This is a genomic window from Kribbella sp. NPDC043289 (genome assembly GCF_056436705.1).
Map to the genome: position 1 here is coordinate 567563 of NZ_JBWKCB010000004.1, position 55653 is coordinate 623215.

58 protein-coding genes and 1 tRNA gene (2 of these 59 only partly in view) are annotated in these 55653 nt (G+C 68.1%); 26 read left to right on the forward strand and 33 right to left on the reverse strand.

All coding sequences use genetic code 11. From position 1 onward, the window contains the following. Positions 1 to 2980, reverse strand: partial view of an alginate lyase family protein gene (locus AC0662_RS27065; protein WP_478304104.1) — the 5' portion only. It extends 476 nt beyond the left edge of the window; only the first 2980 of its 3456 coding nucleotides appear in the window; its start codon is at positions 2978 to 2980; its stop codon lies beyond the left edge, outside the window. A gap of 141 nt (positions 2981 to 3121) precedes the next feature. Here AC0662_RS27065 and AC0662_RS27070 point away from each other — a divergent pair, with 141 nt between their 5' ends. Further along, complete coding sequence (locus AC0662_RS27070; protein WP_452202353.1) at positions 3122 to 4120, forward strand: LacI family DNA-binding transcriptional regulator; 999 nt, start codon at positions 3122 to 3124, stop codon at positions 4118 to 4120. A gap of 46 nt (positions 4121 to 4166) precedes the next feature. On the opposite strand, the gene AC0662_RS27075 is transcribed toward AC0662_RS27070, so the two are convergent. From AC0662_RS27075 to AC0662_RS27105, 7 genes are all read right to left on the reverse strand, one after another. After that, positions 4167 to 4751 carry a GNAT family N-acetyltransferase gene (locus AC0662_RS27075; protein ID WP_478304106.1) on the reverse strand — a complete coding sequence of 195 codons (585 nt, stop codon included), beginning with the start codon at positions 4749 to 4751 and terminating at the stop codon, positions 4167 to 4169. A 15-nt stretch (positions 4752 to 4766) separates the two neighbouring features. After that, entirely contained in the window at positions 4767 to 5168 is a 402-nt protein-coding gene (locus AC0662_RS27080; RefSeq protein ID WP_452202349.1) for a DUF5130 family protein, read from the reverse strand. Beyond that, positions 5155 to 5442, reverse strand: coding sequence for an aa3-type cytochrome oxidase subunit CtaJ (ctaJ, locus tag AC0662_RS27085; RefSeq protein ID WP_452202347.1), 288 nt, complete (start codon positions 5440 to 5442; stop codon positions 5155 to 5157). Before ctaJ ends, AC0662_RS27080 begins: the two co-directional genes overlap by 14 nt. A gap of 116 nt (positions 5443 to 5558) precedes the next feature. Next, positions 5559 to 6062, reverse strand: coding sequence for a hypothetical protein (locus AC0662_RS27090; RefSeq protein ID WP_452202346.1), 504 nt, complete (start codon positions 6060 to 6062; stop codon positions 5559 to 5561). 81 nt (positions 6063 to 6143) lie between these two features. Further along, positions 6144 to 6743 (reverse strand): lytic polysaccharide monooxygenase auxiliary activity family 9 protein, encoded by a 600-nt coding sequence (locus tag AC0662_RS27095; RefSeq protein WP_478304109.1) that lies wholly within the window; start codon positions 6741 to 6743, stop codon positions 6144 to 6146. A gap of 115 nt (positions 6744 to 6858) precedes the next feature. Continuing rightward, positions 6859 to 8976, reverse strand: a complete 2118-nt coding sequence (gene malQ, locus AC0662_RS27100; RefSeq protein ID WP_452202342.1) for a 4-alpha-glucanotransferase — start codon at positions 8974 to 8976, stop codon at positions 6859 to 6861. A gap of 52 nt (positions 8977 to 9028) precedes the next feature. Next, complete coding sequence (locus tag AC0662_RS27105; protein ID WP_478304111.1) at positions 9029 to 10045, reverse strand: hypothetical protein; 1017 nt, start codon at positions 10043 to 10045, stop codon at positions 9029 to 9031. Between the two features lie 44 nt (positions 10046 to 10089). On the opposite strand from AC0662_RS27105, the gene AC0662_RS27110 reads away from it, so the two are divergent. Continuing rightward, the gene (locus tag AC0662_RS27110) at positions 10090 to 10869 is read left to right on the forward strand and encodes a mechanosensitive ion channel family protein (protein ID WP_478304113.1); all 780 of its coding nucleotides are present in this window, start codon (positions 10090 to 10092) and stop codon (positions 10867 to 10869) included. A gap of 108 nt (positions 10870 to 10977) precedes the next feature. Here the strand turns inward: AC0662_RS27110 and AC0662_RS27115 are convergent, their stop codons facing one another. After that, positions 10978 to 11868, reverse strand: coding sequence for an SDR family NAD(P)-dependent oxidoreductase (locus AC0662_RS27115; RefSeq protein WP_452202337.1), 891 nt, complete (start codon positions 11866 to 11868; stop codon positions 10978 to 10980). A 531-nt stretch (positions 11869 to 12399) separates the two neighbouring features. On the opposite strand from AC0662_RS27115, the gene AC0662_RS27120 reads away from it, so the two are divergent. Both AC0662_RS27120 and AC0662_RS27125 read left to right on the forward strand, forming a co-directional pair. Continuing rightward, positions 12400 to 13134, forward strand: a complete 735-nt coding sequence (locus AC0662_RS27120) for a DUF4389 domain-containing protein (protein WP_478304115.1) — start codon at positions 12400 to 12402, stop codon at positions 13132 to 13134. 13 nt (positions 13135 to 13147) lie between these two features. Continuing rightward, on the forward strand, positions 13148 to 13900 hold the full coding sequence (locus tag AC0662_RS27125) for a DUF4386 domain-containing protein (protein WP_452202333.1): 753 nt from the start codon (positions 13148 to 13150) through the stop codon (positions 13898 to 13900). 87 nt (positions 13901 to 13987) lie between these two features. Here the strand turns inward: AC0662_RS27125 and AC0662_RS27130 are convergent, their stop codons facing one another. From AC0662_RS27130 to AC0662_RS27145, 4 genes are read right to left on the reverse strand one after another with little or no spacing between them, the layout of a single operon-like run. After that, the gene (locus tag AC0662_RS27130) at positions 13988 to 14416 is read right to left on the reverse strand and encodes an OsmC family protein (protein ID WP_478304117.1); all 429 of its coding nucleotides are present in this window, start codon (positions 14414 to 14416) and stop codon (positions 13988 to 13990) included. Between the two features lie 25 nt (positions 14417 to 14441). Then, positions 14442 to 14861, reverse strand: a complete 420-nt coding sequence (locus AC0662_RS27135; protein ID WP_387783927.1) for a globin — start codon at positions 14859 to 14861, stop codon at positions 14442 to 14444. A 15-nt stretch (positions 14862 to 14876) separates the two neighbouring features. Next, on the reverse strand, positions 14877 to 15293 hold the full coding sequence (locus tag AC0662_RS27140) for an acyl-CoA thioesterase (RefSeq protein ID WP_452204879.1): 417 nt from the start codon (positions 15291 to 15293) through the stop codon (positions 14877 to 14879). Further along, complete coding sequence (locus AC0662_RS27145; RefSeq protein ID WP_452204881.1) at positions 15293 to 15718, reverse strand: acyl-CoA thioesterase; 426 nt, start codon at positions 15716 to 15718, stop codon at positions 15293 to 15295. The genes AC0662_RS27140 and AC0662_RS27145 overlap by 1 nt, the downstream gene beginning before the upstream one ends. Positions 15719 to 15808: 90 nt before the next feature. On the opposite strand from AC0662_RS27145, the gene fabG reads away from it, so the two are divergent. After that, positions 15809 to 16564, forward strand: coding sequence for a 3-oxoacyl-ACP reductase FabG (fabG, locus tag AC0662_RS27150; RefSeq protein WP_452204882.1), 756 nt, complete (start codon positions 15809 to 15811; stop codon positions 16562 to 16564). Positions 16565 to 16573: 9 nt separating this feature from the next. Beyond that, positions 16574 to 17029, forward strand: a complete 456-nt coding sequence (locus tag AC0662_RS27155; RefSeq protein WP_478304120.1) for a MaoC family dehydratase — start codon at positions 16574 to 16576, stop codon at positions 17027 to 17029. Here the strand turns inward: AC0662_RS27155 and AC0662_RS27160 are convergent. Together AC0662_RS27160 and AC0662_RS27165 are read right to left on the reverse strand one after the other, a co-directional pair. Continuing rightward, the gene (locus tag AC0662_RS27160; protein WP_452204886.1) at positions 17026 to 17910 is read right to left on the reverse strand and encodes a GNAT family N-acetyltransferase; all 885 of its coding nucleotides are present in this window, start codon (positions 17908 to 17910) and stop codon (positions 17026 to 17028) included. The genes AC0662_RS27155 and AC0662_RS27160 overlap by 4 nt on opposite strands. Before the next feature lie 92 nt (positions 17911 to 18002). Next, positions 18003 to 18905, reverse strand: coding sequence for a GNAT family N-acetyltransferase (locus tag AC0662_RS27165; RefSeq protein ID WP_478304122.1), 903 nt, complete (start codon positions 18903 to 18905; stop codon positions 18003 to 18005). A 272-nt stretch (positions 18906 to 19177) separates the two neighbouring features. Between AC0662_RS27165 and AC0662_RS27170 the strand changes: the two genes are divergently transcribed. Then, positions 19178 to 19708, forward strand: a complete 531-nt coding sequence (locus tag AC0662_RS27170) for a hypothetical protein (RefSeq protein ID WP_478304124.1) — start codon at positions 19178 to 19180, stop codon at positions 19706 to 19708. Here AC0662_RS27170 and AC0662_RS27175 read toward each other — a convergent pair. Beyond that, positions 19699 to 20670, reverse strand: a complete 972-nt coding sequence (locus AC0662_RS27175; RefSeq protein WP_478304126.1) for a helix-turn-helix transcriptional regulator — start codon at positions 20668 to 20670, stop codon at positions 19699 to 19701. The two genes, AC0662_RS27170 and AC0662_RS27175, sit on opposite strands and share 10 nt — an antisense overlap. Positions 20671 to 20733: 63 nt before the next feature. Here AC0662_RS27175 and AC0662_RS27180 point away from each other — a divergent pair, with 63 nt between their 5' ends. Further along, entirely contained in the window at positions 20734 to 20961 is a 228-nt protein-coding gene (locus AC0662_RS27180; protein ID WP_452204893.1) for a DinB family protein, read from the forward strand. On the opposite strand, the gene AC0662_RS27185 is transcribed toward AC0662_RS27180, so the two are convergent. The 3 genes from AC0662_RS27185 to AC0662_RS27195 are packed head-to-tail and all read right to left on the reverse strand — an operon-like array spanning position 20958 to position 24089. Next, entirely contained in the window at positions 20958 to 21710 is a 753-nt protein-coding gene (locus tag AC0662_RS27185) for an SDR family oxidoreductase (protein WP_478304127.1), read from the reverse strand. The two genes, AC0662_RS27180 and AC0662_RS27185, sit on opposite strands and share 4 nt — an antisense overlap. Further along, positions 21710 to 22930, reverse strand: coding sequence for an acetyl-CoA C-acetyltransferase (locus AC0662_RS27190; protein WP_478304129.1), 1221 nt, complete (start codon positions 22928 to 22930; stop codon positions 21710 to 21712). The genes AC0662_RS27185 and AC0662_RS27190 overlap by 1 nt, the downstream gene beginning before the upstream one ends. 13 nt (positions 22931 to 22943) lie before the next feature. Beyond that, the gene (locus AC0662_RS27195; protein WP_478304131.1) at positions 22944 to 24089 is read right to left on the reverse strand and encodes an acyl-CoA dehydrogenase family protein; all 1146 of its coding nucleotides are present in this window, start codon (positions 24087 to 24089) and stop codon (positions 22944 to 22946) included. Positions 24090 to 24162: 73 nt separating this feature from the next. Here AC0662_RS27195 and AC0662_RS27200 point away from each other — a divergent pair, with 73 nt between their 5' ends. After that, entirely contained in the window at positions 24163 to 24762 is a 600-nt protein-coding gene (locus AC0662_RS27200) for a TetR/AcrR family transcriptional regulator (RefSeq protein WP_452204901.1), read from the forward strand. Positions 24763 to 24825: 63 nt separating this feature from the next. On the opposite strand, the gene AC0662_RS27205 is transcribed toward AC0662_RS27200, so the two are convergent. After that, positions 24826 to 25398: a YceI family protein gene (locus AC0662_RS27205; protein ID WP_452195598.1), complete on the reverse strand. Its 573-nt coding sequence runs from the start codon at positions 25396 to 25398 to the stop codon at positions 24826 to 24828. 157 nt (positions 25399 to 25555) lie between these two features. Between AC0662_RS27205 and AC0662_RS27210 the strand changes: the two genes are divergently transcribed. Next, a complete protein-coding gene (locus AC0662_RS27210) occupies positions 25556 to 26014 on the forward strand; it encodes a MarR family winged helix-turn-helix transcriptional regulator (RefSeq protein ID WP_452195617.1) in 459 nt (152 codons plus the stop codon). 1 nt (position 26015) lies between these two features. Here AC0662_RS27210 and AC0662_RS27215 read toward each other — a convergent pair whose 3' ends face one another. After that, complete coding sequence (locus AC0662_RS27215; RefSeq protein ID WP_478304133.1) at positions 26016 to 27383, reverse strand: FAD-dependent oxidoreductase; 1368 nt, start codon at positions 27381 to 27383, stop codon at positions 26016 to 26018. 82 nt (positions 27384 to 27465) lie between these two features. Here AC0662_RS27215 and AC0662_RS27220 point away from each other — a divergent pair, with 82 nt between their 5' ends. Both AC0662_RS27220 and AC0662_RS27225 read left to right on the forward strand, forming a co-directional pair. Continuing rightward, a complete protein-coding gene (locus tag AC0662_RS27220; protein ID WP_452195594.1) occupies positions 27466 to 27906 on the forward strand; it encodes a MarR family winged helix-turn-helix transcriptional regulator in 441 nt (146 codons plus the stop codon). A gap of 41 nt (positions 27907 to 27947) precedes the next feature. After that, complete coding sequence (locus tag AC0662_RS27225; protein WP_452195592.1) at positions 27948 to 28805, forward strand: aminoglycoside phosphotransferase family protein; 858 nt, start codon at positions 27948 to 27950, stop codon at positions 28803 to 28805. Here the strand turns inward: AC0662_RS27225 and AC0662_RS27230 are convergent. From AC0662_RS27230 to ettA, 4 genes are all read right to left on the reverse strand, one after another. After that, on the reverse strand, positions 28777 to 29409 hold the full coding sequence (locus AC0662_RS27230) for a dihydrofolate reductase family protein (protein WP_452195590.1): 633 nt from the start codon (positions 29407 to 29409) through the stop codon (positions 28777 to 28779). The genes AC0662_RS27225 and AC0662_RS27230 overlap by 29 nt on opposite strands. Beyond that, positions 29406 to 29897, reverse strand: a complete 492-nt coding sequence (locus AC0662_RS27235; protein ID WP_452195588.1) for an SRPBCC domain-containing protein — start codon at positions 29895 to 29897, stop codon at positions 29406 to 29408. Before AC0662_RS27235 ends, AC0662_RS27230 begins: the two co-directional genes overlap by 4 nt. Further along, complete coding sequence (locus AC0662_RS27240; protein WP_452195586.1) at positions 29894 to 30289, reverse strand: ArsR/SmtB family transcription factor; 396 nt, start codon at positions 30287 to 30289, stop codon at positions 29894 to 29896. Before AC0662_RS27240 ends, AC0662_RS27235 begins: the two co-directional genes overlap by 4 nt. Positions 30290 to 30400: 111 nt before the next feature. Further along, complete coding sequence (ettA, locus tag AC0662_RS27245; RefSeq protein ID WP_452195584.1) at positions 30401 to 32083, reverse strand: energy-dependent translational throttle protein EttA; 1683 nt, start codon at positions 32081 to 32083, stop codon at positions 30401 to 30403. Between the two features lie 149 nt (positions 32084 to 32232). On the opposite strand from ettA, the gene AC0662_RS27250 reads away from it, so the two are divergent. Further along, a complete protein-coding gene (locus tag AC0662_RS27250; RefSeq protein ID WP_452195583.1) occupies positions 32233 to 32751 on the forward strand; it encodes a single-stranded DNA-binding protein in 519 nt (172 codons plus the stop codon). A gap of 81 nt (positions 32752 to 32832) precedes the next feature. Further along, positions 32833 to 33450, forward strand: coding sequence for an SRPBCC family protein (locus AC0662_RS27255; RefSeq protein ID WP_452195581.1), 618 nt, complete (start codon positions 32833 to 32835; stop codon positions 33448 to 33450). Between the two features lie 365 nt (positions 33451 to 33815). Here AC0662_RS27255 and AC0662_RS27260 read toward each other — a convergent pair whose 3' ends face one another. Together AC0662_RS27260 and AC0662_RS27265 are read right to left on the reverse strand one after the other, a co-directional pair. Beyond that, the gene (locus AC0662_RS27260) at positions 33816 to 35495 is read right to left on the reverse strand and encodes a GTPase (RefSeq protein WP_478304137.1); all 1680 of its coding nucleotides are present in this window, start codon (positions 35493 to 35495) and stop codon (positions 33816 to 33818) included. Then, positions 35492 to 38764 carry an MSCRAMM family adhesin gene (locus AC0662_RS27265; RefSeq protein WP_478304139.1) on the reverse strand — a complete coding sequence of 1091 codons (3273 nt, stop codon included), beginning with the start codon at positions 38762 to 38764 and terminating at the stop codon, positions 35492 to 35494. The genes AC0662_RS27260 and AC0662_RS27265 overlap by 4 nt, the downstream gene beginning before the upstream one ends. Before the next feature lie 61 nt (positions 38765 to 38825). Between AC0662_RS27265 and AC0662_RS27270 the strand changes: the two genes are divergently transcribed. Continuing rightward, positions 38826 to 39689, forward strand: coding sequence for a hypothetical protein (locus AC0662_RS27270; RefSeq protein ID WP_478304141.1), 864 nt, complete (start codon positions 38826 to 38828; stop codon positions 39687 to 39689). Positions 39690 to 39838: 149 nt separating this feature from the next. On the opposite strand, the gene AC0662_RS27275 is transcribed toward AC0662_RS27270, so the two are convergent. Beyond that, positions 39839 to 41539, reverse strand: a complete 1701-nt coding sequence (locus AC0662_RS27275; protein ID WP_478304143.1) for a PrsW family intramembrane metalloprotease — start codon at positions 41537 to 41539, stop codon at positions 39839 to 39841. A gap of 160 nt (positions 41540 to 41699) precedes the next feature. Here AC0662_RS27275 and AC0662_RS27280 point away from each other — a divergent pair. The 6 genes from AC0662_RS27280 (at position 41700) to AC0662_RS27305 (ending at position 47203) form a co-directional block, all read left to right on the forward strand. After that, positions 41700 to 41773 (forward strand) — tRNA-Arg (locus AC0662_RS27280). 518 nt (positions 41774 to 42291) lie between these two features. Beyond that, entirely contained in the window at positions 42292 to 43899 is a 1608-nt protein-coding gene (locus AC0662_RS27285; RefSeq protein ID WP_478304145.1) for an ABC-F family ATP-binding cassette domain-containing protein, read from the forward strand. A gap of 149 nt (positions 43900 to 44048) precedes the next feature. Next, a complete protein-coding gene (locus tag AC0662_RS27290) occupies positions 44049 to 44537 on the forward strand; it encodes a DUF1269 domain-containing protein (protein WP_452195569.1) in 489 nt (162 codons plus the stop codon). 163 nt (positions 44538 to 44700) lie between these two features. Continuing rightward, a complete protein-coding gene (locus tag AC0662_RS27295; protein ID WP_478304147.1) occupies positions 44701 to 45282 on the forward strand; it encodes an AAA family ATPase in 582 nt (193 codons plus the stop codon). A 54-nt stretch (positions 45283 to 45336) separates the two neighbouring features. Then, entirely contained in the window at positions 45337 to 46470 is a 1134-nt protein-coding gene (dnaN, locus tag AC0662_RS27300; RefSeq protein ID WP_478304149.1) for a DNA polymerase III subunit beta, read from the forward strand. A gap of 37 nt (positions 46471 to 46507) precedes the next feature. Further along, on the forward strand, positions 46508 to 47203 hold the full coding sequence (locus AC0662_RS27305; RefSeq protein ID WP_478304151.1) for a YdcF family protein: 696 nt from the start codon (positions 46508 to 46510) through the stop codon (positions 47201 to 47203). Here AC0662_RS27305 and AC0662_RS27310 read toward each other — a convergent pair. After that, positions 47176 to 47754, reverse strand: coding sequence for a hypothetical protein (locus AC0662_RS27310; protein WP_452195561.1), 579 nt, complete (start codon positions 47752 to 47754; stop codon positions 47176 to 47178). The two genes, AC0662_RS27305 and AC0662_RS27310, sit on opposite strands and share 28 nt — an antisense overlap. 124 nt (positions 47755 to 47878) lie before the next feature. Here AC0662_RS27310 and AC0662_RS27315 point away from each other — a divergent pair, with 124 nt between their 5' ends. Further along, positions 47879 to 48949, forward strand: coding sequence for an acyltransferase family protein (locus tag AC0662_RS27315; RefSeq protein ID WP_478304153.1), 1071 nt, complete (start codon positions 47879 to 47881; stop codon positions 48947 to 48949). On the opposite strand, the gene AC0662_RS27320 is transcribed toward AC0662_RS27315, so the two are convergent. After that, positions 48931 to 49698: an alpha/beta fold hydrolase gene (locus AC0662_RS27320; protein ID WP_478304155.1), complete on the reverse strand. Its 768-nt coding sequence runs from the start codon at positions 49696 to 49698 to the stop codon at positions 48931 to 48933. The two genes, AC0662_RS27315 and AC0662_RS27320, sit on opposite strands and share 19 nt — an antisense overlap. Before the next feature lie 171 nt (positions 49699 to 49869). On the opposite strand from AC0662_RS27320, the gene AC0662_RS27325 reads away from it, so the two are divergent. From AC0662_RS27325 to AC0662_RS27340, 4 genes are all read left to right on the forward strand, one after another. Continuing rightward, complete coding sequence (locus tag AC0662_RS27325; RefSeq protein WP_478304157.1) at positions 49870 to 50841, forward strand: LysR family transcriptional regulator; 972 nt, start codon at positions 49870 to 49872, stop codon at positions 50839 to 50841. Positions 50842 to 50886: 45 nt separating this feature from the next. Next, positions 50887 to 52038: an NAD-dependent formate dehydrogenase gene (locus AC0662_RS27330; protein WP_452195553.1), complete on the forward strand. Its 1152-nt coding sequence runs from the start codon at positions 50887 to 50889 to the stop codon at positions 52036 to 52038. An 84-nt stretch (positions 52039 to 52122) separates the two neighbouring features. Beyond that, on the forward strand, positions 52123 to 52296 hold the full coding sequence (locus AC0662_RS27335) for a hypothetical protein (RefSeq protein ID WP_478304159.1): 174 nt from the start codon (positions 52123 to 52125) through the stop codon (positions 52294 to 52296). 88 nt (positions 52297 to 52384) lie between these two features. Further along, positions 52385 to 53143, forward strand: a complete 759-nt coding sequence (locus AC0662_RS27340; protein ID WP_452195550.1) for a GntR family transcriptional regulator — start codon at positions 52385 to 52387, stop codon at positions 53141 to 53143. Positions 53144 to 53213: 70 nt separating this feature from the next. Here AC0662_RS27340 and AC0662_RS27345 read toward each other — a convergent pair whose 3' ends face one another. The 3 genes from AC0662_RS27345 to AC0662_RS27355 form a co-directional block, all read right to left on the reverse strand. Next, complete coding sequence (locus tag AC0662_RS27345) at positions 53214 to 53729, reverse strand: hypothetical protein (protein ID WP_478304161.1); 516 nt, start codon at positions 53727 to 53729, stop codon at positions 53214 to 53216. A gap of 1 nt (position 53730) precedes the next feature. After that, positions 53731 to 55236 carry an Nramp family divalent metal transporter gene (locus AC0662_RS27350; RefSeq protein ID WP_452195546.1) on the reverse strand — a complete coding sequence of 502 codons (1506 nt, stop codon included), beginning with the start codon at positions 55234 to 55236 and terminating at the stop codon, positions 53731 to 53733. An 86-nt stretch (positions 55237 to 55322) separates the two neighbouring features. Beyond that, a protein-coding gene (locus tag AC0662_RS27355) for an acetate--CoA ligase family protein (protein WP_478304163.1) crosses the window boundary here: on the reverse strand, positions 55323 to 55653 show its end. 1817 nt of this gene lie beyond the right edge of the window; the window shows 331 of its 2148 coding nt (coding positions 1818-2148); its start codon lies beyond the right edge, outside the window; it ends in the stop codon at positions 55323 to 55325.

Below are 55653 nucleotides of genomic sequence, written 5' to 3' on the forward strand. Positions count from 1 at the left end.
TGAGCTTCAACTGACCCGAGTTGACGGACACCTTTCCTGCGATGCCCCGCCAATTGGCCTGGTCGAGCCCTTCCTTGATCGTGATGTTGTCGAAGGCCGCGGCCCGGCCATTCGTGGAGGCGGCGGCACCACCGGTCGGCAATTGCGTGTCGTCTGCGGAGATCGACGCGTTGCCCACTGTGGCGATCAGATGCTTCCCGACGGCGGAGACGGTCAGTGTGTGCGCGCTGTCTGCGCTGATGGGCAGGTCCGTCTCCGCGAGAAGCGTAGACGTCGCGTTGTAGACCTTCACGAGCTGCAGCTTCGCGCCGCCCGATGTATTGACGACATCGGCCCGGTAGTAGTTGCGGGAGTCGTGGTACCGGAACGCGAGACCGGTCGTTGCCGTCGTCTGGTTTCGTGACCCCGGAGCGATATCGGCCGTCACAACCACGTCATCCGGTACGTTCTGTTGCACCGCCAACGATTGCGTGTCCGCACTCGAGGTCTGCACCAGCTGCGTGTCAGGCTGCGCGCCGCCCAGCGTCCAGGTGCCCTGCACTGGCGTCCAGCCGTCAAGGGAGCCGTTGAAGTCATAGACGGTGCGGTCCAGGCTCGCGTCGGTGAACTTCTCGTTGAGCAACGGCTTCGGGGCGAAGGCCGCCTTGGCCGAGACGGTGACGAGGTTGCCGGTGCGGGTGAACGCGGTCGGGGTGCCGTTGATCTTCACCGCGCGTGCCTTCGGCGCGTTGATCGAAAGGGTGCCGGTGAAGGGGTCCCCGAGCGAGATCTGTGCGGTAGCACCCTGCAGTTCCACACTGACATCGGACACAACTCCGGAGGCTTTGATGACGGTGTCCCCGTCGTCGACGAGCGACGATCCCCGGGTCAGCGCGTACCGCGTCAGCCCGCCGCCCTTGTCGGCACGCTCGAGGTAGGCGGTCTCGGCGTCGGTCGCGGCAGCCCCGAACTGCCTCGACGAGGGACTCGCCTCGCGCGACAGGTAGAAGCGGCCGGTGGCTTTCGGCAGGTCGATCTCCATCGCGCTGGCCACGGAGTGATCCACCTGAGGCAGTTCAATGCGCGACGCCTTGACCGAGGGCGCGGCGCCGGCCTTGCCGGGAACTACGACGGTGTCCAGTCCTGTGGCGCCAGTCGTGGACCAGTCGTACGACAGGTAGTCGACATCCGTGAGCACCTGCTCGCCCACGCGCACGGCGCCGTTCTTGTGGACGCTCGACGTGAGATCAGCGCCGGGTTGGGCCACGGGGACGAGCCGCACGCCGGCAACCGGTGTGGCGCCGGGCACGGTGTCGAACCCGATCGTGGCGACGTTCGTGTTCGGGTCGACGGTGACCGGATCGCCGGGGAAGTGCCAGAGCTGCCGGTAGTCGTGCGCGCCGGTGTCACCGGTGAGGTCGTCGGAGACGACCCAGAAGCCGGGCTTGACGAAGTAGACGACGCGATCGTGCGCGATCGGCCGGTAGGCCTGCGTCTTTCCGCGGTAGATATCGAGGCCCGCGTTCGAGCGCCACAGCGACGTCGAGCGAGGCAGACCGGCGGGCTGCGGTTGTCCGTCCACCTCGATGGTGTTGTGCGCCTCGGTCGTGCGGCGCATCCAGTCGTTCGTCGGGGTCGCGCTGTAGTCCCCCGCTCCGGGGTCGACGATCAGCGGACGCCCGTACGCCGCCATCACCAGGCTGAGGTCGTCGGGATGCCGATGGGAGGCCGTATAGCTGGAGTTCTGGTTGTTGATCAGCATGTACCGGGCATCGGCGTCCCACCCGGACCGCTGGACCGCGTAACTGATCGGGAACACCGTGGACGACAGCGTCGGGACGGTCCCCTCGGTGCGCCCGGAGGCGACCCAGGTGAAGTCGGGCCAGGAGTTGCGCGCACCGGTCCTCCGAATCGCGCTCTCGCCCGCGTCCGTGTTCGGAGAATCACCGACGAGCGCGGTCTCGAGATTCGGTTGACGGGTCGCGAACAGCGCATCCGCGATCCAATCCGCTGACCGAACAATCCCGTCGGGAAGGGTTCGCCCGTTGGCATCCGCAACTTGGATCATCGTGTTGATCAGATCCGCCACGTAGGCCTGATAGTTGAACGTCGGCTCGCGGTACACGCCGTCGCCCTTCACCCAGGCCCGCAGGAACCGCTCGACCGAGCGCACCACGAACGGCTCCCAACCGAAGGACGCCTTGAACTCGGGAAGATAGACCGCCGCGACGTAGATCGAGCGGGCCATCGAGACGTACCAGTTGTTCCCGACATGGATCTGCAGCGCGGTCGCGAGGTGATCCGTCGTCGCGTGCACGCCGGACAGGTACGCCACGAGGTCATTCGCGTCGGTGCTCGGCTCCGTCCGGAACACGGAGAACGCGCTGACGAGCTGGGCCAGCCGCTTGGCGCCCGACAGGTTGCGGTTCTGCACCCAGGTCGGGTTGTCGGCGAAGAAGTCCAGCGAGATGTCCATCCACGCCGACGCGTACGCGGCACGCTTCTGCGGATCGCTCTCCTTCAGATACGCCCTCGTCAGCGTCGACATGAACGCGAAGTCACTCATCAGAACCTGCGCGCTCCCCGGGATGGTCTCCGTACCGCCCCAGAGGTCCGCCCAGTCCACGTCGATCCGCTCCGCGGCATCGTCGTAGAAGTCGCGGGTCACGGTGCCGAACCGGAAGATCCCCGCCGCCAATTCGTCGGCGGTCGCGTCGCCGCCTCCTTCCCCGCCCACACCCGGGTACTCGATGCCTGAGCGGTCCGCGTAGTAGACCTTGAGCTCGGCCGCGGCGCCCGCCTCATCGCCGGCGGCAAGCTCCGCCGCCACGCGGGCGAGCCCCGGACGCGTCAGGTCGAGCAGCTCACCGAGATCCGACATGTCGTTCGTGGCGGCCCGGGCCGGCGACAGACCCGTCACCATCAGAGCCAGCGCGACTGTCCCCGCAGCCCACGCCTGGGCACGGCGGCGAGTGCTCCGCCGAAGAAGTCTTCGTTGCATCCCATCTCCTCATGACACGTGAGAGTTCTTGCTGAGTCCTTCGACTGCACCCACCGGCACCCGTTCTTAGGTGACGTATCGTTAATTCACCGTAGATTTGGTTGCGACGTTACGTCAACGGTTCGAGGGAGACGTGCAAGCGTGACAACGCAACGGGACATCGCCCGCACAGCGGGGGTATCGGTCGCGGTGGTGTCGGCCGTGCTCAACGGCACGACCCACACGCGGATGAGCGAGGCCACCCGTGCGCGGGTCATCGAGGCCATGGAGAACCTCGACTACCAGCCCAACCAAGCGGCCCGGTCCCTGCGGCTCAACCGCACCGGCATGATCGCGCTGATCCTCAACAAACTCGACAATCCCGTCTACGCCCACCTGCTGCGCGGCGTCTACGCGGCCGCGGCCGAGCGCGGCGGGACAGTCCTGCTCGGCGACGCCGAGACGATGCGCTCAGGCAGCCAGTTCGTCACCCGGCTGCTCAGCCAGGGCACCGTCGACGGCATCCTGATCCGGGACGACCGGCTGTACGACGACGACGTGATGGCCGAGCTTCGCTCCCATCCCAAGCCGATCCTCAGCCTGGACTACGCCCAGGACCACCCTTGGGTCGGCATCGACGACCGCCGCGCGGGCGAGATCGCGACCCGGTTCCTGCTCAACCTGCGCCATCGCCGGATCGTCTTCATCGGTGGGGCTACCGGGCACGCGTTCCGGCAGCGCTACCTCGGGTACCAGCAGGAGATGAAGCAGGCCGGGCTGGAACCGGCGCCGCACCTGGCCACCGGGTTCGGTGAGCAGGCCGGTGCCGACGGGCTGCGCCAGGCGCTGCAACTGCCGATCGGGCCGACCGCGGTCGTGGTGAACAACATCATGAGCGCCGTCGGAGTACTGGCCGCCGCCCGGGACCTCGGCATCGCCGTACCCGAACAGCTGTCTGTCGTCGGGATCCACGACGTCGGCCTGATGGAACACCTGCGCCCAGCCGTGACCGCGGTCCGGATGCCCATGTACGAGCTCGGCCGCGCCGGCGTCCACGGGCTGTACGAGCTGATGGCGGGGCGCCCCTGCGCCGGCGGCATCATCGCCGATCCCGAGCCCGAGCTCGTCGTCCGCGACTCGGCAACGGCCGTGACCGAGTAACGTCAAACAGACCCTCTAGGAGGAAGTGACATCAATTGACGTGTCGTTATGTCATTTCTTGTACGTCGTCGGTCGCGAGGCGAGCGTGCAGGTGGGAGTCGTGGCGTCGTCCGGTTGGTTCGACGTAGTAGTCGCGCATCACGCCCTCGAGCTGGAACCCGGCGCGAAGCGCGACGTGGCACGATCCCTCGTTGACCAGGGAGTGGTCGAGGGAGATGCGGTGCAGGCCGAGCCCGTCGGACGCGAAACCCCAGCGCGCCGCCGCGTCCAGCGCACGAGCGCCCAGCCGCCGTCCCCGGGCCACCGGACTGACCCAGTACGCCGCGACGGCCTGATCCGGGATCCGGTGTACGTCCCGCAGCGACACGCTGCCGATCACCTCGTCGGTGCCGGCGTCGGCGATCGCGAAGATCGCGTTGCCGCGCAGCCAGCCCTCCAGTCGCGGCTCCAGCCACCGACGGCCGCGCTGGTCGGCTGGTGAGCGAATCACCGCCGTACCAGCGGTCCAGCGGAGGATGCCCGGGTCCTGCAGCGCCACGCCGACTGCAACCTCGTCGGATGCGACGAACGGGCGCAGTACGACGTCGCCCAGGTCGATCTGGCGTGGCTGCAGGGCCATCTGTGCGGGCATGGCCTCGGACCGGTGTTAGAGCTTGTGGGGCTCGTTGTTGGCGTGCAGCAGCGTCGGCTGGTGCGCGTGTGCACCCAGCTGCTGGACACCGGTGACCAGACCACCGGTGAGGTCACCGGTGGCGAACGAGGTCTGCATGGTCAGCGCGGCCAGACCGGCCGCCGCGTCCGCCAGCTGGCGCCTCGCCTGCGAACCGGTGACGATCTCGAGCCGGCGACCGGCCGGGTCGACGTAGACCAGGATCGTGTTGTCCGGGTCGTCCAGCTCGTTCAGCAGCTCGATCGCGAACGGACGGGTCTCCGAGTCGGCGCCACCGACGTATACCGAGAAGTGCAGGCCGGAGACCTCTTCGGCGTGCCGGACGGCGCGCTCGATGTCGTGGAGCTGGTCGGGGGTGAATGCGTCACCAGCTGGCACTTGCGCCTCCGGTTGTGCGGGCGACGCCGGTGCCGGCGGTCGCGGTGGCCGGCGCGCCGGTCAGCTCAGGCAGATCGGGCAGGTTGGCCGGGTTCGGCTTGGTCGTCGTCGGTCCGTTGATCCAGACCGGCGGGGCCCACCACGACAGCCCCGGGCGGTACCGCGGGCCGTTCGCGATCGACGACGCGAACACCAGCAGCGCCACCACGGCAACAACCAGCGCGGGAATCCCGACGAACACCAGCAAGGAGTGCCCGGACATTTCAACAATCACGCCTGAAGCCTAGCCCCCTCGCTGCGCGGAGGTGTCGCGGGCATCCACCCGGACGCACGAACCGCGGCAGCTAGCCGTTCACCAGCCGCCGCGGTTCCACATCCCAAGTCTTGTTTTCAGCAGCCGCCGCAGTTGTAGTACGTGATGTCCCAGTGGCTGCCTTCGTCCGCGTAGATGTTGCCGGCGCCGGACTTCCACTGCAGGGCACCGTCGCCGCGGTTGGCGATCCGGGTGAAGTTGTTGTGGATGTAGTTGCCGACACACGTGTACTTGGAGATGTCGACCTTGTAGCCGTTGCGGTGGCTGTAGGTGCCGCTGGCGTGGCCGACCTCGGTCCCACCGGTGATGTTCACGGCACACCCACTGGACTGCTTCAGGGTGCGGACGCCGTACACGGTGGAGTCGTTGATGTTGGTGAACGACGTACATGTCGAGACGTTCCAGTCGGAGCAGTTGCCGCTGGACGACCACGTGATGCCGGCGGCGCGGAAGATCGCGGTCGCCTGCGAGTGGGTCATCTTGGTCAGGGCCGACGCCTGCTCGACCGCCACCACACCGGGCAGCAGGCCGACGAGGACGGCGACGAGCGGGACGACGACACGACGGAGCACAGATTTCATGGGGACACTCCTCGGAAAACGGGGCGGATATTCCAAGGAGTGAAATCCCCAAGAAAGTTATTGGCGAAACGTCAGGTTGAATTAGAAATTAACGTCCGAGCACTGGTAGAAGGCGTTCCCCGTGTCGGCAATGGTCCAGACCGCCAGGATCATGTGCCGCCCGGTCCGGCCGGTCGGAATCGTGCCCGGATGCGACACGTCCGCGGCCGGCCGTGCGCCGTTCATCGGGACGGTCAGGAACGGCGTCAGCTCGAGCGCGGACCGGGTCAGCGGTTGACTCGGATCCCAGCCCTGCTTGGTCATGTAGTACTTGAAGTCGGTCGTCGAGTGCGCCGCGGTCAGGTGCCAGCTGAACGTGAACCCCTGACCGCCCTGGAGCTGAGTGGCCGGCCAGGAACCGCCGCGCTGATCGTCGAGTTCGGCGAATTGCCCGAGCCCCGCGGAGCACAACTTCCCGTCCGCGGGACCACTTTGCGGGAATCCCTTGGGCCCTTCCACACTTTGCGGTTCCCACTGGATCTGCCCGCAGCCGGTGACGACGCCGTCGTGGCAGTTCTTCGCGCGACTGTTCGGGCCGGTCGAGTACCCGTGCGCGTAGGCGAGCGGTACCGACGTACACACCGTCAGCGCGAGCGCGCCGACGGCAATTCCAGCCATGCTGAACGTGCGTTTCCGCAGCATGAGATCTCCTTCAACTGTTGGGGCGGTGGACAGCGAAGGAAGGCGCCTCCTGCTCAATAGAAAACAACCGTTCAAATCTATTGTCAACGGTTGGTGAGCAGGTGAATACGGAAAGCTACATGTTGAGCGCGCCGATGAGCCGGCGCAGGCGGTGGTTGTTCGGCAGGTCCTCGACCAGCACGGGCTCACCGTCCGGGCCGCCGAGCGGCACCCGCCAGTTCGGGTACTCGTCTGTGGTGCCCGGCTGGTTCTGGGTACGCCGCTCCCCGACCGCATCCGTCAGCGCGACGCCGACGAGCTTCGCCGGCGTATGGGCGACGTACCGGTGCAGAGCCTCGACGATGCGCTCCACGTCCCCGTCGGTGTTGCTCAACAGATGCCGCTCGCGCAGCGCGTTGAGCCACGCGTCACGGTCCGCCTCGTCCACAGCCAGCTCTTCGGCCACAGGTCGAGTCAGCAGGCCCAGGCGGTTCCGCAGCTCCACGTGGTCGCCGGCCAGGTACCCGGCGGTCGGCGGGAGGTCGTGAGTGGTGACAGTCGCCAGGCACAGCTCACGCCAGAGCTCCGGCGCCAGCGGCTTGCCCTTGGCGTCGCGCTCGAACCACAGGACCGACGTACCGAGGATTCCGCGCTCGGTGAGGTAATCGCGTACCCACGGCTCGACAGTCCCGAGGTCCTCACCGATGACCGTCACGCCGGCACGCTGGGCTTCCAGCACCAGGATGCCGACCAGCGCCTCGTGGTCGTACCGCACGTACGTCCCCTCGGTAGGCCGCTCCGGCGACGTGACCCACCACAGCCGGAACATCCCGAGGATGTGGTCGATCCGCAGCCCGCCACCGTGCCGCATCACCGCCCGCACCAGGTCCCGCCAAGCGGCGTACCCGGTCTCGGCCAAGGCATTGGGGCGCCACGGCGGCTGCGACCAGTCCTGACCCTGCTGGTTGAAGGCATCCGGCGGCGCACCGACGTGGATGTTCGGCGCCAGCACCTGCTGCAGCGCCCACGCGTCCGCGCCATCCGGGTGCACGCCAACGGCTAGGTCGTGCACCACGCCCAGCGACATCCCGGCCGCCTTCGCGCGGGCCTGCGTGCGGCCGAGCTGCTCGTCCAGCTGCCACTGCAGCCAGCAGTGGAACTCCACCGCATCCGGGTTCTCGTTGCGGAAGGCAACGACCTCCGGCGTGGTCGGTTCCTGGAGCTCCTCCGGCCACTTGCTCCACTCCGGTCCGTAGACGTCCGCAAGAGCGGCCCAGGTGGCGAAGTCGATCAGCCCCTGGCTCTCCCGGTCGCAGTACGCGCCGTACTCCGCGATGCGCCCCACCGAGGGCTGCACCCGGAACAGCACCTGCAGCGCCTCACGCTTCGCAGCCCACACCGTGTCCCGGTCCAGCGCGGTGGAGTCCTCGCTCAGCGCACGGGTCTGCAACGCCAGCGCCCGGACCTGGTCGCGCTCGGCCGGCGCGAGATCGCCGTACTCGTCGATGTCCTCGATCCGCAGGTAGATCGGGTTCCCGAACCGCCGCGAGGCCGGCAGGTACGGCGAGGGCTCCATCCGGCCCGCCAGCTCGGCAGCGTGCAGTGGGTTCACCAGTACGAAGCCGGCACCCAGGTCATGCGCCGACCACGCGGCCAGGTCACCCAGGTCGTGCAGGTCGCCGATACCCCAGGAGCGCCGCGAGCGAACGGAGTACAGCTGCAGGACCCAGCCCCAGGTGCGGTGCAGCTTCTCCGGCTCCAGCTTCCGCGGCGTCACGATCAGCGTGCTGACCGAGATCTCCGGATTGCTCCCGATCCGCGCGCACAGTCGGTGATACCCGATCGGCAGGTCGCCAGGCAGCTGGAACGTCGCCTCACCGACCTGTACGCCGTCGACCCACTCCGGCTTGACCCAGTGGTCCTGCTGGGGCAGATCCCGCCGCTGACCGCCGTCCTCCAGGTCGACCCACACCTCGGCGGTCGACCCGTGCGGCAGGTGTACGGCGAACCACGGCGTCCACCCCGCACGCATCACGACAGTGGCAGGCAGCGTACGTCGCCAGCGCGTCTGCTGGTGCTCAGCGAGCGCCAGTGCCGCCTTCTCCGGCGTGGACGCATCCACACCGAGCGCCGCGAGTACGTCGGACACGACTGCACTGGGAACGATCACATGCTCGCCCTGCCAGTTCCAGTACTCCGTCGCCACGCCATGGGCAACCGCTAGCTCGACAAGGGCCGGACTGGGAGCTGTCACCCCAGCGAGTTTGCCGTATCAACGCCACCAACGCGTAACGGCGCGCGTTGCGTTACTCGTTCGAACGCCGGCGACTCAGCATCAGTACGGCGAGCAGGAGCACTCCACTGGCCACGACCAGCCCGATCGCGACGCCGGCCATGTTGTCGGTGAGCTGGTACAGCGCGGTCGGCCAGATCACCAGGAGGATCGCGCAGCCCACCACGGCGTACGCCGAGCGCCTGGTCCGCCCGTAGGCGACGAGTAACGCAGCCGGGCCCGCCGTACCGACGGCGAGAGCCATGATCTCGCCGCGTTCCTGCACCAGCCAGCAGATCGACGAACTGAACATCGCGGCTCCGGCGAGTGACCACGAGGTCACCGGATCGCGGACCAGTCCGAGCATCGCGAACACGAACGCGACGATGATGAAACCGGTCCCGGCGATGCCCGCGCTGTTGGCGGCCGAACCGGCGTCCGGAGTGAGGACATCTGCCGTGATCACCAACACACCGACGGCCAGGATCCCAAAAGTTGCCACTAGCAACGACGAACCGGCCAGCCACCACAGGCCGACGGCGACCAGCGCGAGCGCCACCACGACCCCGGCGACCCGTCCCGGCTCCCCTTCAATGGCGACGTACGTCGCGAAGCCGGCCACGCAGCACCCGAGCGAGGCGAGCGCCGAGCTCAGCTGTTCGCGGCGCCGAAGCACCGCCAGGACGACCGCCGCACCGAGCAGAACCACGGCCGCGGCGGTGCCGGTGGTGACCCGCGCGGCGCGCCCCATCTCACCCCAGTTCGCCAAGGTCAGGAGCGCGACGGCACCGAGCAGCAACGCGCCGCCGATGTAGCCGAGCACCTCGACCAGAGCGTTCGGATGCGTGATGGCCAGCGGCCGATCTCGGGTGTCCCGCTTGTCCTTCGTGGCCGGTTCGGGCTCCGCCGCGTCCGGCCGCGGCCGGCCCGGGTCGGCGAGGGCCGCGTCGACCTCCGCGTCGGCGGCGTCGCGGATCGATTCGGCCTGGTACTGGCGCAGCACACCAGCGCTCACGAGCCTCGAAAGCTCGTCGTCCAGCCGGCTCGACATGCGATCGCTTCTCCTTGTCAGCCTTACTAAGATCGGGCGGCGAGATGCCTATTCTGACCAGCTACCTTGTGTCCCTAGTCAGTCACCCCCTGTTTTCGCTGCCGGACTCGTTCCCGACCTTCTTCCGGACGAGTAACGACGGCAAGCTGGAGATGACCGACCAAGTCGTCGTCGTCCCGGCCCGGATCGCCGGGCTGATCATCGGTTTCCTCGTGCTGCGCTGGGCGCTGCACAAGATCATCCGGCGGTTCGCGCGACGCACCGGCAACGGCGCCGTCGCCGGCGTACTGGCGAAGTCGAAGCGTGGCCAGGAGTTCGTCGAGAACACCCTCGCCAACGAACGCCGGGCGCAGCGCGCGGAGACGATCGCCTCGCTGCTGACCAGCGCGGTGACCATCGTGCTCACTGCCGTCCTGGTGGTGATGGTGCTGGCCGAGCTCGGCTTCAACATCCTGCCGGTGATCGCGTCCGCGAGCATCATCGGCGTCGCGCTCGGCTTCGGCGCGCAGACGCTGGTGAAGGACTTCCTGGCCGGCATCTTCATGATCTTCGAGGACCAGTACGGCGTCGGCGACCTGATCGACATGGAGAAGGCGACCGGTGTCGTGGTCTCGGTCGGGCTGCGGATCACCACACTGCGCGGCGAGGACGGCACCACCTGGTACGTCCGCAACGGCGAGGTGCTCCGGGTCGGCAACCTGACCACCCGCGACCCGAACAGCAACGCCTCCTCTGGTGTCGGCTCCGGCACCGAGAAGGAAGAAGAAGTCGCCAAGGCCGACGAAGATGCGGCGAGCGGAACGCAGGACGCAAGCCGAGGTTGAGCTGGAGCCCTCGGTGGCAGAGCCCTCGACCACCTGCAAAAGTGAGGCGCCCGCCCGCTGCGTCTCGCCGGACCCGCGCGAGCAGTCTCGTGGCGAGACCTCGCAGTGCTAAGCGTTGGCTGCCGGTGTGGCGAGCCCGACCAGATCGGCGCTCACCTCCCACAGTCGCGCGGCGACCGATTCGTCGTAGCTGCGCGTGGAGGACCTGGTGGCCTTGCTCTTGGCGAAGTAGCAGCCCGTCATCCGATCGAGATCGGGTGCCGAGGCCAGGTGGATCGAGGTTGCTGCGCCCTGAGCCGGTGACTTCATGAAAGGTCGCAGGACAGGAACGACCAGCCGCTGGACGCGGCCGGGGTCAGCTGCTCCGAACGCAGTGCTCACCAAGCCTGGGTGTACCGCGTTGGCGGTGACGGAACTGCCCGTGAGTCTTCTGGCCAGTTCGTAGCTGAACAGAACATTGGCGAGCTTGGACTGGTTGTAGGCGCGGGCCCCGGAGTACGAGCGTTCGCCTTGGAGGTCGTCGAAATCGATGCGCCCCATCGCATGCGCGTTGGAAGCGACCGTGACGATCCGAGCCGGGGTGCCTTGCTGCAGGTTCTCGAGGAGCAGATTGGTGAGCAGGAACGGCGCGAGGTGGTTGAGGGCGAAGGTGTGCTCGAGCCCGTCGATCGTGGCGTGGCGGGTGTTCCAGTAGCCGCCGACGTTGTTGATCAGCACGTCCGGATGTGGATCACGCTGGAGTACCTCATGGGCCAATCGCCGCACGTCGGCCTGCGAGGACAGGTCCGCAACAAAACCCTGTACCTCGCCGCGGCCGGCCGCGCGGATTTCGCGAACGGTGTCCTCGGTGCGGCCACGATCCCGACCGGTGATCAGGACACGGGCACCCATCGCGGCCAGACCGAGCGCGGTCGCCTTGCCGATACCTCCGGTACCGCCGGTGATCAGCACTGTTCTGCCGGCAAGGTCCGTTGGCTCTCGACGACCGGTTGCGCCCATGCGAACGGCCCCTCTCAGCACGGACACGCCTTGGTTGCGGCCCCTGACGGATCACTGAGTCCAAGCTCTGACCGCGCTACTCACAGCATGTTCCTGCCCGCCGGCCCTGTCCATGACCAGCCGGCGATGCACCATCCGGTCGCCGGTCACGGGCGACGGTGGTCGCCGTTGACAGGGTGGTTCCCCCCGAGGATGGTGGTCAGCACGGGGTGTATGCGGGTGGGGGTGTCGGCCATTTTCGTCGCCGACGGAGATGGGCGCCGGGGTCTTGTGCTGCCTGCGGGGGGAGCTCAGCCTCATGGCGAACATGAGCACTGTGAGACGTACTGCGATTGTCGCCGGTGCGTCTTGTCCAGTCACCGAGGGTCACCTCGACCCCGGCGCTGGTCTTGTCTCAACCCGCTGTTCATCGCCGGTACGGATGCCGACAGCAGGTCTGTGCCGGGCCGTCTCGTGCACCGCTACCTCCTGGGTGGGAAGCAGACCGCCCGAACTTCATTCGTCGATCAGGTTCCTTGGGAGATAGTTCTGATGACAACATCTATGGTGTACCCGGTGCATGTGAATGCCGCGCCGGCTCCGACGTCGTCCAGGTGGCTCTGGCTGATAAAGTGGGTCCTCGTGCTCCCGCACTACGTCGTCCTGCTGTTCTTGTGGATCGGCTTCATGATCGGCTCGGTCGTGGCGTTCTTCGCCATCCTCATCACCGGTCGCTATCCCCGCGCGATCTTCAACTACAACGTCGGCGTACTGCGGTGGTCCTGGCGGGTGACCTACTACGCCTACGGAGCCCTCGGCACCGATCAGTACCCGCCGTTCACGCTCGCCGAGGTCGAGGACTACCCCGCGCACCTGGCAGTTGACTACCCCGCCCGTCTGTCCCGCGGCCTGGTGCTGGTGAAGTGGTGGTTGCTCGCGATCCCGCACTACATCATCGTCGGCATCTTCGTCGGCGGCGGCGCCTGGGCCGCGAACCGGACCGACAACTGGCAATGGAACATCAGCAACGGCGGCGGTCTCGTCGGGGTACTGGTGCTCATCGCTGCCGTCATCCTCGCAGTCACCGGCGCCTATCCGCGGCCCCTGTACGACGTGATTCTGGGCCTCAACCGTTGGGTTCTCCGGGTAGCGGGCTATGCGGCCCTGATGACCGATGTCTACCCGCCGTTCCGCCTCGACCAAGGCGGCAGCGATCCGGTTCTCACCGTTTCGCCGCCCGCGGACGGCGCGCCTGGCCCGGTCGACACGATGACGCCAGAGCGGTAGGGCCGGGATTCAGATGGCCACCGCCACAGACCGTCCGAGCAGCACGGCGTACGCACGGAAGACTGCCACCCTGACCGGGTGGCTGATGGTGATCACGTTCGTCGCCTCGATCCCGGCGTACTTCATCCTCTACGCCCCTGTTCGGGACCACCCCGACTACATCACCGGAGCCGGCGCCGACCCGACCACGAGCGTGGCCTTGGGAGCTCTGCTCGAACTCGTCGTCATCATCGCCAATATCGGCACCGCCGTGGTGCCGTTCGCGATCTACAAGCGCTACAGCGAGAGCCTCGCGCTCGGCTACGTCGCAGCGCGCCTCGTCGAGGCCACCTTCATCGCCATCGGCATCGTCAGCCTGCTCACGTTCCTGCTGATGCGACAGCAGGGCACGGCCGGCGCGGACGCCGCTCTCGGCCAGGTCTTCGTCGCGATCTACGACCGGGCCTTCCTGATCGGGCCGGGCTTCTGCGCCGGTGTCGCGAACGGAATCATCCTGGGCTACCTGATGTACCGAACCGCTCTGGTGCCACGACGGATGGCGATGCTCGGGCTGGTCGGCGGTCCGCTGGTCGCCGCCTCGGGAATCGCCGTCATGTTCGACGTCATCGAGCGCGGCGGCGCGGTCCAGGGTCTCGCGACGATTCCAGAGTTCTTCTGGGAACTCTCGTTCGGTATCTATCTCATCGTCAAGGGATTCAAACCGTCTCCGATTCTGGGGCTCGACGACGGCCCCGTCGCACGCGGCACCGGCTCGTCGTCCGGATAGTCCTCGATCCGGACGCGCGGTACAGCAGCCGAAACGACAGCGTCCGGCGAGCCGTGAGGGTTCGCCGGACGCTGATCGAGTGAAGTGTCAGGCGGTGAAGGTGACGTCCAGCGTGATCGGGACTGCGGCCAGCGCCTGCGAGACCGGGCAGTTCTTCTTCGCGCCCTCGGCGAACTCGGCGAACTCGTCGGCGGTCAGGCCGGGGACGTTGCCGTTCACCGACAGCTTGATGCCGGTGATGCCCTCACCCGGCTGGAAGGTCACGTCGGCCTGGGTGTCGATCGACGCCGGCGGCTTGCCCGCGCCGGCCAGCGCGTGCGACAGCGCCATCGAGAAGCAGGTGGAGTGCGCGGCCGCGATCAGCTCTTCCGGGCTGGTCTTGCCGTTGGCGTCGTTCGCGCGGGAGGCCCAGGTGACGTCGTAGGTTCCGACACCGGACGACTCCAGGGCGACCTGGCCGGCGCCCTCCATCAGCGAGCCTTCCCAGTGGGCCTTCGCCGTACGAGTGGTAGCCATGCTCGTGTTCTCTCCTTAAGAAGGTTCAGCGGCCGGTCACGTCGATCGCGCCCGGGTAGTTCGGTTCGTCGGTGTTCACCATGCTGTGCGCGGCCATCACCATGTAGGTCCAGATCTGCTCGTCCTGCTCCGGCGTCAGGCCGATCTCGTCGAGCGCGGCGCGCATGTGGCCCAGCCAGCGGTCGCGTTGGGTCGGGGTGACGGCGAACGGGGCATGCCGCATCCGCAGCCGGGGGTGCCCGCGCTGCTCGGAGTACGTCTTCGGACCGCCCCAGTACTGCTCCAGGAACATCCGGAAGCGCACCTCGGCCGGACCGAGGTCCTCCTCCGGGTACAGGGCCCGCAGTTCCGGGTCGGCGGCAACACCCCGGTAGAACGCTGCCACCAACCGGTGGAAGGTATCCGCCCCACCGACGGCGTCGTAGAAGCTCTGCTGCTCACTCATGTCGCGTCTAGTCTCTCAACTGGCCACAACGTGCTTGAGGAGGGCTGCCCGTTCGGCGTCTCCGAGGGCGCGTTTGGCGTGCGTCGCACCGTCCACGGCGACGACCACCGACTCCGCCTTCGCGTACACGTCCTCCGACTCACCACTGCGGTCGACGATCCGCGAGCCGAGGGTGTACGACGACGTACCGACGGAGGCGATCCACACGTCCACGTCGTACGGCGGGTGCCGCAGCAGGATCGGGCGCAGGTAGTCGACCGTCTGGCTGACCAGCACACACGGGTACTGCGCGAAGAAGTCGCCGGTCGTCTCCATCACCTGCCCGAGGAACGCGAGCCGCGCCTCCTGCAGGTAGTCGAAGTACCGCACGTTGTTCACGTGGTCGTACGAGTCGATGTCCGACCAGCGGACCAGGACAGGGTGTGTGTACATCAGGCACCCACCAGCTTGGTCAGGGCCTCGCGTTCGACCGGCGTGATCCGCCGCAGCCGGTTGGCCGTGAAGTCGAACGGGACCAGCCGGGTCTTCGCCTCGACATAGGTACGGCGGTCCGGCTCGACGTCGAGGATCTCGTAGTCGACCGTGAACGACGCGGCCCTGATCTCGCTGATCCACAGCTCGATCCGCACCGGTTCGGGACGGAAGTGCAACGGCGCCCGGTACTGCACCTCGTGCCGAGCCACCAGCAGCCCGGTCTCCAGCGTGTCGGCACCCAGTTCCTTCGCGGTCCGGAACAGGAAATCGACGCGGGCGTCCTGGAGGTAGTCGACGTACCGGCCGTTGTTCACATGGCCCAGCGCGTCCATGTCGCCCCAGCGCAACGGACAGTCGTAGACGTGGCGGTTGTGATGATCCACACCAGGATCATGTCATCCGAAGTACACCTGGCGTGACTGCACGTGGGTAATGTCATGTCCGTCAGACCAGTGGACCGATTGGAGTGGTCGATGACCGAGCAGCGGGTGGCGATCGTGACCGGGGCGGCCCGGGGAATCGGCGCGGCCGTCGCGCAGCGGCTCGCGCAGGACGGCAACGCGGTGGCCGTCATCGACCTCGACGAGGGCGCCTGCGAGGCGACCGTGAAGGCGATCACGGAGGCCGGCGGGTCAGCGATCGCGGTTGGCTGCGACGTCAGCAAGTCCGACCAGGTCGCGGCCGCGATCGAGCGGGTGGTCGCCGAGCTCGGCGCGCCGACGGTGCTGGTCAACAACGCGGGCGTACTCCGCGACAACCTGCTGTTCAAGATGTCCGAGGACGACTGGGACACCGTGATGTCGGTGCACCTCAAGGGCAGCTTCCTGATGTCGAAGGCCTGCCAGGCGCACATGGTCGAGGCCAAGTACGGCCGGATCGTCTTCCTCTCCTCCACCTCCGCGCTCGGCAACCGCGGCCAGGCCAACTACGCCTCCGCGAAGGCCGGCCTCCAGGGCCTGGCGAAGACGCTCGCGATCGAGCTGGGCAAGTTCGGCGTCACCGCGAACGCGATCGCCCCGGGCTTCATCGAGACCGACATGACCGCGGCCACCGCGGCCCGGGTCGGCGTCGACTTCGAGGAGTTCAAGAAGGCCACCGCCGCAAGCATCCCGGTGCAGCGGACCGGCAAGCCGGCGGACATCGCCGCCGCGGCGTCGTTCTTCTGCAGCGAGGAGGCGGGCTTCGTCTCCGGCCAGGTCCTGTACGTCGCCGGCGGACCGCGGAACTGAGGTCCGATCATGGTGCAGACGTTCACGGGAATCGACGAGGTCGTCCACGCGGTCGGCACCCAACTGGGTGAGACCGAGTGGCTGGAGATCACCCAGGAACAGGTGAACCAGTTCGCCGACGCGACCGGTGACCACCAGTGGATCCACGTCGACGTCGAGCGCGCGAGCAAGGGCCCGTACGGCGGGACGATCGCCCACGGTTACCTCACCCTGAGCCTGATCGCGCGCTTCGGCGACGAGCTCTTCAAGATCGAGGGCGTCACCGCGAAGCTCAACTACGGCGTGAACAAGGTGCGTTTCCCCTCCCCCGTACCGGTCGGCAGCCGGGTCCGCGCCGGCGCCTCGATCGCCAACACGGCGCAGACCCCGGCCGGCGTCCAGGTGTCGCTGAACTGGGTCATCGAGCTCGAGAACTCCACCAAACCGGCCTGCGTCGCGGAGACCGTCGTACTGCTCGTTCCCTAGAGCGGGCAGATCAGTACCGCGTGAGTGGCGATCCGGTGGTAGCCGAGCCACTCGTTGACCGCGAGCATCGGGGTGTTGCCGTCGTAGTTCGCGGTGAACGCGCCGCGGACACCGGCCTCGGCGGCGCCCCGGAGCGCGGCGGTCTTGACCAGCTTGGCGAGACCCCGCCCGCGGTACTCCGGCATCGTGGACGTCATCTTCGACCAGATCATCGTGTGGTCGCCGAGCCCCAGGGTGAACGCGACGACCTCGTCCTGGTAGAGCGCGGCCACGCTCAGGTCGAGGACCGTGTCGGGTGATTCCCACACGACGGCCAGCCACTCGTCGTACGGCCGCGCGGAGATCTTGGCGTCCCCCGGCTTGGTGCGCTGGGCAACCATGTCGGCGGCGTACAACGCCTTCGGTTCGATCTCGGTCGCCGCCACCAGGTGGACGCCGGCCGGAACCTCGGGCAGCTCCGGCGCCTTGCGCGGCTCGATGCCCGCGTAATGCACCTTCCGTGTCTGCCGGTACCCGAAGCGCCAGGCCCAGTCGACCGAGCTCGGGTCCGCGAACACCCGCGCGGTCGTCGCCCCGGCCGCCTTCAGGTTCTCGTGCGTTGCCTCCACCAACACTGTGCCGATCCCGCGCCGCCGGTGCTCCGGCCGGACCAGGATCCGCAGCTCGCCGTCCAGCGGGTCGGAGCCACCGAGCAGGCCGGTCGTTGCCCACCCCACCAGCTCGCCGTCGTCGTACGCCGCGAACGTCCCCCGGCCCGGTGCGTTCGGCCTCCCGAGCCGCCGGACCAACGAGGCCCGGGTGGTCACCAGATACGGGACCAGTGCGTCGTGCAGTGCCGCCGCCGCGTCCACATCCCCCGGTTCCGCCGGCCTGATCTCCATCCGAAACTCCTTGGGCACTCCAACAGCGAAGTCCCACGGAACATAACGCCTTTTCAGGTCCGTACCGGAAGGTTCCGGATTACAGCTCTGTCTCAGAGGGTTTTCAGCAGCCCCAGTTCGGTCTGCACCCGCCGGTACCCGAGCCAGTTGTTGATGGCAAGCATCGGCCCGTTCTCGTCGTCGTTCGACGTGTACGCCGCGGTGATCCCGGCCGCCGCCGCGCGGCGCAGCGCGACCGACTTCACCAGCTTCGCGAGCCCCTTCCCGCGGTACTGCGGAATCGTGCCGGTCATCCCCGACCACATCCGGTCGGCGTCGGTCTCGACCACCGTGAACGCCACCACCTCGGCACCCACCATCGCCGCCACGCTGAGCGACTTGTCCATACCCGGGCTGTCCCAGATCTCCGCGAGCCAGTCGTCGTACGTGACCGCGTCCATCGTCGAGTCGCCCGGCTCGTCCAGCGACGCGATCGTGTCCGCGGTGTACAGCGCGTGCGGGTCCGCCGTGTCGAACGCGACCAACTCGATCCCGTCCGGCGTGTCCGGCAGCTCGGGCAAGGAGGTCAGGTCGACGCCGGAGAAATGCATTTGCCGCGTCCCGTCGTACCCGAGGTTGCGGGCGAACTCGAGGCCGTCAGGATGCACGAACGCGCGGACCCGCACCGCGCCGACCTCGGTCAGGTGCTGGTGCAAGCGGTCGGCGAGTTCGCTGCCGAGGCCCTGCTTGCGATGGTCGGGGTGCACGAAGATCGTCAGGCCGCTCTGACCCGGCTCACTGGTCCACACGCTCAACCCGGCCGAGCCCCACGCGACGACCTCGCCCTCGCGTTCCGCGACCAGCGGCAGGAAGCGTTCGCCGGGCGACTGCACGGTGATCATGTGCCGCGTCGCCGCCGGAGACATCGCCTTGTACGGGTACACCGCCCGCCGGACGGCGGCCACCGCCTCGGCGTCGTCCGCCACGGCCTGCCGCACCACCGCCCGAGTCGTCATGCTCCCGGACCCTAGCCAGCGGGACCCGCACACGCCACGCATTAACAACCAGCAACGCGATCGCAACAGCGGCGAGAATCACGCGATTCGGTGGTGTAGCGCTGACGTACTAGAGTGACGCGGTGCTGTCGGACTGATCGCCCCGACCGCCGGAAGTGCCATCGTGGTTGTACGCGACGGGGTCACCGGCGGCGGGGCGTCCACGGGGCACTCCAAAGGGCCGTCCACAGGCACCCTTGACCACGCTCCGGCCGCAGGCGTAGACAGCAACCATGTCGATGACCGACGGCGCGGCCGCCGCGCGGATGTTCGCCGAGTTGATGGTGTCCGAGGGCCCGCGCCCGGACCTCGCCGAAGCACTGCAACCGTTCGCGCCGCTGATCGGGAGCTGGGACCTCGACGTCGCCTGGTACGACGACAGCGGCGTGGTCACCCGCCGGACCAGAGGTGAGTGGCACTTCACCTGGGCCCTCGACGGCCGCGCGGTCGCCGACATCTGGATCACGCCGAGCCGCGCGGCGCGTGCCACCGACGGCGACGGCGAGTGGGGCCTGTCGGTCCGGATCTTCGATCCCGAGCTGCAGGCGTTCCGTTCGACGTGGATGGGTCCGAAGGCCGCTTTCGTGATGCCCTTCATCGCGCACGCGACTGCCGACACGATCACGCTCGAATCGCAGACCGCCCGTACCCGATGGGCGTTCACCGGCATCACCGCGACCGGTTTCCACTGGCGCAACGAGGACGAAGATGCCGACGGCAACGTCACGCTCCGCCAGACGTTCGTGGCGACCCGTCAGCCGTAGGTTCTCACTGCCGCTCTGGCCAGCTCCAGCATCCGCTCCCGCAGGTCTGCCGGTTCCACGACCTCCAGATCACCGGCGAACCCGAGCAGCACTCCGCACGCCGCCTCCCGCACCCGGAAGTGCATCCGCAGCTGCGGCCAGTCGTCGTCAGACGGCACGTCCCGCGCTACCTCGCCCTTGGCCAGCATCGGCGTAGCGATCCGCCGGATCAGCTCCACTCGCTCCGGCCGCACCCGAACCAGTACGTCGACCCCGACCGGCGCCTGCCGCTCCAGCCCCGACCGCAGCCGTTCCCACTCGGCCCGCACGTCCAGCCCGTCGGGCCGCTCCGCCAGCTCGTCCAGAATGTCCACCTGCTCGACCCGAGACACCCGGTACATCCGCGCCGCCCCGCGGTGCGCCGCCACGAGGTACCACCGGCCCGCCTGCTCGACCAGTCCCCATGGATCGACAGTCCGTTGCTGAACGCCCTCACTGACCGACGCGTAGCGCAGTCGCACCCGACGTCGCGTGACCACCGCTTGTCGCAGTACCGGCAAGGCACCGGTGTCCTCGGCCTCGGCGAACCACCGACGCCGGTCGACCACGATCGCGCCGGACAACGCGTCCGCGTCCCCCTGCAGCTCCACAGGCAGCGTTGCCGAGAGTTTGCCCATCGCCGTGTGCAGAGCGTCCTGCAGCCCGAGTTCCTCCGACAGCGCGGCCCGCCCCGACCACGCGAACAGCGCCTGCGCCTCCCGCGGCGTCAGCTCACTCACGTCAGCGCGGTACCCCGGCAGCAGGACACATCCCCCGTTGCGTCCACGCTCGGAGTAGACAGGTACGCCGGCCGCGGACAGCGCCTCCATGTCGCGCATGACCGTCCTGCTCGACACCTCCAGCCGCTCGGCCAGCTCGCGCGCACTCAGTCGCTCATGACGCTGCAGCAACAGAATGATCTGCAACAACCGGTCTGCTCGCACCTTCCCAACAATAGGCTCAATATGCGACAGAAGATGTCTTATATACCCCGCGAGGTTGTCTCCATGCCGGGCGCCGCTGCGATCGCCACGCACGCGTGGGACCTCGCCACGGCCACAGGTCGCCGCAGCGTCCTTGACGACGGTCTGGCGAGTCAGGTGCTCCCAATGGTCCGCCAGTTCGTGCCGGCCGAGCAGCGCGGCGGACACTTCCCGTTCGGCCCCGTAGTCCAGGTGGCCGACGACGCGGCGCCGTACGAGCAGCTGGCCGCGTGGCAGGGACGCCAGGTCTAGACGATCCCGCCGTTCAGCATCAGGCCGCCGTCGATGGTGATGGTCTGGCCGGTGATCCACGACGCCTCGTCGGACAGCAGGAACCACACCAGCGAGGCGACGTCCTCCGGCCGACCGAGCCGCCCCAACGGGTACGTCGACGCGACCTTGTCCTCACGCCCCTCGTAGAGGGCTCCGGCGAACTTCGTCTTCACCACAGCCGGCGCGACGGCGTTCACCCGGATCTCCGGAGCGAGCTCGACGGCCAGCTCCTGCGTGATCCGGGACACCATCGCCTTGGTGGCGCCGTACCACCCGATACCGGGCGACGGCGCCAGGCCGGCCACGGAGGACAGGTTCACGACGGCACCGCCGTGCTCGCGCATCCACGCGTCCCGGCACGCCTTCACCCAGGCGATCGCGGCGAGCACGTTGGTGTCGACCATCTTCGCCGCGACCGTCTGGTCGACATCGAGCAGCTTCCCGTAGACCGGGTTGATCCCGGCGTTGTTCACCAACAGATCCACCGAGCCGTACGTCGCGACGGCGGCCGCGACCACCTGGGTCCGGTGCTCCGGATCGGCGGCCTTCCCGGCCACCGCGAGCGCGTGCTCCCGGCCGCCCAGGGCCTCGACCGCCTGGTCGAGAGTCTCCTGGGTACGGCCGGTGATGACGACCCGCGCGCCATCGGCCACCAGGCGCTGCGCGACCGCCAGCCCGATACCGCGGGACGCGCCGGTGACGATCGCCGTACGGCCGTCGAGGCCCATCAGCTGAGGCGCTCGAGGACGATCGCCATCCCCTGGCCACCACCGACGCACATCGTCTCGAGCCCGAACTGCTTGTCCTCGAACTGCAGGCCGTTCACCAGCGTGGTCATGATCCGCGCACCGGTCGAACCGAATGGGTGGCCGAGCGCGATCGCACCGCCGTGCACGTTCAGCTTGTCCTCGTCGATCCCGAGCTCACGCGCCGAGCCGATGACCTGCACCGCGAACGCCTCGTTGATCTCGACCAGGTCGATGTCGTTGATGCTCATCCCGGCGCGGGCCAGCGCCTGCTTCGACGCCTCGACCGGACCGAGGCCCATGATCTCCGGCGACAGGCCGCTGACTCCGGTCGACACGATCCGCGCCAGCGGCGTCAGCCCGAGCTCACGGGCCTTGGTGTCGCTCATGATCACGACCGCCGCGGCACCGTCGTTCAGCGGGCAGCAGTTGCCGGCCGTCACTGTGCCGTCCGGACGGAACACCGGCTTCAGCTGGCTGACCTTGTCGAGCGTGGTGCCGGCCCGCGGCCCGTCGTCCGTGCTCACCACGGTGCCGTCCGGCAGCGTCACCGGCACGATCTCGCGCTCGAAGAAGCCGTTGTTGATCGCCTTCTCGGCGAGGTTCTGCGAGCGGACGCCGAACACGTCCTGGTCCTCCCGCGTGATGCCGCGCAGCGTCGCGACGTTCTCCGCGGTCTGGCCCATCGAGATGTAGATGTCCGGGATCTGACCGTCCTGGCGCGGGTCGTGCCAGGTGTCGTTCGTCTCGGCGTACTTCTCGGTCCGCGCCACTGCGTCGGTGAAGACCGGGTTGAACGAGCTCGGGTCGCCGACCCCGGCCGACCCGAAGTTCTTGTACCGCGACACGCACTCGACACCCGCACTGACGAAGATGTCGCCCTCGCCGGCCTTGATCGCGTGGTAAGCCATCCGCGCGGTCTGCGTCGACGACGCGCAGAACCGGTTCACCGTCGTCGCCGGCGTGTTGTCCCAGCCGAGCTGCACCGCGACCCGGCGGGCCATGTTGCCGCCGTGCTCGTCGTGCGGCTCCGCGCACCCGAGCGCCAGGTCCTCGATCTGGTCCCCGGTCAGACCGACCTTCTCCACGGCCGCCTTGATCATCTGTACGGCGAGGTCGTCCGGCCGGATCGTGGTCAACGACCCCTTGTTCGCGCGGCCGATCGGCGAACGGGCCGTGGACACGATCACTGCTTCAGGCATGGTCAGTTCCCTTTCAGAGGCCCAGGTCGCGGCCGATGAGTTCCTTCATGATCTCGTTCGAGCCGGCCCAGATCTTCGTCACGCGGGCGTCGCGCCAGGCGCGGGCCACCCGGTACTCGTTCATGTAGCCGTAGCCGCCGTGCAACTGGACACACGCGTCCAGGATCTCGTTCTGCACGCTCGCGCTCCACCACTTGGCCTTCGCCGCGTCGACCGCGGACAGCCGGTCCTCGTCGTGCGCGACGATCGCGTTGTCGACGTACGACTGGGTGACCTCGGCCTTGGTGACCAGCTCGGCGATCAGGAACTTGTTGTACTGGAACGAGCCGACCGGCTGACCGAAGGCCTTGCGCTGCTTCACGTAGTCGATGGTCTCGTCGAGGATCTGCGTCGCGTGCGCGATGTTCGACACCGCGGCGCCGACCCGCTCCTGCGCCAGCCGCTCCATCATGTGGATGAAGCCGCGGTCGACCTCGCCGAGCACGTTGTCGTCGCCGACGAACAGGTCCTCGAAGAAGAGTTCCGACGTACCGGACTCGGTCTGTCCGACCTTGTCGAGCTTCCGGCCGCGGGCGAAGCCGTCCATGCCTTCCTCGACGACGAACAGTGTGATGCCCTTCGCACCCTTCGACGGATCGGTGCGCGCGGCGACGATGACGAGATCCGCCATGTCGCCGTTGGTGATGAAGGTCTTCGACCCGTTCAGCACCCAGCCGCCGTCGGCCTTCTTCGCGGTCGTCTTCAGCGCGGCCAGGTCCGACCCGCCCGACGGCTCGGTCATCCCGATCGCGGCGACGTACTCACCGGAGCAGAACTTGGGCAGCCAGCGCCGCTTCTGCTCCTCGGTCCCCAGGTCCACGAAGTACGGCGCGGCGCAGTCGTAGTGGATGCCGAAACAGCTCGACAGCGAGGCCGAGACCTTCGAGACCTCCTCGGCGAACACCGCGTTGAAGCGGTAGTCGCCGACGCTCGAACCGCCGTACTCCTCGGGCACGTCGAGCCCGAGGAAGCCCTGCTTGCCGGCCTCCAGCCAGGCGGCCCGCTCGATCGTCTTCTCGTCGAGGAACTGCTCCATCCGCGGTACCAGCGAGCGGTCGCAGTACTCCTTCGCGCTGGCGCGGAATGCGCGGTGGTCCTCGTTGAAGATGACGCGATCCATGAGGCCTCCCCAAGGCGTGAGACGGATGGCTAAGCGCTTGCTTAGCTTCACGCGTTTGGTGCAAGGTGTCAACGTGTCCGCAGTCACCAGCCCCTTGGTTTGGGAGCACGTTCAGCCGGCCGCCGCACGCCGCTTGCTGACCGGCGCCGTCGACGCGTTCGCCGAGCGCGGCTACCAGGCAACCACCACCCGCGACATCGCGTCCCGCGCCGGCATGAGCCCGGCAGCGCTCTACGTGCACTACCCCTCGAAGGAGCGCCTGCTCTTCGAGATCAGCCTGTACGGCCACAACGCGGCCCTCGAGGTACTGCGATCCGCGGACACCGGCGCGACTCCGGCGGACCGGCTGCGCTCATTGGTCGCCGCCTTCACCTCATGGCACGCGGAACACCACACGATCGCCCGCGTGGTGCAGTACGAACTCGCGGCGCTCTCCCCCGAGCACCTGGCCGAGGTCGCGACCATCCGCCGCTCCATCTCGCGGCAGATCGAGCAGGTGCTCGCGGACGGGGTGAGCGCGGGTGACTTCGCAGTGAGCGACCTGCCAGGCACAACGCTCGCCGTACTCTCGCTCTCGATCGACGTCGCCCGCTGGTACACCCCGCACCGCGGCGACCCCGCAACCCTCGGCACGCTGTACGCCGACCTCGCGCACCGAATGGTCCAGGCATAGCAAAGACCCCGCACCCACCTGGTGCGGGGTCTTTCGCTGACTGGAGTCTGTTGCCGGCCGGGATCAGGCCTGCAGAGCAGCCTGGACGTCGAGGTGGATGTCCACCTTGTCACCGATCAGGAGCTTGCCACCCTCGAGCGGCACGTTGAAGTCGATGCCCCACTCCTTGCGGCTGATCGACGCGGAGGCCTCGAAACCGATGATGGTCTGGCCGTACGCGTTCTGGTCGACGCCGAGGAACTCGACCGCGAGCTCGATCGGCTTGGTGACGTCCTTGATGGTCAGCTCGCCGGCCAGGATGTAGTCGTCACCCTCGGGCTTGATCCCCTTGCTGACGAAGGTCATCTTCGGGCTCTTCTCGGCGTCGAAGAAGTCGCCGGAGCGCAGGTGACCGTCGCGCTGCTCGTTGCGGGTGTGCACGGAGGCCAGCTCGACCGAGACGCTGGTCGCGGACTCCTCGATGGTGTCCTTGACGTTGATCTCGCCGCTGAACTCCTGGAAGGTGCCGCGGACCTTGGTCATCAGGTGCCGGACGGTGAAGCCGATCTCGGTGTGCGCGGCGTCGAGGGTGTAGGTACCGGCGACCAGGCCGGGGATGGTGCTGATCACGGTGCCGGTGGTGGTGGTGTCGCTCATGAGGTCCTCTCGGGAAAGCTACTGAAACCGGGGTGGGTACTGTGGGGGCGAGGCGGTCATAGTTAAAAGTTCAACCGATGACCACGACAGTAGGTAGTAACTGTTTAAAAGTCAACTACATTCCCGGTACACTGTTCCCGTGACGATGGAGACTGAGATGGACCAGGGGACTCGGTGGCTCAGCGCCGAGCAGCAGGTGGCGTGGCGTGCGTACCTGCTGGGAACCGCACGCCTGATGGCCAAACTCGACGACGACCTGCGGCGGTTCGGCCTGGGCATCAACGACTACGAGATCCTGGTCCGGCTCTCCGAAGCCCCCGAGCGGCGGCTCCGGATGGCCGACCTGGCCGACCGGCTGCACCAGAGCCGGTCCCGGCTGACCCACACCGTCGGCCGCCTCGAGGCCGCCGACCTGGTCCGTCGCACGTCGTGCACGAGCGACAAGCGTGGCGTGTGGGCCGAGCTGACCGAGGGCGGCTTCGCGCTGCTCGAGCAGGCCGCGCCGTTCCACGTCGAGGGCGTCCGGGAGAACCTGGTCGACCTCGCCAGCACCGAGGACTTCGCCGCCATCGGCCGCGTCTTCGACTCGGTGTCGGAGCACATCGGCCAGCGCTGACTCAACGCTCCACCGGTGACGGGTTGATCTCCAGGGTCAGCTCGTCCCGGTCGGCGCCGCGGTAGGCGAGCATCGAGTCCCGCATCCGCCGCTTGACCGGCGGCAGGTGGTTGACCGCGCGCATCGCCGTCCGCAGGCCGGCCAGCGCCAGGCGACCGATCACGGGCTTGTGCACCGGGTCGTCCGAGGTCATCTGCGCCCGCGACTTGATCACCGCGTCGAAGCCGTAGTCGATCATCTTCGCCTCGTAGGCATGCACCGCCGGGATCAGCTCCTGACGACCGTCCCGTACGTCGATCAGCGCGCGGCACAGGTTGACGGCATCGCGGAGCGCGGTGTTCGCCCCGACGCCACGACCCGGCGTCATGGTGTGAATCGCGTCACCCAGCAGCGTCACGTTGCTCGATTCCCAGGACTCCAGCGGGACCGAGGTCCAGATGTTCACCGGGAAGCAGGTGCCCGGATCGGTCAGCTCGAACAGCCGGCGCAGGTTCGGGTGCCAACCGGGCGTCACATCCAGCGCAACCTTGATGAGCTCCTCGCCGCGGAGCTCCATGATGTCGGCCGGCAGCTTGTCCTTGGCCGCCGACAGACCCCAGTTGATGTAGTCCCGGGTGTTGTCGAACTGCAGACCCGGCCAACGCTGGATCAGCTCCTCGGTGTTGCCACCGATCCCGCTCTTCACTCGCCCGTCGCGGTCCCACTGGAACTCCATGACGTGCAGGATGCAGAACAGTCCGCGGGGCGCGTTGATCATCGAGATGCCCTCGAACACCTTCGGCGGGACGAGTTGCGCGCTCTCGGCGGTGATAGGCAGTTTGCCCGCAATCGCCACGATCCCGGTCTCCTCGGTCTTCGCCTGCGGCAGGTACTGACGGCGTACCCGCGAGCCCGAACCGTCGGCGGCGACCAGCACGTCACCGGTGGCCTCGGTCCCGTCCGCGAAGTACGCCGTGACCTGGTCACCGTGCTGCTCGAACCGGGTGAACTCCTTGCCGAACTCGACGACATCCTCCAGGCCGGTCAGCAGCACCTGGCGGAGCGTCATCCGGCTGATCGACTTCTCGCTCTCCACCGGGTCCGTCGACGCGGGGATCTCCATCGACAGGACCTCCTTGAGGTCCTCGGTGAGCATGTTGAAGTACTTCGGATCGCGCGCCTTGGTGGCCACGAACGTGTCGTACAGCTCCCTCGGCAGCAGCGCGTGCAGCGCCCGGCTGCCGTCCGGATCGATCCCGACCCGGTACCCGTGCAGGCCGTCGGTCCGCAACGCGTCGCGCTCGAACACCGAGACCTCGATCCCTGCCCGCCGCAGACCGTGGGCCAACGCGAGCCCGCCGGTCCCGCCACCGATCACCAGCACCTTCATCTCTCTCACTCCTTCAAGTATCTTGGTAATCCGAGTATCTTGGGAATCCGAGAGAAATGCAAGCCCTATGCTGAGGCGGACCATGACCAGTGCACGCGAAGAGCTCACCGGCGAGATCCAGCAGCGGCTGATCCGATTCATCGCCGAGGTGGTGCTGTACAACCACGCGGTCTCGGCCAAGGTCGGACTCGGCGCGAGCGACTCGCAGTTCATGACATTGCTGCAGACGCACGGCCCGCTGACGCCGCGGCAGCTCGCGGAGTACACCGGGCTCACGTCCGGCACCGTCACCGGCGTCATCGACCGGCTCGAGTCGCACGGCTTCGTCACCCGTCGGCCCGATCCCGGCGATCGCCGCAAGGTCGTCGTCACGCCGTCGCTGGAGGCGATCCAGGAGAAGCTGGTCCCGCTGTACGCCGACCAGGGCGAGCGGATGCACGCCGTACTGGCCAGCCGCAGCGTCGAGGAGCTGAAGACGATCTCCGCGTTCCTCGACGACTCGGTCACTGAAGCCACCAGCTAAACCGTTTGAGGCCGCTGGCGAGGTTCGAGAACCTTCTCGGCGTGACGGACTTTCACCAGGACGGCCGGGCCGGCATCGACGCGGCACTCGTACGGCGCCTGATCGCGCAGCAGTTCCCGCAATGGGCCGATCTGCCGATCACGCCGGTCAAGATCGACGGCTGGGACAACCGGACGTACCGGCTGGGGACGGACCTGACGGCGCGGCTGCCGACGCACTCGAGCTATGTCGCTGCCGTCGACAAGGAACACCGGTGGCTGCCGGTTCTCGCACCGCATCTGCCGGCCGAGATCCCTGAGGCTGTGGCCAAGGGCTCACCCGGCGAGGGATATCCACACCCGTGGGCGATCCGGCGCTGGATCCCGGGCGCGACCGCTTCGGTTGAGACGGTCCCCGATCTGGACGAGTTCGCGCGGGCGATCGCGGGCTTCATCCTGGCCCTGCAGAGCGTCGACGCATCGGACGCGCCGCTCGCCGGTGCGCACAGTTTCTACCGCGGCGCCCCTCCCGAGCACTACCACGACGAGACGCTCGAGGCCCTCGCCGCGCTGAAGGGGCGCATCGACACGGACCACGCCCGCGAGGTGTGGGACGCCGCGCTGGCCGCGACCTGGGACCGATCGCCGGTGTGGTTCCACGGCGACATCGCGAGCGGCAACCTCCTGGTCCGCGACGGCCGCCTCTCAGCAGTCATCGACTTCGGTACGTCGGGAGTCGGCGACCCCGCCTGCGATCTCGTCATCGCTTACACGTTCTTCACGGGATCATCCCGGTCCGCGTTCCGGGACGCCGTACGGCAGGACGACGCGATGTGGGCGCGGGCTCGCGGGTGGGCGCTGTGGAAGGCGCTCATCACCGAGGATCTGCCGGTTATCGAGCGCGTTCTCGAGGAGCGGTAACACCGGCGTACTCGCCGACGACCGCGGCGCCGACGACGTCGTACTCCAGCAGCAGGAGCCCGGTCGACGTTGCCTCTTGGGCTGTGAGCTTCAAGCCTGCGGTGTCGCTCGGCTGCTCGAACAACCGCCGACCGGCGCCGATCACGGTTGGCGCCACGACCAGTCGGACGACGTCCACCAGGCCTGCGTTCACCAGCGCGCCGCCGAGGCGGGCACTGCCGTGGATCTGCAGCTCGTTGCCTGGCTCCTTCTTGAGCTCCGCGACGGCGTCGATGTTCGCGAGGATCGTCGTCGGGTTCCAGCTCGCTTCGGTGAGGGTGCTGCTCACGACGTACTTCGGGAGCGAGTTCATCAGCTCGGTGAACGGGTCGTCCGGGTCGGTGATCTGCGGCCAGTCGCGCGCGAAGGCGTCGTACGTCCGTCGCCCGAGGAGCAAGCCGTCCGCTCGGTGCAGCCACTCGGCGGCCCGGCGTACGAACAGGTCATCCATGAACGGCACCAGCCAGCCGCCTCGGGTGAAGCCGTCGCTCGTGTCCTCGGTCGGCGAACCCGGGCCCTGACTCACGCCGTCGAGCGTGACGAACTCCGTCAGTACGAGCTTCATCGCACGACCTCGCCCTCGACGAGAGTGGCGAGCTGCTTGGTCACGCTGCCCCAGCCGTCGGCGAACCCGAGCTCCGCGTGACGCGAACGGCTGGCGGGATCGCCGTGCCGCGCGATCATCCGGTACTCCGTGCCGTCCGGGTGATCGGCGAGGATCACCTCGCCCGTCACCGCGATCGGCTGCGGATCCGCGGGCCGCCAGGTGCTGTCGATCGCATTCGTGAACGCGATTCGCTCGAGGTCCTCCGCGACCAGGATCACCGCATCGAGGTGCGGGCCCCACTGTGCACCGTCATCGCTGAGCTGGGTCACTAGGGCGCCGCCCGGCCGGATCTCCAGACGATCGACGCGACACATGGCCGGCGCCGGAACCCACCACTGCTCGAACCGCACCGGGTCCGTCCACGCACGCCATACAGCCGCCCGCGGCGCCCGAATCACGCGCTCCACCATCAGATCCAGCTCAGGATCAAACTCTCCCCGACTCACAGCCCCTCCTCCATCGTCACGACATGCTCCGTCTCCGCCACACCCTCCGGCCGCTCGGCATGCTCCGGCTGCTCCGCCGTGACGAAGCGTTCCAAGCGGTCGGTGCGGTCCTCCCAGATCCGCCGCTGCTCGTCCAGCCAGTCGTCGACCAGCGCCAGCCGCTCGCGGTTCAGCACGCAGGTCCGCACCCGCCCGGTCTTCACCGTGCGGATCAGCCCGTTCGACTCCAGCGTCCGGACATGCTTCATGAACGAGGGCAGCGTGATCGGGAACTCGGCCGCCAACTCCCCGACGCTCGTCGGTCCACGCCCCAGCCGCCGGATCACACTCCGCCGCGTCGGATCGGCCAACGCGACGAACACCCCGTCAACCTCCGCCGAATACTGTGCCATGCGGCTAAGTATTGCCTCGTCTTGATACTTAGCGCAAGAGCTAACTATCAGCAACGCAGAGGACCCCGCCTCCACAACCTGGGAGACGGGGCCCTTCGTACGGGTTTCTGCTCAGTCGCGCGTGAGCTTCCGGTGTGTGACACGGTGCGGCCGCGCCGCCTCCGGACCGAGGCGCTCGATCTTGTTTGCCTCGTACGACGCGAAGTTGCCCTCGAACCAGAACCACTGCGCCGGGTCGTTGTCGTCGCCCTCCCAGGCGAGAATGTGGGTCGCCACGCGGTCCAGGAACCACCGGTCGTGGGACACGACCACCGCACAGCCCGGGAACTCCAGCAGCGCATCCTCCAGCGACTGCAGGGTCTCGACGTCCAGGTCGTTGGTCGGCTCGTCGAGGAGCAGCAGGTTGCCGCCCATCTTGAGCGTCAGCGCCAGGTTCAGCCGGTTGCGCTCACCACCGGACAGTACGCCGGTCGGCTTCTGCTGGTCCGGCCCCTTGAAACCGAACGAGGCGACGTACGCCCGGCTCGGCATCTCGAAGTTCGCGACCTTGATGTAGTCGAGGCCGTCGGACACCTGTTCCCAGACCGTCTTCTTCGGGTCCAGACCGCCGCGCGACTGGTCGACGTACGAGATCTTCACCGTCTCGCCGAGTTTCAGGGCGCCGGCGTCCGGCTGCTCCTCGCCGACGATCATCCGGAACAGGGTCGACTTGCCGACGCCGTTCGGGCCGACGACACCGACGATGCCGGCCCGCGGGAGGCTGAAGCTCAGGCCGTCGAACAGCTTGCGGTCGCCGAAGCCCTTGATCAGCTTGTTGGCCTCCAGCACCGTGCTGCCGAGGCGCGGACCGGCCGGGATGTTGATCTCGTCGATGTCCAGCTTGCGAGAGCGCTCGGCCTCGGCCGCCAGCTCCTCGTAGCGGGCCAGCCGGGACTTGCTCTTGGTCTGCCGGGCCTTCGCGTTCGACCGGACCCACTCGAGCTCGCGCTCCAGGATCTTCTGCCGCTTGGCGTCCTTCTGACCCTCGACGACCAGACGGGCCTGCTTGGTCTCCAGGTACTTCGAGTAGTTGCCCTCGTAGCCGTAGGTGCGGCCGCGGTCGAGCTCGAGGATCCACTCGGCGACGTTGTCCAGGAAGTACCGGTCGTGGGTGATCGCCATGACGGCACCCGGGTACTTCTGCAGGTGCTGCTCCAGCCACAGCACGGACTCGGCGTCCAGGTGGTTGGTGGGCTCGTCGAGCAGGAGCAGGTCAGGCTGCTGCAGCAGCAGCTTGCAGAGCGCGACCCGGCGGCGCTCACCACCGGAGAGCTTGTCGACGATCGCCTCCGGCGGCGGGCAGCGCAGCGCGTCCATCGCCTGCTCCAGCTGGGCGTCGATGTCCCACGCGTTGCGGTGGTCGAGCTCGGTCTGCAGGTCACCCATCTCGGCCAGCAGCGTGTCGTAGTCCGCGTCCGGGTCGGCCAGCTCGGCGGAGATCTCGTTGAAGCGGTCGAGCTTCTGCTTGGTGTCGCCGACCCCCTCCTGGACGTTCTCCAGCACGGTCTTGCCCTCGGTCAGCGGCGGCTCCTGCAGCAGGATCCCGACCGTCGCGTCCTCACCCAGCCGCGCCTCGCCGTTGTTCGGGTGCTCGAGCCCGGCCATGATCTTGAACAACGAGGACTTACCGGTGCCGTTCGGGCCGACGACGCCGATCTTCGCGCCGATCAGAAAGTTCAGCGTGACGTTGTCGAGAACGACCTTGTCGCCGTACGCCTTCCGGACGTTGCGAAGCGTGTAGATGAATTCCGCCATGCCCTAGAGCCTATGTGCTCCCCCTGGCGGTTTCCCAACCAGCCCTGAGGTTGTCCACAGCCGCGAAGATCACAGCGCCGCCCGCCGCCCGGCCGGTGCATCTTCTCCAGTGACAACGCATCCCGCGATCCATCGGAAGGCGGCCAATCATGAGCACCGGCGAGACCTACGTGACAGTTCTGGGCTGGGTCGGCAGCGACCCCGAGTTCAAGGAGGTCGGACAGAGCCCGCATGCATCGTTCCGGCTCGGCTCGACACCACGTCAGTTCGACCGCACCCTCGGCACGTTCGTCGACAAACCCACGACCTGGTTCAGCGTCCAGTGCTGGCGATCCCTCGCCCAGAACGCCTTTGAATCCGTACATGTCGGCCAACCGGTCATCGTCACCGGCCGGCTACGCACCCACGAGTGGACCAACGACGCCGGCGAGCAGGTCAGCCGGGTGATCCTCGAGGCCTTCTCCATCGGCCACGACCTCACCCGCGGCACGACGACGTTCAGCAAGAACCCGCCACGCGCCGAGCCGACCCGACTCGCCGCTCCGGCGGTCGTGCCCGCGTCCGACCCGGCCGAGGCGACCGCGACGCCGTATCCCGCTGATGAGTACTCCGCGACGACCCTGCCGCTGACCGCGACCGCGGGGTCCACGGAAGCGGAGGCGGCGTGATTATCTCAGCCTTGACTTATATAAGTCCTGAACGGCATTCTGGGGACCATCTCAGCAGCCGAGCAGGAGAGGGAAAGACCCGTGATCGACATCCTCGAGCACATCAACGCGGTCCAGCGGGAGGTCAGCCGCACCGGCGAGACCGTGACGGTGCTGATGCGCCGCACGTACCAGGCGGAGCCGGAGGAGCTGTGGGACGCCCTCACGGACCCGGAGCGGATGCGCCGCTGGTTCTGGCCGGTCACCGGCGACTTCAAGGTCGGCGGCACCTTCCAGCTGGAGCAGAACGCCGGCGGCGAGATCCTCGAGTGCGAGCCGCCGAAGCGGTTCAAGGTGACCTTCGGCGGTCCGACCAGCCTGCTGGAGCTCCGGCTGCTGCCCGGCTCGGGCTCGTCGACCGAGCTGGAGCTCGAGCACTCGATGAGCGAGGCACCCGCCCCCGGTGGCTCCGGCGCGCTCTGGGTCGGCCCCGGCTGGGACGGCGGCCTGCTCGGCCTCGCGCTCTACGTCGACGGCGACCTGCCGGCGGACAACAACCCGGTCGAGCTCGCCGAGTCGCCGGAGGTCCTGCAGTTCAACGAGAAGTCGGTCCGCGCCTGGATCGAGTCGATCCGCTCCTCCGGCACGACCGAGGAGAAGGACCTGACCGAGGCCGCGAAGATCTCGATGGCCCAGTTCGCCCCCGGCACCGAGCTGTAAGTACTGCGAAGCGCGCGCCGGTCCACCCACCGGCGCGCGCCCAGCGCACGCATTTCTCCCCAGAGCCCCCGCCGGCACCCAACGCGCCGAGCCTCTCCCAACACCCGTTGCCGCACGCCCCGATCCCGTCGCGGCGCGAACCGATCGCCCGGCCGCACCTCTTGCCGTGCGCACCGATCGCCCCGCAGGACTTACTGCCGTGCGCACCGATCCCCTCGCGACACCTGTTGCTGTGCGCGCCGACACCCACGCGACGACTGTTGCCGTGCGCACCGATCGCGCCGCGGCACCTGTTGCCGTGGGCACCGGCCGACCTGCAGCTCGACGGCACGCCCGCCGCCCTAGCGGCGAGCGGCCGTCTGCTGCTAGTCGCGAGCGACGGCGAGGCTGTCGCGGCAGGTGCTGTAGGCGGTGAGCTCCTCGCGGGCCGGCGTCACGACGTGGCTTTCGGCAACCTTCTCCAGCTCGTCGCGGAGCGCCTTGGCCACCTGGCGAGATCGACGAATCGCTCCGTTGGTCGCGAAGAGCCGGCACACGATCGACAGCCCCAGCCCGAGGACGGCACCACCGACCAGCATGATCCACGCGTAAGGAACGCCGTTCCACTCCGGCAGCGGCGGATCGTCGAGCTTGCCGATCCGGGTCACCACCAGGGCGATCAGCCAGGCCGCCCCGCCCAGCATCACCACGAACAGCAACCACTGCACGATCCGCGCGAAGCCCCACCAGCCGGGATTGTTGCTGACCCCAAGGTCCGTCCGCGCGACGGCCTGGTCGAGCTCGTCGCCCAGCGACTCCTCGCGACGCCGGATCGTGGAGCGCACCGAGTCCGCCCATGGCCGCGACAGGCCGTTCGCGGCCTTGGTCGTGATCGTGCGGACGGCGGCATCCATCCGCGCCCGCTGAACCGGCGTTGCCGCAGGCAACGAAGAGCGAGCGATCGCCACCTCGTTGGACGCGGACTTCCGCAGCGCCTTGCCCTGCTCGCGCGACACCTGGTCGCCGTGCAGCCGCCGCAACGGATCCGGCCGGAACCGCCCGACCCACTTGGTCAACGGCCACCCGGTCGCAGCCCGAGCCCGCTGCAGATAGGACCGCCGTACGGCGTCCGACACCACCGACAGGCCACTCGCGTCCGACAGCGCGTCAACGAGTTCGGTGACATCGGCCTCGTCGATCTCCGGCGTCTTGGCGGTGCCGCACTGGCTCGCCATCCGGTCCGCGACCCGGTCGACGTCCGCGGAGAGGCGTTCCCGCGCCGAGCGCTTGTTGCTGACCCGCTTGACCAGAAGCGACCGCACCTCTTCCAGGCCGTCGCCGCTGACCGCCGACGTCGCGACGACCGTCGGGGACTTCAGACCGTCGGACTTGAGCAGCTTCTCCAGGTCCTCGAGGCAGCTCTTCCGCTGGTCCGGCGTCAGCTTGTCCATGTGGTTGAGCGCGAACACCATCACCCCGGAATGCGAGGCGAACGGCTTGATGTACCGGTTGTGTAGCGCCGCATCGGCGTACTTCTGCGGATCGACCACCCACACGAGCATGTCGACCAGCTCCACCAGCCGGTCGACGATCAGCCGATGCTCGACCTCAGTCGAGTCGTGGTCGGGAAGGTCCAGCAGGACCAGTCCGTCCAGGTCCTCGGACTGTGCCTCTTCGAGCGAGCTCCGGTGCTGCACCTGGTGCCGCCGCGGGATGCCCAGCCAGCTCAACACTTCACCAGCAGGCTCGTCACCCCAGACACAGGCGAGCGGCATCGAGCTCGTCGGCCGGCGCGTTCCGATCGCGGCCAGGTCGAGCCCGGTCAGCGCGTTGAACAACGACGACTTCCCCGAGCCGGTGGCGCCCGCGAGCGCGACCACGGTCAGGTCTCCGGACATCCGCAGTCGCTGGCCGGCCCGGTCAACGATCTGCGCGGCCTCGGTGAGCACCACCGGGTCCAGGCGCCCGTCGCCGGCCTTCGCGGCCGACTCGAGCGCGTCGATCTTCTTCAGGACATCGGTCTCGGCCCGGGTCGGGGTCTCGACCGCATCCACTGTTTCCGTCACGTGCAGTCCTCCACCGCGCGCGCGGCCTCCGTCAATTGCCTGGCCGTCTCGACGTCAACCGGATGCTGGTCAAGGACAGCCAGATAGCGGGCGAATTCGGCATCCATCAGGGCATGAACCTTACCGTCAAGGTCTTCCCGTGCCTTATCGACCATGCCCTGAACTGCCTTGTCGCCGAAAACAACCTCCAGCAGCCGTTGCCCGACGACCGCGCTGCCCGCGCCGACACTGGCTTGCGCACCCTTCGGGATGCCGGCGCCACTGGCGAAAACCACCACCATGAGGGAGAGGCCGATCCCGTTGACGCCGTACTCCAGGATGCGCGCGGTCGACTTCTTGTCGGCGCCTTCCTTACGGATCAGGTCCAGCACGAACTCCTGCCAGTCCCGCACCGTACGACTCGCCGCCGCCGGGAACTGCTCCGACATCGCACCGAGCGACGGGCCACCATCTCCCGCACTGTTGCCGCTGGCACCGTTCCCTGCGCCGCCGTTAGCGCGGGCGCTGTTGCCGCCGCGACCACCGGAACCACTCCGGCTCCCGGTGCCGCTCACAGCCCTGCCAGTCGCGCCCGTTTCGGCGTTGCTGCCACTGGCTAGATCCGCCTCGGCGGCCGCCAGGAGCTGCCGGCCCGGAGCCGACGCCTGCCATGTCTTCTCGGCCCGCTCGGCGGCAGCCGCGGCATGCTCGCGCAGCAGCGACTCGAGTCCGGACTGGATCGCGTCGCTGACATCACGAGTCTCGGCCGGCTTGTTGCCGAGCGAACTCTTCAGCCGATCGCGTAGCCGGCCCGCGTTCGACTGCAGACCCTTCAGGAGTTCGCCAGTCCCGACGAACTCCTGCCAGCGAGCCAGCACCTCGCCACGCAGCAGCGTCCCGTCCTGGCACGCCTTCGCAATGTCCTTCACACCCTGGTCGTACGCCGTCTCCACCGACGACCGCAGCTCAACGGCAGTCTCAGCCTGCGCCTTCACGGCAGCCGCGAACGGCGGCGCCTTCTTCACCATCGCGCTGACCGCGCCCTGCAGGGTCCGCCGTACGACGGCCGCGCGCGCCTCCGCGTCGGCGGCCAGGTCGATCAGCCAGTCCTTGATCGAGGCAACAGACGGCTGCGGCAGCATCCCGTTGCCGTCGACAACCGTCTCCTGGATGGAGAACAGCGGCGAGTCCCCGAGGCCGCGTTCGAGCAGCATCTGCGCCAGGTGGCCGGTGATGTCGTCGATGGTCTCGCTCGGAGCCCGGTCGAGCACCACCGCGACCGCCGTACTGCGGTCAGAGGCACTCTGCAGGAACTCCCACGGGACAGCATCGGAGTACCGAGCGGCCGTAGTGACGAACAACCAGAGGTCGGCCGCCGCGAGCAGCTGGGTCGCGAGGTCGCGGTTCGCCTCGACCACGGAGTCGATGTCCGGCGCGTCCAGAATCGCCAGTCCACGCGGAACGGTGTCAGCGGCAACCAACCGCAGCTGCCCCGCATCCTCCATGCCGCCAGGCTCGTCCGAACTCGTCCGCGCCATCCCCGGCAGCACCCGGTCCCCTACGAACCAGTCCGCATCCGCCGGATGGTGAATCAGCACAGGCGACCGCGTCGTAGGCCGCAACACACCCGGCTCACTGACAACCTTGCCGATCACGGTGTTGACCAGCGTCGACTTGCCGGCGCCAGTTGATCCACCAACCACAGCCAGAACCGGAGCCTCGAGCTGCACCAGCCGCGGCAGCAGGTAGTCATCCAGCTGATCCAGCATCGCCTTCTGCTGCTGCCGAGCCTCGTCAGCCCCCACAACCTCCAACGGCAGCCGGCTCCCCGCCAACACACCGCGCAACTTCATCAAAGCCGTAATCAAAGCCATAGCAGCCTGCTCAGCCGCCAGCTTCTCCGCCAACTGCTCCCCAGTCAGCTCAGGCTCGACGTCCGCCTCGTCGTCCTCGTCGCCCGCAGCAGCCGCAGCCCGCCCGGCCTCGTCTCCAGCCCCCGCATCCGCGTCCTGCCCGGCCTCCGCGCCAGCAGCCCCATCCGAGCCCTCGTCCAAACCGTCCTGCGAGCCGCCATCCGATGCCACGCCCGAGCCATCACCCGACTCAGCCGCATCCACGGACTGATCCGCCTCGGCCACAACCGCAGCCTGCTCCGAGCCATCACCGGACGCCGCATCCACGGACTGCCCGGCAGCCTGGTCCGCTGCAGTGCCTTCCGCAGCCCGACCATCGCCCGCGGCGACACCGCCCGCAGGCTCCCCCGCCGCGTCACTCGCCGGGTCACTCGCCGGGTCACTCGCCGGGTCACTCGCCGCAGCGTTGTCCGCCGCGCCGCCTTCTCCGGCCCCGCCCGCAGCAGGTCCAGCTACGTCGTCGGCAGCATCTCCGACCATCTCGGCCGAGAATTCACCCGAGGCGTCACCACGCGGCCTGCTGTCGGCCGCATCCGCTGCCCCGCCAGAGCCGTCCGCCGCATCCGCACCAGCACCCTCGGCCGCGCCAACCGTCGACCCGTCTGCCCCGCCAGTCGCATCAACTGCTGACTCGTCCGCCCCGTCAGCTTCGTCAGCGGACTGGCCCTCAACCTCGGCGTCATCCGCTACGCCGGCGTCTGCAGACTGCGCAGAGGCGCTGTCTACCGAGCTGACGGTCGGGTCGCCCGCCGAAGCGTCCGCGACCTCGTCCGCCGAGTCAGACCCAGCCCGTCTGTCCGCCGCACCAGCCAAGTCACCCGCAGCCGCAGCCGCGACATCACCTGCCGCGTCAGCAGCCACGTCACCCGCCGACTCGACCTCGCCGCCAGCCGCGGATCCGTCGTCGCTCTCGTCGGACTCGTGGACCGCTTCTGATGCGGCCCGGACGTCGCCGGACCCGTCAACCATGTCGCCAGCAGCCTCAGCGTCAGCTGGCTCGAGGACCGCGTCGCCAGCAGGCTCTGCGTCAGCTGGCTCGCGGCTCGCGTCGGCAGCCGCCTCGCCGGACTCGTGGGTCGAGTCGGCAGTCGCCGCCGCGTCACCGGGCTCGTGGGCCGTCTCGGAGGTCACAGCCTCGGCGTCGGGCTCAGCGTCGGGCTCGGCGTCGGGGTCGGAGGCCGTCTGTGAGTCGGCTGCCGGGGCGGCGGAGTCGGTGGGAGTTGGGGTTGTGGGTACGGCGGCCGTGGTGGGGTCGTCCGTCGACTGCTGAGCGCCCGGCGCGGGAGTGCTGGGCTTCTCCGGCTCCTTGGGGAGCCCGACGATGATGTTGCCGAATTCGAGGGGGAAGCCATCCGGGGACTCGTCAGGCTCGTACACGACACCGACGGCCGGGCGAGAACGTCGGGCGGCAGACGCCGACTGTACGGCGCTCTGCTCGGTGGAGGACGCGGTTGGCGATCCGTTCGAGCCCGTGGTGGACGACAACTCATCCCCAGATGCCGAGTCGTGGGCAGCGGGAGCCGAGGCGTTCGCGGCAGTTTCCGCGTTGTCTCCGGCAGATGCCGAGTCGGTCGCCGACGCGGCGGGCTTTGTCCCTGCAGTCTCCGAAGTCGCCGCGGTATCCGGTTCAGCCGCAGCACCTGAGTTGGCCGTCGTACCGCTCGGCTCGGCGGTCGCAGACGACGTCGCGGCGTCAGCCGACTCCGCGTTCGTGGCGGTTGGTTCGGCTGGCGTGGTCGACGTGGGGTCAGCGGACGGCTTGGTGGCTGCGGTGGAGTCGGTCGCCGAGGGGGCGGTTGCGGCGGGCGAGTCCATCGTCGCAGCGGTTTGGGCGGCTGATGCGTCGTCTGAGGTGGCAGAGGAGTCGGCGCTGGGGCTCGAAGTGGCGCTGGAGGCTTCTCCGGTGCTGCCGTCGTCTGTGTTGTCCGCACGGGCTTCGGCGGGGCCGGTGGGGGTCACGGGCGCGTCCGAGGTGGCCGCAGCAGGCTCGGGCGTCGAGGCACCCGAAGTGGGCGCGCTCGAGGCAGAGCCGTCGGAGGCCGAGCTCGGCGCGTCCGAGGCAGAGGTGTCCCGGGGGGATGAGGCCGGGGCCGACGCCGCCGGAGCAGAGGTGTCCGGGGTCGGTGCGGCCGGGGTCGGGGCGTCGGGGGGTGATGGGGTTGACGCGGCCGGGGTCGACTTGTCTGGGGTCGGGTTGGAGGACTCGGGGGTGGGGTCGGACTTTCGGCGGCGGCGGCGCCAGAAGCCTCGGGGTTTGGGGGTGGACTGGGCGATGAGGTTCGCCAGCTCCTGGGCAGACTGATCCTGGCCCGGAACCCGCGGTTCCGGACCTTCACCAGCTGCTGACCTGATGTCAGCCACGGTGTCCGCCCACGGACACAGGGTGCCCGGTCGGACAGCGCAGAAGCAAAGTCATCGTCATCCCCGTTTGGCGGCGTGGACGGGTGGCAGTCACTGCGATGGTGGGTACGGACCGTATCCTCCCGGCGGTCCTTGTTGGCCAGGGGGTCCCGGTGGGTAACCGGGCTGGCTCGCTGGGTGACCGGCCTGACCCGGCTGATACCCCGGCTGGGCCGGCGGATAACCCTCCGGTCCGCGAGGCCCATCCTGCGGCCGGTACCCGTCAGAACCCGGGTACGGCGCCGGCCCGCCCGGCGGCACCGGAGCCCCCGGACCGGACCCACCCGGACCAGGCACACCACCACCAGGCACACCACCAGGACCAGGACCAGGACCAGGCCCACCGCCCGGCCCAGGCGCACCACCCGGACCACCAGAACCAGGCCCCCCAACCATCGGACCACCACCCATCGGTCCACCGGGAACGGGCCCGCCCTGCAGAGGTCCGCCGCCCATCGGGGCGCCGGGCATCGGACCAGGCGGCATCCCGCGGTACCCGGGCGCGGCCTGCGCGAACGCCGGCATCGGCGGGAACGGCACGGTCGCCCTCCGCGCGCGCAACTCGTCGAGCAGCGCCTTCTCGGTCTCGAGCGCGTCCGGACCGATCACCTGCCGGACGATCTTGTCTCGCAGGTAGGCCAGCTCGGTCGCGTTGTGCTGGAACGACTTCGCGGCCGCTTCCGCCTGTGGACCGTACCGCCGCGCGTTCTGCCGCAGCGCCTTGCGCCCGCGCAGCGTCGCGATCAGTGGTACGTCCTGAGGTATCAGCCAGCCGAACCGCACATAGTCATAGAGCCGGGACGCGATCATCTGTCCCTCTCGGGACCGCATCACCAGCGCGAAGATCACCAGGCAGATGAACAGCGGGACCATCAGGCACAGGTAGGCGAGGATGAAGCCGCCGCCACCGGCCCAGCTCGCCGACGCGTTCCACGCCGCGTGCGCGAGGACCGCCGCGAGGTACCCGACGACCGGCGCCAGGAACCGGACGACGGTACTTCGGTGCCGGATCGCGACGCCGATGCCGATCGCGGTGAACGACGTGAAGAGTGGATGGGCAAACGGCGAGATCACACCGCGGATGATGAACAGCGCGAACGCCCCACGCAGACCGGCGTCGCTGCCGGCCTCTTCGGACAGCGTGTTGAACACGCGGCCGTAGTACAGGATGTTCTCGGTGAAGGCGAAGCCGACGCCGACCATGCCGGCGTACACGAGGCCGTCGATGATGCCGTCGAACTCCTTGCGCCGGACGAGTGCCAGCAGCAGGATCACGGAGCCCTTCGCGAACTCCTCCACCGGGGGCGCGACGAAGACCGCGGACCGGTCGCCGCCGACGCCGGTCTCGGCCAGCCGGTGCGACACCTCGGTGTTGATGAAGATCGCGACCAGGGTCGCGATGAAGGCACCCCAGCAGAGGGCGAAGACGATGTACTTCGTCGGCTCGGGCTCATATCGGTCCAGCCAGAGGTAGAGCGCGATCACCGGGATGACCGGGACGAACGCGAACACCAGGCCCCAGGTGAAGCCGCCGGCGCCGGTCGACTTGGCCACGATGCCGAAGATCACCAGACCCGCGATCGCGAACACCACCGCGATCACGATGCCGATCAGCACCCCCTGGTTGCGGCGCTGGCCGGGGACCGGGTGGTTACCGAGCACGGTGGGCTGCGGGTACGGTCCGCCCGGCGAGTACGCCGAGCTCGCCGCGGGCTGCGGCGACCCGGACGGGCCTGGTGAGGGGTAACTCATGAGCGCAGCCTAGTTGGGCGCCCGACCATGCGGCAGGACCACCCACTCAGCGTTACCGGGATGGAACGACAACCCTGTACTTCGCCCCGCCCCGCGGCACGGGCTTCGGGAACCGAGAGGCGCGAGCACCCGGCTATCTGAGAGACTCTCCCTGCCATACGCCCCCGTAGCTCAGCTGGATAGAGCGTCGGACTTCTAATCCGTTGGTCGCAGGTTCGAGTCCTGCCGGGGGCGCTCGGTAAATCTGCAGGTCAGCGGCCCCCTCCACGGGCTGCAGCCGGCGGTGTCCCAGCTGAGGGCGGCGATGCCATCCGCTAACTCGGCGCCTCGACCTGTCCGGTCGGGTCGTTTCCGACCCTGGAACTGCTGCCCCGGAGCGCAGGGTCACTCGGGGGCCACGGCGAGTTCGGATCCGGTACCGGTCGTCGGCCGGATAGGCCCCCTTCAGGTGACGGATTCGTTGCCCTGCGCAACGCTTTCGCCCCAGTTCCGGCGGGGGACGAATGCCCTGGGCAACAGCCCGCACACCCCGCCATGTGATTGCCGTCACATGGTAGAGTTGGGGTTGTGGAGATCGAGGTCGACAGAATCTAGCCGCCGAACTGCCGGTGGCCTGTTCCTCTCTCCCGCGTCCGCCTGATCGAGGCGTTGACCGCGGTCCCGGCACGTTCGCATCGGACCCGTCGTACTCCGTCCGTGCCTGCGCGCGGCTTCACTCCCCCGGCATCAGCTGCCGGGAAGAAAGCAGAAGCATGTCTCCCAAATCCGCAATCACCCTCCGCGAACTGACCTTCGCGTGGCCGGACGGCGCCGTCGCGCTGGCCGGTGTGAACGGCACCATCAACGCCGGCCGCACCGGTCTCGTCGGTCGCAACGGCGCGGGCAAGTCGACGCTGCTGCGCCTGATCGCCGGCGCGCTGCAACCCACCTCTGGGCAGATCGACGCCATCGGCGAGGTCGGGTACCTGCCACAGACGCTCACGCTTCGCCAGGACGCGACCGTCGCCGAACTGCTCGGGATCGATGCGATCGTCACCGCGATCCGGGCCATCGAGGCCGGGGACGCCGACGAGCGCCACTTCGACACGATCGGCGACGACTGGGACATCGAGTCCCGCGCCGGCGAGGCCCTCGACGAGCTCGGGTTCTCGGCGAGCGACCTGGACCGCCGGGTCGCCGAGGTGTCCGGTGGCGAGGCGATGCTGATCGCGATCACCGGGCTGCGTGTCCGCCGTACGCCGATCACGCTGCTCGATGAGCCGACCAACAACCTGGACCGGCCGACCCGCGCCAAGCTGGCCGAGTTCGTCGACCAGTGGCCCGGGACGCTGGTTGTGGTCAGCCACGACCTCGAACTGCTGGAGCACATGGACAACACCACCGAGCTGTACGGCGGGACGCTCAGCATGTACGGCGGTCCGTACAGCGCGTGGAAGGAACACCAGGAACAAACACAAACCGCGGCCCTCCAAGCCGCAAAGTCAGCGCAGCAAGCGCTCAAGGTCGAGAAGCAGCAGCGTGTCGAGGCAGAGACCAAACTGGCCCGGCGGGAACGCACTGCGAAGAAGACGCAGCAGCAGGGTGGCATACCGAAGATCCTGGCCGGAAACCGCGCGAGTAAGGCTCAGGCGTCAGCCGGTGCAATGCGCTCGACGCTGGATGACAAGGTGCAGTCGGCGCAGGCAGCGGTCGACGCCGCGGACGCGCGAGTACGCCAGGAGGAGCACATCCATCTGGTCCTCCCCGATCCCGATGTCCCCCGCGGGCGCCGTCTCGCCGAGTTGTACGACGAAGACCGCACCATCGTGATCCAAGGCCCCGAGCGGGTCGCACTGGTCGGCGCTAACGGCAGTGGGAAGTCCACGCTGATCAACCACCTCGTCAACGGCACCGCTGCGACCCCCGGGCGGCCGTACGGGAAGCTGCTGACCAATCTGGTCGGGTACCTCCCGCAGCGCCTCGACGGCCTGGACGACGACGCGACTGCACTGGCGAACGTGCAGTCTGTCGCCCCGGAGACCCCTGCCGGCACGATTCGCAACCAGCTCGCCCGTCTGCTGCTGCGTGGAGACAGTCCGGACCGTCCGGTGCACGCGCTGTCCGGTGGGGAACGTTTTCGCGTCTCACTCGCCAGGCTGCTGCTCTCGGAGCCGCCGGCGCAGCTGCTCGTACTGGACGAGCCAACCAACAACCTGGACATCACCAGCGTCGAACAGCTCGCGGAAGCCCTCGACTCCTACCGCGGTGCCTTGCTCGTCGTCAGCCACGATTTCGCGTTCCTGGAGCGGATCGGCGTCGACACGGTCATCGAGCTCGACAGCGACGGGCGCATGCACCAGCGACGCGATCTGCACCTCTGACCGGGTCTGCACCTCTGACCAGTAAAGGCGCAGGTCAGCAGGGTTGCTGCGCGCTCTTCAGGGGCGCTCCACGGCGGGCTACGCTCGACTCAGGGCGTGGCCCGGGGGCACGTGGGTTGCGCCGGACCTTCGAGGGGAGGAGCGGTGGCATGACCACGTTCACGGTGTGGAAGTTCGATGATCCTGACGGCGCCGACCGGGCGGTCCGGATCCTGAAAGGGGCCAGCGCGGACGGGCTGGTGAAGATCCTCGACCACGCGGTGGTCACCTGGCCGAAAGGCAAGTCGAAGCCGACGACGCACCAGAGCCACGAGGACACCTGGAAAGGGACCGGGTGGGGCGCGTTCTGGGGTCTGCTGCTCGGCGCGTTGTTCTTCGTCCCGCTGATCGGCGGTGCGGTCGGGGCCGCCATCGGCGCGATCAGTAAGGCAACGGAGGGCGTCGGCATCACGAAGGAGCAACTGGCGAAGATCCGCACCGAAGTGACGGAGGGGACCTCGGCCCTGTTCGTCGTCACCGACGAGGGCGACCTCGACCGCCTGGGCGAACGGTTCCACGGCATGGGGAGCAAGCTGGTCGACACCAACCTCACCGAGGCGGAGCGCCAGACCCTCTTGGAGACCTTCGGCACCCACTGATCGCACAAACGCGCGCTGCGGCCGGCCTGAGCGGCCGCAGCGCGCCAGTGTTCTCAGGGAGTTCCTAACGACTTCTCAGCGTTCTTTCGGGGCCGCTGATGAATGCTGTTCGTCCTATCTGTACTTGGCTCTGTACTTGGCGAGTGCGGGAAGGACGTGCGAGGTGCATTCAGGACTTGTGGAAGGAGTGCTGCGGGGGCGGGAGCTGCGGTACGCGGTCGATGCCGTAGTACTGCTGGCGGGGATCCCTGGCGCCGGGAAGAGCACGTTGCTGCGGCGGCTGTTCACCGGCGACGAGTCGGTCCGGGTGTACGACTCGGAGCGGATCCGCAATCGGTTGGCGCCGACGTTGGGGTTCCTGCCGTACGCGTGGTGGCGGCCGTTCGTGCATCTCCTGTACTACGTGACCGTGCTGAGCGGCATGCGTCGCGGCACCGGGCCGATGGTCGTGCACGACTGCGCGACCCGCCCGTGGGTCCGTCAACTGCTCGGTCGCCGAGCTCGATGGGCCGGAAGGCCGGTGCATCTGATCCTGCTCGACGTACCGGACGAGGTGGCTCGCGACGGGCAGTGGGCGCGCGGCCGGGTGGTGCGATCCGGCAGTATGGCGACGCACTGCCGACGATGGCCGGAGGTACTGGCGAAGGCGGCTGAGGATCCGGGGTACGTCGTTCCCGGCGCCGCGTCGGCGCTGACTCTGACCCGCGGAGAGGCCGATCGGATCAGCCGGATCCGGTTCGGCTGAAGAACTGTCGGTGGTGCCTGATTGACTCGTTCTTCTCGGTTGGGAGGAGATGGAATGAAGGTTCGGGTCGGGCGTGACGTGCTCGCCGAGGCAGTGGGATGGGTGGCTCGCGGGCTGCCCGGTCGGCCGAGCGTGCCGATTCTGGCCGGAATGGTGGTCGACGCGGCGGACGGTCAGGTGACGGTGTCCGGGTTCGATTACGAGAGCTCGGCGCAGGTCAGCGTGCCGGCGGAGGTGGCCGACACGGGGCGGGTGCTGGTGTCGGGACGGCTGCTGTCCGACATCTGCCGGAGCATGCCTCGGGACTCGGTGGATCTGAGCGGCGAGGCGGCCCGGGTCCAGGTGAGCAGCGGCTCCGCCCGATTCGTCCTTCATACGCTGCCCCTCGACGAGTATCCGCCGCTGCCGGAGATGCCGGCCGCGAGTGGAGTGGTGGAGGGCGATGTCTTCGCGCGGGCCGTCGTGCAGGTGGTGAGTGCGGCCGGGCGCGACGACACTTTGCCGGTCTTCACCGGGATCCGGGTGGAGATCCGTGGGGCGGAGATCTCCCTGCTCGCCACCGACCGGTACCGGCTGGCCGTCCGGACGTTCCCGTGGCAGCCGGTCGACGCCGGCGTCGAGGCGAACGCGCTGGTCCCGGCCAAGCTGCTCGCGGACGTGGCCAAGGTGATGTCCGGCGACGAGCTGACGCTCGCGCTCGGTTCGACCCGCACAGGGGACGGGTTGATCGGGTTCGAGGGCGGCGGGCGGCACGCGACCAGCCGACTGATCGATGGCGAGTTCCCGAAGGTGCGCAGCCTGATCCCGACCGAGAGCACGATCACCAGCACGGTCACCGTCGACACCGCCGCGCTCGTCGAGGCGGTCAAACGGGTCGCGCTGGTGGCCGAGCGATCGGCGCCGGTGCGGCTCACGTTCGAGAACGGCACGGCGACGCTCGACGCGGGCAACGGCGAGGAGGCACAGGCCTCGGAGGCCGTCGAGGTCACACTGACCGGCGACCCGGTGGTGGCCGGGTTCAACGCCAGCTATCTCCTCGACGGGCTGGCGTCGCTCGGTGCACCGATCGCGCATTTCGCCTTCACACAGCCGACCAGACCCACCAACCTCACCGGCCTCCAATCGCGCGACGACGCGCCCACGACCGACTCGGCGTACATCCTGATGCCAATGCGCCTACCGACCTGATCTCGCTGGCAGATGAACGGCTTGGACCGGGAGTGCTGTGGATGAGGATGTGATTGCGCGGTACCTCGCGCGGCGTGATCCGGTTGAGCGGCCGGTTGACCTGGTCGTGCTGATGGGGTCTGCCGTGTTCGAGTCGGTCGACGTTGCCGCGGAGGCGCATCGTGCGTACTCCGCGCCGATTCTCGTCAGTGGTGGGGTCGGGCACTCGACTCGCTTCCTCGAGGAAGCGTTGCGGCGCAGGGGTCTACCGGTCCGGACCGGTAGACCGGAGTCGCATGTCTTTCGCGACCTGTTGGTGAGTGCGGGCGTCTCCGCACCGGAGGTCGAGGACCGGTCCACCAACTGCGGCGAGAACGCGGAGTTCACCCGCCGACTGATCAGTACGCCGAAGACGCTGCTCCTCATCCAGGACCCGACGATGCAGCGCCGTACGCATGCCTGCTTCGAGCGTTCCTTCGCCGACCTCCCTGGTACGACGTTGCTCAGCCAGGCACCGTTCATTCCGTGGATCGGCCCTGACCACGTCAGCTCCGGACCGGACGGGCCGGAGATCTGGAGTCACGAACGCTTCCGCTCACTCCTCCTCGGCGAGATCAGCCGCCTCTCCCCCGACGGGTACGGCCCGCGCGGCCGCAACTTCATCGATCACGTCGACATCCCCGCCGAGGTACGCGCCGCGTACGACGAGCTCGCCGCCCGCCACCCTCAACTCGTCCGCGCCCCCGGCGCCTGAACCCGATCCATTGCAGTAAGCAATAGCGCGGCATGTCGCTGGACGCGCTCGTCCGGGTCGTCGTCGGCGACGCGTTCGACGAGCGGCCGCAGCATCGTGCCCCAGTTCAGATAGCCGATGCTGCGCACCGCGGCCGCGCGAATCATCGGGTGCTCGAAGGACAGCGCCCCGACAATCTGCGTCGTGGTCCGCTCATCGAACTCCAACGGTGCCCCGAGCCCGAGCCGGAACAACGCCTGCGCGGTCCCCGCGGCCGTCGTCGCGCGCTCGATCCCGACGAGCAGCTCGTCCGTCGACCACGCGTCCAGCCGCGCCAGCAGTTCGTCGTAGCGCCGGACCACCGCCTCCCGCTCCGCGCCCCGCACGTTGCACGCCAGCTCGTGGGAGTCCAGATCGCGCCGCAGGAACAAGACCACGTCGTCGTCATCGGACACCCAGTAGTCGTCGGCGTCACGCGGGCTCCAGCCGAGTTCGCGAACGGTACGCCGCGCGTCGTCGTCCGAGTCCCGCAGTACCAGCGTCCAGCTCTTGAACACTCTGTCCTCAGTCACTGGAACGTCCTACCAGTGCGGTGGGGTCGTCATCCGAGGGTCGGAGGGGGGATCGTGCCGTGGGCTGAGGATGTGGGCGAGTGGGGGCTGCAGACTGGTGCGCGAGCTCGAGGAAAGGATGGTTGTGGAACCTTCACGGGGACGGCTCCACGAGATCGATCTGCTGCGGATCTTCGCGGCGTTCTCGGTGATGGCCTATCACTACCTGTTCTCCGCGTACGCCGGCGGACTCGGCGGGCTGCGTTTCCCGCACATCGACGTGATCGCGCGGTACGGCTATCTCGGGGTGGATCTGTTCTTCGCGATCAGCGGGTTCGTGGTCCTGCTCAGCACGTGGGAGCGCAGTCCGCGGTCGTTCGTGATGTCGCGGGCGGTGCGGCTGTACCCGGCGTACTGGGTTGCGGTCACGCTCACCGCGTTCGTCTCGGTGGCGTTCAGCCAGGGACGGTTCCCGGTCTCGTTGCCGCAGTACCTGGCGAACCTGACGATGTTCAACTCGCTGCCGAACATCGAGAACGTCGACGTCGTCTACTGGACGCTGTGGGCCGAGCTCCGGTTCTACCTGATGATCCTGGTCCTGACATGGATCGGCATCACCGCGCGCCGGGTGACGATCTCCCTCTGGGGCTGGCTGGCCGCGACCTTCGTGTTCCAGGCCGGTCTGTTGCCGCACGCAACCGACCTGGTGCTGAACACGCAGTTCTCGCACTACTTCATCGCCGGTATGGCGCTCTGCCTGATCCACCGGTACGGCGTCACGCGGCAGACCCTCGCCATCGTCGCGATCGCGCTCGGCAACGCGGTCTACCGCGGGATCGGGTTCGCCGACCGGGTCGGGATCCGCTATCACACGGAGATCCACAGAAGCGCTGTGGTGGCGATCATCATCGCGATCTTCGCGGTCATGCTGGCGGTCGCGCTGCGGCTCACGCACCGCCTCGGTCGCCCCTGGTTCGCGGTCCTCGGCGCGCTCACGTACCCGCTGTACCTCGTGCACGCGCACATCGGCTTCGTCATCTTCGACCGGCTCGGCGACCAGGCGAACCATATCCTCCTGGTCGCCGCCACGATGGCACTGATGGTCGGCGTCGCGGCCGCCCTGCACTACGGCATCGAGCGGCCGCTGGCGCCACGTCTCAAGCGCCTGCTCGACCGGATCCTCCCCGGCCGTCCGGTTCACGCACTCCGGAAGTAGTCCGTCAGCACCCGCGTCAGCGTGTCCGGCGCGAGCGTGTGGAAGGTGCCGTCATGACCCTCCACCCGACCCTGCGGCAGCGCCGCGGCAGTCAGCCGCACGCTCTCCTGCAGCCAAGCCGGGCTGGCGTTGCTGTACAGCGCCAGCGTCGGCAGGTTCACAGACGCCAGCAGATCCACCGGTACGGCGCTGTCGCGCATCTGCAACGCGTCGTAGACCAGCGTGGGCGCCATCGCTTCCAGACCGGCCCACATCGGCGACTGCCGGATCTGCTCGACCACCTCCCGCGGCTGACCAACCGCCTCGACCATGAAGAGCTCAGCGGCCCCGGCGGGGTTCCCGGCGTCGACGAACTCCTGCAGCCGCTCCACGTACCGCTCCGGTGCCGGCGGCGCTCCCGCGACCCGGAACGGCGGCTCGACGACCGCCTGCTTCTCGAACCGCAGACCGGCCTGCAGCAGCACCATCGACCCCGACGAGAACGCACACGCGTACTGAGCGTCGGTAGCCGACCGCACCGCGTCCAGGTCCTCCCACTCCCGCTCCACGGCGTAGGAGTCCGAGTCGCCAGAGTCACCACGGCCACGCCGGTCGTAGTTGACCACAGTGAACGCCGACGACAGCGCCTCGGCGTACTCACCGAAGAATGACCGACCGGTGAACGCGCCGGCGATCAGCACCAGACCGGGTCCGCTGCCCGTCACGTCATACGCGAGCGCGGTGCCGTCTTTCGAAACGACCTTGTCCATCACACAACTCCTTCTGGCAGAGATACCTCTGCCAGACCGTCGAACGAGTTCCGGCGCAACAGACACGGTGTGATCCAGTTCACACTGCCGTCGAGATCTTCCCGGCGCCAGACCAGCTCACTACAGTTGGATTATGTATACAGGCGACTGCACACCGTACCGGGGTCGTTGATGCTGCTCCGCCAGCTGGAGTACCTCGTCGCGCTCGCCCGGGAGAAGCACTTCGCCCGCGCGGCGGACGCCTGCTACGTCTCGCAGCCGTCACTGTCCGCCGCGATCCGGAAGCTCGAGCAGGAGCTCGACGTACCGATCGTGCGTCGCGGCCGCCGCTTCGAGGGGCTGACGCCCGAGGGTGAGCGGGTGCTGCTCTGGGCGCAGCGGATCCTCGCCGAGCAGGACGCGTTGCGGCACGAGCTGTCAATGATGCGCGGCGGCCTCACCGGCACGCTGCGCATCGGCGCGATCCCGACGGCCATGCCGGTCGTCTCGCTGCTGACCACTCCGTTCTGTGAACGCCATCCGAATGCGCGCGTGACGCTGGAGTCGCTGTCGTCGCGGGACATCACCCAGAAGCTCGCCGAGTTCGACCTGGACGTCGCGATAACGTACCTCGACGACGACACGCTCGGGCAGGTCCGCAAGACACCGCTGTACGAGGAGCGCTATCTGCTGCTGACGCCGAAGCACTCGAAGTCGGCCGACCAGCCGATCGCGACCTGGGCCGAGGTCGCGGAACTGCCGCTGTGCCTGCTCTCCCCCGACATGCGCAACCGCAGGATCATGAACGGCTACTTCACCGAGGACGGCGTGACCGCGACCCCCGCGATCGAGAGCGACACCGTCTCCGGGTTGTACAGCCATTTGCACGGCAGCCATTGGTCGACCGTCATCTCACACGCGTGGCTGCACATGTTCGGCGTACCCGATGGAATGCGCGTCGTACCGCTGAAGAGTCCCGCCCGTGGGCCGCGGGTCGGGCTGGTGATCGCTGCGCGCAGCCCGGAACCGGTGCTCGCGCGCGCATTGCTCGACGTCGCGCGGCAGGCCGGCGTACACAAAGCTCTCGATGATCTGCTGGACGTGCATTTGATGGATTCCGGCTATCTCGACATAGCGAGCAGGTCTTTGACCGCCCGGCCGTGACGCAGCGATGGTGAAAATCCCTTCAGGACAAGGAGATTTCCCATCATGGCGAAGATTGTCTGCGTGCTGTACGACGACCCGAGGACCGGCTACCCGACCTCGTACGCACGCGACGAGATCCCGGCCATCGACGGCTATCCGGGCGGCCAGACCGCGCCGTCACCGAAGGCGATCGACTTCACGCCCGGCGCCTTGCTCGGCAGCGTCTCCGGTGAGCTCGGGCTGCGGAGCTTCCTCGAAGGTCAGGGGCACGAACTCGTCGTCCTGTCCGACAAGGAGTCGGCGCTCGACCGCGAACTGACGGACGCGGACGTCGTGATCTCGCAGCCGTTCTGGCCGGCGTACCTGACCGCGGAGCGGATCGCGAAGGCGCCGAACCTCAAGCTCGCGATCACCGCGGGCATCGGGTCGGACCACGTCGACCTGGACGCGGCGATCGGGGCCGGCATGACCGTTGCCGAGGTCACCTATTCGAACAGCATCAGCGTCGCCGAGCACGTCGTGATGATGATTCTCGGACTGGTGCGGAACTACCTGCCGTCGTACCAGGTGGTGGTCGACGGCGGCTGGAATATCGCGGACTGCGTGGCGCGCTCGTACGATCTCGAGGGGATGCACGTCGGGACCGTCGCGGCCGGGCGGATCGGGACCGCCGTACTGCGCCGGCTCGCGCCGTTCGACGTGAAGCTGCACTACACCGACCGGCATCGCCTGCCGGAATCGATCGAGCGGGAACTGAACCTCACGTTCCACCCGAGCGCGGCCGACATGGTGCCGCATTGCGACGTGGTGACGATCAACGCGCCGCTGCACCCGGAGACCGCGGGACTGTTCGGCGACGAGCTGCTCGCGACGATGAAGCGCGGGACCTACCTGATCAACACCGCACGCGCGAAGATCGCCGATCGCGGCGCGATCGTCCGCGCACTGGAGCGCGGCCAACTCGCCGGGTACGCCGGTGACGTCTGGTACCCGCAGCCCGCGCCGGCCGACCACCCGTGGCGGACCATGCCGCACCACGGCATGACGCCGCACATCTCCGGCTCGTCGCTGTCCGCCCAGACCCGGTACGCCGCGGGAACCCGGGAGATCCTGGAGTCCTGGCTGGGTGGTACGCCGATCCGCGACGAGTACCTGATCGTCGACGGCGGGCGGCTGGCCGGCGCGGGGGCGCACGCGTACTCGACCAGGGTGTAACTGGGATCACGTGAGGGGCGGGCACAATCGGTCAGTACACCTGGTTTAATGTATACAGAAGCCAGAATTCAAGGAAGGGTAGCAATGATCTTCACACGTAGGTTCGGTGCTCTGGCGGCGCGGCCGCAGTTCCCGGATGCCCCGGAGCTGCAGGAGCTGAACAACCCCGTGGACCTGGACGCCGAGCTCGCCCGGCTGACCCGGGACACTCCGCCGGCCGGCGACGAGCGCCGTACAGCCGACGAACCGGCCGCTTGACACGATCGGCGGCGAAGCCGGAAACGCACTGTGGCACTTGGTAGACTGTCTACCAAGTGCCACGGCTGTAGGACCGAAAGGGACCTCGATGACGACGATCAGTGCAGGGCCAGGGGCGGGTGCGGAACCGGCCGGGGTGCGGCACGTCAAGCGGCCGACACCGTTGCGGGAGTCGGTCTACGAGGCGCTCACCGAGATGATCATCGACGGTACTCTCGAGCGCGGCCGGCACCTCGTCGAGGTCGAGCTGGCCGGTCTGCTCGGCGTCTCCCGGCAGCCAGTGCGCGAGGCGCTGCAGCGGCTGAACAACGAGGGCTGGGTGGACCTGCGGCCCGGGTTCGGTGCGATGGTGCACGTTCCGGCTGAGGACGAGGTCGACCAGTTGCTGGCGGCCCGCGCGGCGCTAGAGTCCGAGTCCGCGCGACTCGCGGCCCGGCACGCGACCAAGGACGACGTGGCCAAGCTGCGCGAGCTCTGCAAGGTGGGGACGGCGTTCCAGGAGGCCGGCGACATCGACGGCACCGTGCGGACGAACGCCGAGCTGCACAGCCTGATCACGCAGATGTCCGGCAACCGGTTCCTCGTCGACTTCGCGGCGCAGGTCGACCGCCGCGTCCGCTGGTACTACACACCCGTTGCTCCGGTCCGTGGTGCCGCCTCCTGGCGCGAACACAACCGCCTGGTGAAGGCGATCAGCGACGGCGACGAGGACAAGGCCGCCCAGATCATGCGCGAACACACCGAGCACACCCGCAAGGCCTACCACGACCTCCAGGCAAGCACCGAGCCCACGCAACCCTCCGACCCCGACCCAACCCCCCGCCGCCGACGCCGCACCACCAGCTAGCCCCCGCGCGGAGCGGTGTTCTTTCATGCGAAAGGTCGCCCGCATCCTTCGGTGGGATGCGGGCGACCGGTTACTTGCGGCCTGTGGCTGTTTTGCGGGCTTGTAGGGCTGTGGCCAGGTGGGCGTACTGCTCGACGGTGCGGCGGGCGTACTGGTTGTGGTCGCGGATGTGGGGCCACCAGAAGCGGCCGATCTGTTCGTGCATCCAGAGGAAGCCGATCGCGAATCCCATGCTCACCAGGGCACGGAAGGCGAGGAACTTCCACGGTTCCGGCGGCAGCCCCGGCGTACCGGCGACCACCCATTCGGTGACGATCGCGTGTGCCATCAGCGCGAGCGGGAACCCGACCACCCAGTAGATCGCCGCCGGCGCGAACACCCCGGCGGGGACCTTCCCCAGTGCCACGAGGGCGGCGTACCCCGCCCCGAACAGGATCAGCGGTACGCCGAGCCCGAGGCCGGTGAGGGCTGCCCAGCCGATGGGCTGACCGACGAACCCGGCCAGTCCGCCGGCGATCAGCCCGCCCGCCGCGCCGACCGACGCGGCGGGGACGGTGAACTCCGCCAACTGCTTCAGCGAAGCCATCTCAGCCGACCGCCACGCCGAAGCGGAACAGGCAGTAGAACAGCATCCCGAGGTAGAACACCGCGCCGAACCCGATGATCACGTTCCGCACCGGTCCCGGCCGGATGGGCTTCGGCAGCAGCTTGTTGTTCGTCAGCAGCAGCACGATGCAGTACGCGCCCATCGCGAACGTGGACAGGAACGCGAGCGTGTCCAGGATCCCCGCCGGACCGTCGGCCGGACCGAACAGCAGGATCAGGATCCCGAAGAGAATCACGCCCCACAGGAACCCGGCGTACAGCCGCGACATCGAGAACCGTTTGGCGCCCGGCACGAAGTAGTACGTCATGTCCGCCTGGCCGCGGGAGAACGAGTCGAACAGACCGAGGGTCGCGTTCAGCCCGATCAGCGCGATGAAGGCGAAGAACAGCGTGCCGAGGATCGACGAGCCGGCCGACGCGAACGCGTCCGACATCGCCTTCAGCGCCGCTTCCCGGTCACCGCCCTCGATCAGTGAGGCCACGTCCGGGTTCGTCCGGGCCGCCGACATGGCGAGCACGGTGAACGAGATCGTGACCAGCATCGTGATGCCCCAGAAGAGCAGGATGGCGTCGAACGTGACCCACTTGCGCCAGCCCTTCCACTTCGCCATCTCGGCCGGGTCCTCGGTGTCGAACATGAAGCCACGCGACGGCATCGACTCCGCGTCCTCCGAAGCCGAGGCGCGCAGCCCGCGGATCTTCGGGATGTGCGCGCCCATGCCGGCGCCGCTGTCGCGCAGCTGCAGCGTGTACCACATCTGCTGCATCCCGGACGGTCCGGCGAACGCGATCGAGCCGACCACGACCGGGAACCAGGCCGACGTCATCGCCTCGTGTGGGAAGTACCCGAAGGCGAACATCCCGGACAGCGTGCGGCCGAGGTCGTCCCAGCTGCCGACGAGCGCCGCGATCACCGACGTACCGACGACCAGCAGGCCGATCAGCAGACCGAGCAGTTTCTCGAGGAAGTTGTAGATCACCGACAGCAGACTGAACAGCACACCGACGAACACCAGAGCCACGCACGCGGTGACCTGCCACGGTATGCCGGTGATCTCCTCGAAGGCGGCCGCGCCGGCGGACAGATGGCCCGGCCACATGTAGATCAGGATCGCCGCCGCGTAGAAGAACCACATCAGCGGTTTGAAGATCCGGGCCGCGCCGAAGAAGATGCTCTCCCCGGTGGCCATCGCGTACCGCGCCATCTCCAGCAGCACGAACGCCTGCAAGGTGACACCGACCATGAACAACCAGCGGATGTCCGGCCCGAACACCAGGACGAGCCGGGGCCACATGTACGACTCCCCCATCCCCACTCCCAGTGCGACCAGGAAGACGGTCGGACCGAGGATGTGCATGGAGGGTGGTGCGTCCGGAAGTTTCCGGATCGGCATCGGTTCGAGCCTGCCCGCTTTCCAGACCTTCTCGGTCGCTACGGCCGCGGACGGCTCTTCTGGCACTTCTGAGGTCTTGCTCGTGACGTCCAAGGCGGACTCCTTAGATTGACGCCAACTAGCTGACTACCACTCCCCCGCAGACTGCTTCCTCCAATCAACCGAAGATCAACCGAAGATCAACCGCGGCCGAGCGGCCCGGCGTTGCGGGCCCAGCGGTACTTCGCACCGAGGACCTGGACCGGCGTCTCGGTCGTGTACGGGTAGGCGACCACGCCGTGGTCGAACAGGTACCGGCTGGCTTCCTCCACCTCGACGTCGCCGGACAGCGAGGCGACCACCGGCTTGTCGATGCCTTTGGCCCGGAACTCCTCGACCACCTCGGCCACGAGCTTCGCGAACACCATCGGCGGCGTCACGATCGTGTGCCAGTAGCCCAGGATCAGGGAGTGGATCCGCTCGTCGGACAGCCCGAGCGCGATCGTGTTCCGGTACGTCGACGGTGGCTCG

Excerpts from the sequence above, each read along its gene's own strand:
- AC0662_RS27075 (WP_478304106.1), bottom strand. The coding sequence starts at position 4,751 with ATGCCCGCACAGATGGCCCTGCAGCCACGCCAGATCGACCTGGGCGAC.
- AC0662_RS27090 (WP_452202346.1), bottom strand. The coding sequence starts at position 6,062 with ATGAAATCTGTGCTCCGTCGTGTCGTCGTCCCGCTCGTCGCCGTCCTC.
- AC0662_RS27095 (WP_478304109.1), bottom strand. The coding sequence starts at position 6,743 with ATGCTGCGGAAACGCACGTTCAGCATGGCTGGAATTGCCGTCGGCGCG.
- AC0662_RS27105 (WP_478304111.1), bottom strand. The coding sequence starts at position 10,045 with ATGTCGAGCCGGCTGGACGACGAGCTTTCGAGGCTCGTGAGCGCTGGT.
- AC0662_RS27110 (WP_478304113.1), top strand. The coding sequence starts at position 10,090 with ATGCCTATTCTGACCAGCTACCTTGTGTCCCTAGTCAGTCACCCCCTG.
- AC0662_RS27115 (WP_452202337.1), bottom strand. The coding sequence starts at position 11,868 with ATGGGCGCAACCGGTCGTCGAGAGCCAACGGACCTTGCCGGCAGAACA.
- AC0662_RS27120 (WP_478304115.1), top strand. The coding sequence starts at position 12,400 with ATGACAACATCTATGGTGTACCCGGTGCATGTGAATGCCGCGCCGGCT.
- AC0662_RS27125 (WP_452202333.1), top strand. The coding sequence starts at position 13,148 with ATGGCCACCGCCACAGACCGTCCGAGCAGCACGGCGTACGCACGGAAG.
- AC0662_RS27130 (WP_478304117.1), bottom strand. The coding sequence starts at position 14,416 with ATGGCTACCACTCGTACGGCGAAGGCCCACTGGGAAGGCTCGCTGATG.
- AC0662_RS27135 (WP_387783927.1), bottom strand. The coding sequence starts at position 14,861 with ATGAGTGAGCAGCAGAGCTTCTACGACGCCGTCGGTGGGGCGGATACC.
- AC0662_RS27140 (WP_452204879.1), bottom strand. The coding sequence starts at position 15,293 with ATGTACACACACCCTGTCCTGGTCCGCTGGTCGGACATCGACTCGTAC.
- fabG (WP_452204882.1), top strand. The coding sequence starts at position 15,809 with ATGACCGAGCAGCGGGTGGCGATCGTGACCGGGGCGGCCCGGGGAATC.
- AC0662_RS27155 (WP_478304120.1), top strand. The coding sequence starts at position 16,574 with ATGGTGCAGACGTTCACGGGAATCGACGAGGTCGTCCACGCGGTCGGC.
- AC0662_RS27160 (WP_452204886.1), bottom strand. The coding sequence starts at position 17,910 with ATGGAGATCAGGCCGGCGGAACCGGGGGATGTGGACGCGGCGGCGGCA.
- AC0662_RS27165 (WP_478304122.1), bottom strand. The coding sequence starts at position 18,905 with ATGACGACTCGGGCGGTGGTGCGGCAGGCCGTGGCGGACGACGCCGAG.
- AC0662_RS27170 (WP_478304124.1), top strand. The coding sequence starts at position 19,178 with ATGTCGATGACCGACGGCGCGGCCGCCGCGCGGATGTTCGCCGAGTTG.
- AC0662_RS27180 (WP_452204893.1), top strand. The coding sequence starts at position 20,734 with ATGCCGGGCGCCGCTGCGATCGCCACGCACGCGTGGGACCTCGCCACG.
- AC0662_RS27185 (WP_478304127.1), bottom strand. The coding sequence starts at position 21,710 with ATGGGCCTCGACGGCCGTACGGCGATCGTCACCGGCGCGTCCCGCGGT.
- AC0662_RS27190 (WP_478304129.1), bottom strand. The coding sequence starts at position 22,930 with ATGCCTGAAGCAGTGATCGTGTCCACGGCCCGTTCGCCGATCGGCCGC.
- AC0662_RS27195 (WP_478304131.1), bottom strand. The coding sequence starts at position 24,089 with ATGGATCGCGTCATCTTCAACGAGGACCACCGCGCATTCCGCGCCAGC.
- AC0662_RS27205 (WP_452195598.1), bottom strand. The coding sequence starts at position 25,398 with ATGAGCGACACCACCACCACCGGCACCGTGATCAGCACCATCCCCGGC.
- AC0662_RS27210 (WP_452195617.1), top strand. The coding sequence starts at position 25,556 with ATGGACCAGGGGACTCGGTGGCTCAGCGCCGAGCAGCAGGTGGCGTGG.
- AC0662_RS27215 (WP_478304133.1), bottom strand. The coding sequence starts at position 27,383 with ATGAAGGTGCTGGTGATCGGTGGCGGGACCGGCGGGCTCGCGTTGGCC.
- AC0662_RS27220 (WP_452195594.1), top strand. The coding sequence starts at position 27,466 with ATGACCAGTGCACGCGAAGAGCTCACCGGCGAGATCCAGCAGCGGCTG.
- AC0662_RS27230 (WP_452195590.1), bottom strand. The coding sequence starts at position 29,409 with ATGAAGCTCGTACTGACGGAGTTCGTCACGCTCGACGGCGTGAGTCAG.
- AC0662_RS27240 (WP_452195586.1), bottom strand. The coding sequence starts at position 30,289 with ATGGCACAGTATTCGGCGGAGGTTGACGGGGTGTTCGTCGCGTTGGCC.
- ettA (WP_452195584.1), bottom strand. The coding sequence starts at position 32,083 with ATGGCGGAATTCATCTACACGCTTCGCAACGTCCGGAAGGCGTACGGC.
- AC0662_RS27250 (WP_452195583.1), top strand. The coding sequence starts at position 32,233 with ATGAGCACCGGCGAGACCTACGTGACAGTTCTGGGCTGGGTCGGCAGC.
- AC0662_RS27275 (WP_478304143.1), bottom strand. The coding sequence starts at position 41,539 with ATGAGTTACCCCTCACCAGGCCCGTCCGGGTCGCCGCAGCCCGCGGCG.
- AC0662_RS27285 (WP_478304145.1), top strand. The coding sequence starts at position 42,292 with ATGTCTCCCAAATCCGCAATCACCCTCCGCGAACTGACCTTCGCGTGG.
- AC0662_RS27290 (WP_452195569.1), top strand. The coding sequence starts at position 44,049 with ATGACCACGTTCACGGTGTGGAAGTTCGATGATCCTGACGGCGCCGAC.
- dnaN (WP_478304149.1), top strand. The coding sequence starts at position 45,337 with ATGAAGGTTCGGGTCGGGCGTGACGTGCTCGCCGAGGCAGTGGGATGG.
- AC0662_RS27320 (WP_478304155.1), bottom strand. The coding sequence starts at position 49,698 with ATGGACAAGGTCGTTTCGAAAGACGGCACCGCGCTCGCGTATGACGTG.
- AC0662_RS27325 (WP_478304157.1), top strand. The coding sequence starts at position 49,870 with ATGCTGCTCCGCCAGCTGGAGTACCTCGTCGCGCTCGCCCGGGAGAAG.
- AC0662_RS27330 (WP_452195553.1), top strand. The coding sequence starts at position 50,887 with ATGGCGAAGATTGTCTGCGTGCTGTACGACGACCCGAGGACCGGCTAC.
- AC0662_RS27335 (WP_478304159.1), top strand. The coding sequence starts at position 52,123 with ATGATCTTCACACGTAGGTTCGGTGCTCTGGCGGCGCGGCCGCAGTTC.
- AC0662_RS27340 (WP_452195550.1), top strand. The coding sequence starts at position 52,385 with ATGACGACGATCAGTGCAGGGCCAGGGGCGGGTGCGGAACCGGCCGGG.
- AC0662_RS27345 (WP_478304161.1), bottom strand. The coding sequence starts at position 53,729 with ATGGCTTCGCTGAAGCAGTTGGCGGAGTTCACCGTCCCCGCCGCGTCG.